The organism is Nonomuraea sp. NPDC050680 (assembly GCF_040654555.1).
Taxonomy (GTDB): Bacteria; Actinomycetota; Actinomycetes; order Streptosporangiales; family Streptosporangiaceae; genus Nonomuraea.
In genome coordinates this window covers 169,616-226,170 of record NZ_JBFAIF010000014.1, presented here as the reverse complement: position 1 = coordinate 226,170, position 56,555 = coordinate 169,616, and the positions used below count along the sequence as shown (strand labels likewise).

50 protein-coding genes and 2 pseudogenes (2 of these 52 running past the window's edge) are annotated in these 56,555 nt (G+C 69.7%); 23 read left to right on the top strand and 29 right to left on the bottom strand.

Going from position 1 to position 56,555, the window contains the following annotated elements; translation table 11 throughout:
* A protein-coding gene (locus AB0H88_RS36020; protein WP_357652480.1) for an ABC transporter substrate-binding protein crosses the window boundary here: on the bottom strand, positions 1–8 show its 5' end (the start). The gene continues 1,555 nt to the left of window position 1, outside the view; only the first 8 of its 1,563 coding nucleotides appear in the window; it begins with the start codon at positions 6–8; its stop codon lies off the left edge, out of view.
* A 44-nt stretch (positions 9–52) separates the two neighbouring features.
* Complete coding sequence (locus tag AB0H88_RS36015) at positions 53–985, bottom strand: 5-dehydro-4-deoxyglucarate dehydratase (protein ID WP_357652478.1); 933 nt, start codon at positions 983–985, stop codon at positions 53–55.
* Between the two features lie 177 nt (positions 986–1,162).
* Here AB0H88_RS36015 and AB0H88_RS36010 point away from each other — a divergent pair.
* A pseudogene (locus tag AB0H88_RS36010) lies at positions 1,163–1,294 on the top strand (helix-turn-helix domain-containing protein); the annotation flags it as partial.
* Positions 1,295–1,375: 81 nt separating this feature from the next.
* Here AB0H88_RS36010 and AB0H88_RS36005 read toward each other — a convergent pair.
* The gene (locus AB0H88_RS36005) at positions 1,376–3,463 is read right to left on the bottom strand and encodes a beta-galactosidase (protein ID WP_357652476.1); all 2,088 of its coding nucleotides are present in this window, start codon (positions 3,461–3,463) and stop codon (positions 1,376–1,378) included.
* 167 nt (positions 3,464–3,630) lie between these two features.
* Positions 3,631–4,620 (bottom strand): LacI family DNA-binding transcriptional regulator, encoded by a 990-nt coding sequence (locus tag AB0H88_RS36000; protein WP_357652474.1) that lies wholly within the window; start codon positions 4,618–4,620, stop codon positions 3,631–3,633.
* A gap of 425 nt (positions 4,621–5,045) precedes the next feature.
* Here AB0H88_RS36000 and AB0H88_RS35995 point away from each other — a divergent pair, with 425 nt between their 5' ends.
* Genes AB0H88_RS35995 through AB0H88_RS35985 form a run of 3 tightly spaced genes read left to right on the top strand, consistent with a single transcriptional unit; the run spans position 5,046 to position 8,294 of the window.
* Positions 5,046–5,978, top strand: coding sequence for a sugar ABC transporter permease (locus tag AB0H88_RS35995; protein ID WP_357652472.1), 933 nt, complete (start codon positions 5,046–5,048; stop codon positions 5,976–5,978).
* Entirely contained in the window at positions 5,975–6,895 is a 921-nt protein-coding gene (locus AB0H88_RS35990; RefSeq protein ID WP_357652470.1) for a carbohydrate ABC transporter permease, read from the top strand. The genes AB0H88_RS35995 and AB0H88_RS35990 overlap by 4 nt, the downstream gene beginning before the upstream one ends.
* Before the next feature lie 22 nt (positions 6,896–6,917).
* Positions 6,918–8,294, top strand: coding sequence for a sugar ABC transporter substrate-binding protein (locus tag AB0H88_RS35985; RefSeq protein WP_357652468.1), 1,377 nt, complete (start codon positions 6,918–6,920; stop codon positions 8,292–8,294).
* Between the two features lie 71 nt (positions 8,295–8,365).
* Here the strand turns inward: AB0H88_RS35985 and AB0H88_RS35980 are convergent, their stop codons facing one another.
* From AB0H88_RS35980 to AB0H88_RS35970, 3 genes are read right to left on the bottom strand one after another with little or no spacing between them, the layout of a single operon-like run.
* Positions 8,366–9,988, bottom strand: a complete 1,623-nt coding sequence (locus AB0H88_RS35980; RefSeq protein ID WP_357652466.1) for a hypothetical protein — start codon at positions 9,986–9,988, stop codon at positions 8,366–8,368.
* Positions 9,985–10,878 carry an ABC transporter ATP-binding protein gene (locus tag AB0H88_RS35975; protein ID WP_357652464.1) on the bottom strand — a complete coding sequence of 298 codons (894 nt, stop codon included), beginning with the start codon at positions 10,876–10,878 and terminating at the stop codon, positions 9,985–9,987. The genes AB0H88_RS35980 and AB0H88_RS35975 overlap by 4 nt, the downstream gene beginning before the upstream one ends.
* Before the next feature lie 33 nt (positions 10,879–10,911).
* Positions 10,912–11,736: an oxidoreductase gene (locus tag AB0H88_RS35970; protein ID WP_357652462.1), complete on the bottom strand. Its 825-nt coding sequence runs from the start codon at positions 11,734–11,736 to the stop codon at positions 10,912–10,914.
* Between the two features lie 234 nt (positions 11,737–11,970).
* Between AB0H88_RS35970 and AB0H88_RS35965 the strand changes: the two genes are divergently transcribed.
* On the top strand, positions 11,971–12,681 hold the full coding sequence (locus tag AB0H88_RS35965) for a helix-turn-helix domain-containing protein (protein WP_357652461.1): 711 nt from the start codon (positions 11,971–11,973) through the stop codon (positions 12,679–12,681).
* A gap of 36 nt (positions 12,682–12,717) precedes the next feature.
* Here the strand turns inward: AB0H88_RS35965 and AB0H88_RS35960 are convergent, their stop codons facing one another.
* Positions 12,718–13,032, bottom strand: a complete 315-nt coding sequence (locus tag AB0H88_RS35960) for a sensory rhodopsin transducer (RefSeq protein WP_357652459.1) — start codon at positions 13,030–13,032, stop codon at positions 12,718–12,720.
* Between the two features lie 164 nt (positions 13,033–13,196).
* On the opposite strand from AB0H88_RS35960, the gene AB0H88_RS35955 reads away from it, so the two are divergent.
* Entirely contained in the window at positions 13,197–14,618 is a 1,422-nt protein-coding gene (locus AB0H88_RS35955) for a hypothetical protein (RefSeq protein ID WP_357652457.1), read from the top strand.
* Between the two features lie 3 nt (positions 14,619–14,621).
* Here the strand turns inward: AB0H88_RS35955 and AB0H88_RS35950 are convergent, their stop codons facing one another.
* A complete protein-coding gene (locus tag AB0H88_RS35950; RefSeq protein WP_357652455.1) occupies positions 14,622–15,977 on the bottom strand; it encodes an NB-ARC domain-containing protein in 1,356 nt (451 codons plus the stop codon).
* Positions 15,978–16,228: 251 nt separating this feature from the next.
* Here AB0H88_RS35950 and AB0H88_RS35945 point away from each other — a divergent pair, with 251 nt between their 5' ends.
* The 4 genes from AB0H88_RS35945 to AB0H88_RS35930 all read left to right on the top strand — a co-directional run bounded on the left by AB0H88_RS35945 (position 16,229) and on the right by AB0H88_RS35930 (position 23,794).
* Positions 16,229–19,816 (top strand): WD40 repeat domain-containing protein, encoded by a 3,588-nt coding sequence (locus AB0H88_RS35945; protein ID WP_357652453.1) that lies wholly within the window; start codon positions 16,229–16,231, stop codon positions 19,814–19,816.
* 56 nt (positions 19,817–19,872) lie between these two features.
* Positions 19,873–20,523, top strand: a complete 651-nt coding sequence (locus AB0H88_RS35940; RefSeq protein ID WP_357652451.1) for a hypothetical protein — start codon at positions 19,873–19,875, stop codon at positions 20,521–20,523.
* Positions 20,523–23,123 (top strand): NACHT domain-containing protein, encoded by a 2,601-nt coding sequence (locus tag AB0H88_RS35935; RefSeq protein ID WP_357652449.1) that lies wholly within the window; start codon positions 20,523–20,525, stop codon positions 23,121–23,123. The genes AB0H88_RS35940 and AB0H88_RS35935 overlap by 1 nt, the downstream gene beginning before the upstream one ends.
* A 203-nt stretch (positions 23,124–23,326) precedes the next feature.
* Positions 23,327–23,794: a hypothetical protein gene (locus tag AB0H88_RS35930; protein ID WP_357652448.1), complete on the top strand. Its 468-nt coding sequence runs from the start codon at positions 23,327–23,329 to the stop codon at positions 23,792–23,794.
* 5 nt (positions 23,795–23,799) lie between these two features.
* On the opposite strand, the gene AB0H88_RS35925 is transcribed toward AB0H88_RS35930, so the two are convergent.
* Together AB0H88_RS35925 and AB0H88_RS35920 are read right to left on the bottom strand one after the other, a co-directional pair.
* Positions 23,800–25,185 carry a serine hydrolase domain-containing protein gene (locus AB0H88_RS35925; protein ID WP_357652446.1) on the bottom strand — a complete coding sequence of 462 codons (1,386 nt, stop codon included), beginning with the start codon at positions 25,183–25,185 and terminating at the stop codon, positions 23,800–23,802.
* A 6-nt stretch (positions 25,186–25,191) separates the two neighbouring features.
* Positions 25,192–25,440 (bottom strand): hypothetical protein, encoded by a 249-nt coding sequence (locus AB0H88_RS35920; RefSeq protein WP_357652444.1) that lies wholly within the window; start codon positions 25,438–25,440, stop codon positions 25,192–25,194.
* Positions 25,441–25,587: 147 nt separating this feature from the next.
* On the opposite strand from AB0H88_RS35920, the pseudogene AB0H88_RS35915 reads away from it, so the two are divergent.
* The 3 genes and pseudogenes from AB0H88_RS35915 to AB0H88_RS35905 all read left to right on the top strand — a co-directional run.
* Positions 25,588–25,899, top strand: a pseudogene (locus AB0H88_RS35915) (helix-turn-helix domain-containing protein); the annotation flags it as partial.
* An 84-nt stretch (positions 25,900–25,983) separates the two neighbouring features.
* Positions 25,984–26,601, top strand: a complete 618-nt coding sequence (locus AB0H88_RS35910) for a MarR family transcriptional regulator (RefSeq protein ID WP_357652576.1) — start codon at positions 25,984–25,986, stop codon at positions 26,599–26,601.
* Between the two features lie 217 nt (positions 26,602–26,818).
* Positions 26,819–27,229 carry a hypothetical protein gene (locus tag AB0H88_RS35905; RefSeq protein ID WP_357652442.1) on the top strand — a complete coding sequence of 137 codons (411 nt, stop codon included), beginning with the start codon at positions 26,819–26,821 and terminating at the stop codon, positions 27,227–27,229.
* Positions 27,230–27,287: 58 nt separating this feature from the next.
* On the opposite strand, the gene AB0H88_RS35900 is transcribed toward AB0H88_RS35905, so the two are convergent.
* Entirely contained in the window at positions 27,288–28,238 is a 951-nt protein-coding gene (locus AB0H88_RS35900; RefSeq protein ID WP_357652440.1) for an RNA polymerase sigma-70 factor, read from the bottom strand.
* 213 nt (positions 28,239–28,451) lie between these two features.
* Between AB0H88_RS35900 and AB0H88_RS35895 the strand changes: the two genes are divergently transcribed.
* Positions 28,452–29,204 carry an SDR family oxidoreductase gene (locus tag AB0H88_RS35895; protein WP_357652438.1) on the top strand — a complete coding sequence of 251 codons (753 nt, stop codon included), beginning with the start codon at positions 28,452–28,454 and terminating at the stop codon, positions 29,202–29,204.
* Between the two features lie 35 nt (positions 29,205–29,239).
* Here the strand turns inward: AB0H88_RS35895 and AB0H88_RS35890 are convergent, their stop codons facing one another.
* From AB0H88_RS35890 to argH, 8 genes are read right to left on the bottom strand one after another with little or no spacing between them, the layout of a single operon-like run.
* Positions 29,240–30,529, bottom strand: coding sequence for an MmgE/PrpD family protein (locus AB0H88_RS35890; RefSeq protein WP_357652437.1), 1,290 nt, complete (start codon positions 30,527–30,529; stop codon positions 29,240–29,242).
* 55 nt (positions 30,530–30,584) lie between these two features.
* The gene (locus AB0H88_RS35885; protein ID WP_357652435.1) at positions 30,585–31,451 is read right to left on the bottom strand and encodes a polysaccharide deacetylase; all 867 of its coding nucleotides are present in this window, start codon (positions 31,449–31,451) and stop codon (positions 30,585–30,587) included.
* A 10-nt stretch (positions 31,452–31,461) separates the two neighbouring features.
* Complete coding sequence (locus tag AB0H88_RS35880; protein ID WP_357652433.1) at positions 31,462–32,283, bottom strand: polysaccharide deacetylase; 822 nt, start codon at positions 32,281–32,283, stop codon at positions 31,462–31,464.
* Positions 32,280–33,134 (bottom strand): ABC transporter substrate-binding protein, encoded by an 855-nt coding sequence (locus AB0H88_RS35875; RefSeq protein WP_357652431.1) that lies wholly within the window; start codon positions 33,132–33,134, stop codon positions 32,280–32,282. The genes AB0H88_RS35880 and AB0H88_RS35875 overlap by 4 nt, the downstream gene beginning before the upstream one ends.
* A gap of 9 nt (positions 33,135–33,143) precedes the next feature.
* A complete protein-coding gene (locus AB0H88_RS35870; protein ID WP_357652429.1) occupies positions 33,144–33,896 on the bottom strand; it encodes an amino acid ABC transporter ATP-binding protein in 753 nt (250 codons plus the stop codon).
* Positions 33,893–34,714, bottom strand: a complete 822-nt coding sequence (locus AB0H88_RS35865; RefSeq protein WP_357652427.1) for an amino acid ABC transporter permease — start codon at positions 34,712–34,714, stop codon at positions 33,893–33,895. Before AB0H88_RS35865 ends, AB0H88_RS35870 begins: the two co-directional genes overlap by 4 nt.
* 10 nt (positions 34,715–34,724) lie before the next feature.
* Positions 34,725–35,291 (bottom strand): XRE family transcriptional regulator, encoded by a 567-nt coding sequence (locus tag AB0H88_RS35860; protein WP_357652425.1) that lies wholly within the window; start codon positions 35,289–35,291, stop codon positions 34,725–34,727.
* Entirely contained in the window at positions 35,288–36,706 is a 1,419-nt protein-coding gene (argH, locus tag AB0H88_RS35855) for an argininosuccinate lyase (RefSeq protein ID WP_357652423.1), read from the bottom strand. Before argH ends, AB0H88_RS35860 begins: the two co-directional genes overlap by 4 nt.
* Before the next feature lie 106 nt (positions 36,707–36,812).
* On the opposite strand from argH, the gene speB reads away from it, so the two are divergent.
* The gene (speB, locus tag AB0H88_RS35850) at positions 36,813–37,745 is read left to right on the top strand and encodes an agmatinase (RefSeq protein WP_357652421.1); all 933 of its coding nucleotides are present in this window, start codon (positions 36,813–36,815) and stop codon (positions 37,743–37,745) included.
* On the top strand, positions 37,742–39,334 hold the full coding sequence (locus AB0H88_RS35845) for a thiamine pyrophosphate-binding protein (RefSeq protein ID WP_357652420.1): 1,593 nt from the start codon (positions 37,742–37,744) through the stop codon (positions 39,332–39,334). The genes speB and AB0H88_RS35845 overlap by 4 nt, the downstream gene beginning before the upstream one ends.
* A gap of 55 nt (positions 39,335–39,389) precedes the next feature.
* Here the strand turns inward: AB0H88_RS35845 and AB0H88_RS35840 are convergent, their stop codons facing one another.
* Positions 39,390–40,235 (bottom strand): AraC family transcriptional regulator, encoded by an 846-nt coding sequence (locus AB0H88_RS35840; RefSeq protein WP_357652418.1) that lies wholly within the window; start codon positions 40,233–40,235, stop codon positions 39,390–39,392.
* Between the two features lie 155 nt (positions 40,236–40,390).
* Between AB0H88_RS35840 and AB0H88_RS35835 the strand changes: the two genes are divergently transcribed.
* Positions 40,391–41,356 carry a DMT family transporter gene (locus tag AB0H88_RS35835; protein WP_357652417.1) on the top strand — a complete coding sequence of 322 codons (966 nt, stop codon included), beginning with the start codon at positions 40,391–40,393 and terminating at the stop codon, positions 41,354–41,356.
* A gap of 226 nt (positions 41,357–41,582) precedes the next feature.
* Entirely contained in the window at positions 41,583–42,506 is a 924-nt protein-coding gene (locus AB0H88_RS35830; RefSeq protein WP_357652415.1) for a M23 family metallopeptidase, read from the top strand.
* Between the two features lie 45 nt (positions 42,507–42,551).
* Here AB0H88_RS35830 and AB0H88_RS35825 read toward each other — a convergent pair whose 3' ends face one another.
* The 6 genes from AB0H88_RS35825 to AB0H88_RS35800 are packed head-to-tail and all read right to left on the bottom strand — an operon-like array spanning position 42,552 to position 50,118.
* Complete coding sequence (locus AB0H88_RS35825; RefSeq protein ID WP_357652413.1) at positions 42,552–44,417, bottom strand: hypothetical protein; 1,866 nt, start codon at positions 44,415–44,417, stop codon at positions 42,552–42,554.
* A 2-nt stretch (positions 44,418–44,419) separates the two neighbouring features.
* Complete coding sequence (locus tag AB0H88_RS35820) at positions 44,420–45,250, bottom strand: carbohydrate ABC transporter permease (protein WP_357652411.1); 831 nt, start codon at positions 45,248–45,250, stop codon at positions 44,420–44,422.
* Positions 45,240–46,181 carry a sugar ABC transporter permease gene (locus AB0H88_RS35815; protein WP_357652409.1) on the bottom strand — a complete coding sequence of 314 codons (942 nt, stop codon included), beginning with the start codon at positions 46,179–46,181 and terminating at the stop codon, positions 45,240–45,242. Before AB0H88_RS35815 ends, AB0H88_RS35820 begins: the two co-directional genes overlap by 11 nt.
* Before the next feature lies 1 nt (position 46,182).
* The gene (locus tag AB0H88_RS35810; RefSeq protein ID WP_357652407.1) at positions 46,183–47,445 is read right to left on the bottom strand and encodes a sugar ABC transporter substrate-binding protein; all 1,263 of its coding nucleotides are present in this window, start codon (positions 47,443–47,445) and stop codon (positions 46,183–46,185) included.
* A 20-nt stretch (positions 47,446–47,465) separates the two neighbouring features.
* Positions 47,466–49,070, bottom strand: a complete 1,605-nt coding sequence (locus AB0H88_RS35805) for an FAD-dependent oxidoreductase (protein ID WP_357652405.1) — start codon at positions 49,068–49,070, stop codon at positions 47,466–47,468.
* A gap of 31 nt (positions 49,071–49,101) precedes the next feature.
* Positions 49,102–50,118, bottom strand: a complete 1,017-nt coding sequence (locus AB0H88_RS35800) for a LacI family DNA-binding transcriptional regulator (protein ID WP_357652403.1) — start codon at positions 50,116–50,118, stop codon at positions 49,102–49,104.
* A gap of 332 nt (positions 50,119–50,450) precedes the next feature.
* Here AB0H88_RS35800 and AB0H88_RS35795 point away from each other — a divergent pair, with 332 nt between their 5' ends.
* The 5 genes from AB0H88_RS35795 (at position 50,451) to AB0H88_RS35775 (ending at position 55,507) form a co-directional block, all read left to right on the top strand.
* Positions 50,451–51,164, top strand: coding sequence for an ABC transporter ATP-binding protein (locus AB0H88_RS35795; RefSeq protein ID WP_357652401.1), 714 nt, complete (start codon positions 50,451–50,453; stop codon positions 51,162–51,164).
* Positions 51,161–51,850 (top strand): ABC transporter permease, encoded by a 690-nt coding sequence (locus tag AB0H88_RS35790; RefSeq protein WP_357652399.1) that lies wholly within the window; start codon positions 51,161–51,163, stop codon positions 51,848–51,850. Before AB0H88_RS35795 ends, AB0H88_RS35790 begins: the two co-directional genes overlap by 4 nt.
* A gap of 38 nt (positions 51,851–51,888) precedes the next feature.
* Positions 51,889–52,989 (top strand): sensor histidine kinase, encoded by a 1,101-nt coding sequence (locus AB0H88_RS35785; protein ID WP_357652398.1) that lies wholly within the window; start codon positions 51,889–51,891, stop codon positions 52,987–52,989.
* A complete protein-coding gene (locus AB0H88_RS35780) occupies positions 52,989–53,585 on the top strand; it encodes a response regulator transcription factor (protein WP_357652574.1) in 597 nt (198 codons plus the stop codon). Before AB0H88_RS35785 ends, AB0H88_RS35780 begins: the two co-directional genes overlap by 1 nt.
* A gap of 1,415 nt (positions 53,586–55,000) precedes the next feature.
* Positions 55,001–55,507, top strand: coding sequence for an NBR1-Ig-like domain-containing protein (locus tag AB0H88_RS35775; RefSeq protein WP_357652396.1), 507 nt, complete (start codon positions 55,001–55,003; stop codon positions 55,505–55,507).
* Between the two features lie 44 nt (positions 55,508–55,551).
* On the opposite strand, the gene AB0H88_RS35770 is transcribed toward AB0H88_RS35775, so the two are convergent.
* A complete protein-coding gene (locus AB0H88_RS35770; protein WP_357652394.1) occupies positions 55,552–56,493 on the bottom strand; it encodes a SpoIID/LytB domain-containing protein in 942 nt (313 codons plus the stop codon).
* A 36-nt stretch (positions 56,494–56,529) separates the two neighbouring features.
* Positions 56,530–56,555 carry the end of a peptidase inhibitor family I36 protein gene (locus AB0H88_RS35765; protein ID WP_357652392.1) on the bottom strand. 868 nt of this gene lie beyond the right edge of the window, so only the last 26 of its 894 coding nucleotides appear in the window; its start codon lies beyond the right edge, outside the window; its stop codon occupies positions 56,530–56,532.

The following is a 56,555-nucleotide window of genomic DNA, read 5'->3' as shown; positions in this document are numbered from 1 at the left end:
GTGATCATGATTCCTCCGAATCGCCTGCTCCTGGTGCCGGGCAGGCCGCGTGCTATGCGACAGGTGCCGCGCTGAGGGCGGAGAGGCCGCGGTCGATGATGCGGGCGAGTTGCTCGCGGTGCTCCGGGGTGACCTGCGCCAGCGGCGCGCGGACGGGCCCGGCGGAGCGGCCGCGGATGTCCAGGCCGGCCTTGACGAGAGAGACGGCGTAGCCGGGGGTCGTGTTGCGCAGCGCGGCGAGGGGGGCGTAGAACTCGCGCAGCAGGAGGTCCTGGGTCGCGTCGTCGCCCTTCTCGAAGGCCTGGAAGAACGCGACGGCGACCTCCGGGAGGAAGGCCAGCACCGCCGAGGAGTAGGCGCGGGCGCCGAGGCCGACGTAGGAGCGGGCGAAGATCTCGGCCGTCGGCATGCCGTTCAGCAGGGGCAGCCGTCCGGCGGTGGCGGTGTGGATGAGCTGGAGCAGCTCCATGTCGCCGTGCCCGTCCTTCAGCGCGGCGATGTTGTCCACCTCGGCGAGCTCGGCCACCGCCTCGGGGGAGAACAGCGCCGTACCGCGCTGGTAGAGGATCACGTCCAGATCCGTGGCGGCGGCCACCTCCCGGTAGTGCGCCACGAGCCCGGCCGGTGGGCCGACCTGCAGGTACGGCGGGAGCACCAGCAGGGCGTCGGCCCCGGCGGCCTGCGCGGCGCGGGCGAACTCGGCGGCCGTCCGTGTGCCGCCGCCGACCCCGGCGAGCACCGGGACCGTTCCCGCGACGTGCTCCACGGCGGCCTTGACCACCGCCTGGTGCTCCGTGGCCGTCAACGACGCCATCTCCCCGGTCCCGCAGGCGACGAAGATCGCGCTGGGCCGCGCGGCGAGCACGTCGGTGAGATGAGCCCTGAGCCCGGACAGATCCACGTCCCCCGATTCCGTGAACGGTGTGACGGGGAAAGCGAGCAAGCCGGACAGGGAAGCGGCGACTCGCGTGACGGCGGGGGACATCAACAGCAACCTCTTGTCTACATATGGAGACAGCATCTATATTTGTAGCCGAGACATTAAGTGGGTGTTTCACCAAACGTCAAGAGGTGGTCGATGACGCAGTACGCCCCGGACTCGTTACCTCAATGCGCCCGAGACCGGGCGGGAGGCGTCCGCGGCGTCTAATCGGCCGAGCGGACCATCGCGGTGCTCGAACACCTCAGCTCAGCCCCGAAGGCGTCATCACTTCGCGAGCCGGCCACCGCGCTGGGCCTGCCGCAGGCCAGCGGCTATGCGCTGCTCACCACGCGGGTGAGCAGCGGTTGGGTGGAGACCGACGATGCCGACCGCTACCGGCTCGGCATCCGCACTGCTGCGGGCCGGGGCCCGCATCATCCGCTGAAGGGACTCCTAATCCACCGCGCGGAGCACGGCGACGCCCGAAGGCGGCAGGGTGACGGTGGCGACGGCCTCGTCCGACGGCTCCAGGGCGTCGGTCCACTCGCCGCCGAGGGCGATGTCGTGCTTGTCGCCGGTGTGGTTCAGCAGGATCAGGAAGCGGCGGCCGGCTCCGGCGCGGACGCTCGCCTGGACCCCCGCGGGCAGCCCCTCGACGACCGGGGTCACTCCCGCTTCGGCGAGCGCCCGGCCGAGGACCGCCCGCATGGTGACCGCGTCGAGGCGGGTCGACAGGTAGCGGGCGATCCCCGCGCCGAACTCGTGCCTGGTCACGGCCGGGCGACCGGCCCAGCCGGCGGCGTCGAAGACGAGTTCGGGCTCGGCACCGGCCAGGCGCAGGTCCTCTCGCCACAGGTCGGCGACCCCTTCGAGGTGCGAAAGCACCCCCTGACCGCGTACGGGGAACCTCTCGTGCTCGGCCGCCGGGCAGAACTCCTCGACCCGGACCCCGAGCATCTCGCGCAGGGGTGCGGGGTAGCCGCCCAGGTGGACCCGGTCATGCTCGTCCACGATCCCGCTGAAGAAGGAGACGGCCAGCGCGCCGCCGCCGGACACGTACGACGAGACGCGCCGCGCGTCCTCGCTCGACAGGAGGTACAGGTTCGGCACCACGATGAGCGCGTAGCCGGTCAGCTCGGCCGAGGGCGGCACCACGTCCACGCCGACCCCGAGGTCGAACAGGGGACCGTAATGGTCCAGCAGGCGCTCCTCCTGCCGCACACCGTCGGAGGGGTGGGAGTCGAGTTCGAGCGCCCACCAGCTGTTCCAGTCGAGCAGGATCGCCACCTGGTTGCGTACCCGCGTGCCGGGCAGGTCGGGCACCGAGGCCAGCTCCCGGCCGAGCGCCGCGATCTCACGGAAGACCCTGCTGTCGGTCCCCGCGTGCGGCACCATGCCCGAGTGGAACTTCTCTGCGCCGCCGCGTGACTGCCGCCACTGGAAGTACAGGATCGCGTCGGCGCCCTGCGCGACGGCCTGCCAGCTCCATAGCCGCATCTGACCGGGCTGCTTGATCGCGTTCCGGCCCCGCCAGTTGACCGCGCTCGGCGCCTGCTCCATCAGGATCCACGGCTGCCCGCCCCCGGCGCCGCGCATCGTGTCGTACACCAGGCCCGGGGCCAGATGCGGCCGCTCGTCGTGGGGGTCGGCGTAGGAGTCGACCGCCACGACGTCCAGCCGCGGCGCCCAGTCGAAGACGTCCACGGCCTTCAGGCCGCCCAGGAAGTTCGTGGTGATCGGCACTTCGGGGGTGATCCGCCGCAGGATGCCCGCCTCCAGGTCGAAGCAGTCACGCAGCGCCTCGTTGCCGAAGCGCAGGTAGTCGAGCTGCTGGGCCGGATTGGGGTACGTCGGAGCCGCGCGGGGCGGCTGGATGTGGTCGAAGGAGGCGTAGCGCTGCGACCAGAAGTCCGTCGACCAGGCGTCGTTCAGCGCCTCCAGGTCGTCGCCGTAGCGTTCCCGCAGCCAGCGGCGGAAATCGGTGGCCGACACCTCGCAGTAGCAGGCGGCGATGTGGCAGCCGTACTCGTTGCCGACATGCCACAGCCCGAGCGCCGGATGGCCGCGGTAGTGCGTGGCCAGCCGCTCCGCCAGGAGCGCCGCCCGTTCCCGGTAGACCGGGCTGGAGGGACAGAAGTGCTGCCGCCCGCCGGGGCCCAGCACGGTCCCGTCCGCGGTGACCGGCAGGATCTCCGGGTGCTCGTGGACGAGCCAGGGCGGCGGGGACGCCGTCATGGTGGCGAGGTCGGCGGTGATCCCGTGCGCGTGCAGGTCATCCAGGACCTGGTCGAACAGGGAGAAGTCGTACGCGCCGCGCGCGGGCTCCACGCGTGCCCAGCCGAACACCCCGACGGTGACCAGGTTGACCCGAGCCTCGGCCATGAGGCGCAGATCCTCCGCCCTGGTCTCGGCCGGCCACTGCTCGGGGTTGTAGTCGCCGCCGAAGGCCACGCCGCCGAGCCGGCGCCAGAACCGGTCGCCCGGGGACGGGGTGCCGGCAGCCCCGGAGACCGGCCTGACATCGTGAGGTACGGCGTTCATCGTCGGCGCGGCGGCCTTGGCGAGTCGGGCCGCCGCTCCTCCCTTCTTCGGTGGGGCGTGTCTTCGGTGGGGCGTGCTGGGGTTGGTCGGGCGTTCTTCGCCAGGCGTGGGCTGCTGGGGTTGGTCGGGCGTTCTTCGCCAGGCGTGGGCTGCTGCGGTTGCTCGGATCAGCCGGTCGGCGGGGGCGCGCTGGTGCTCTCCCTGACGATCAGTTGGGGAGCGACGAAGGCGGTGGCGGCGGGAGCCGTACCGGTCTCGATCTGGTCGATCATGAGCGACACGATCCGCTCGGCCACCACGTCGAAGTCCTGCCGGACGGTGGTGAGCGATGGGGAGAGGTAGGCCGACTCGTCGATGTCGTCGAAACCGACGATGCTCACGTCTTCCGGGATACGACGTCCCGCCTGGATCATCGCGCGCATCACACCGAGGGCCATCTGGTCGTTGGCGGCGAAGACGGCCGTCATGCCGGGCCGCCGGGCCAGGACGCGGCCGGCCTCGTAGCCGCTGGCCGCGCTCCAGTCACCGAACAGCATCTGGGGCACCGCCGCGTCCGCTTCCTTGAGCGTCGCGTGCCAGGACTCCGCCCGGCGCCGCGCGGCGTAGGAGTCCTCGGGCCCGGCGACGTGCCAGACCGTCTTGTGGCCGAGATCGAGCAGGTGACGGGTGACGAGCCGGGCGCCGAGGGCCTGGTCGGTGTCGACCATCGGGTGGCGGAGGCTGACGTCGCCGTCGGCCATCACGACCGGCACGTCCGGCGGCAGGCGTAGCGCCGGTGTGTCGAGGATCTGCGCCTCGACGACCACGATGCCGTCGACCGCCTGCACCGTCAGCTGGTCGAACGCCTCGTGCACGGCCCGCTCGGTCTGCGACTCGACGGCGATCATGTTCACGGTGTAGCCGGCTCGCTGCGCCGCCTTGGTGACGGCGTCGACCGTACGGGCGTTGCCGAAGCTGCCGAGCCCGAAGCTGATCAGGCCCAGGGTGCGGAACTGGCCGGTGACCAGCGCGCGGGCGGCGGTGTTGGGCCGGTAGCCGAGAACGCGCATGGCCGAAAGGACGCGCTGGCGGGTCTCTTCCTCCACGTTGCTGCGATTGTTGACCACCCGGGAGACCGTCTGGCTGGAGACTCCGGCCATCGCGGCGACGTCGGCCATGGACGGCCGCCTGGGCGAGCGCCGTCCCGCCGCGGTTTTCTGGCTCGCCCCGTCCACTGGCACCTCTGGTCATCCGATGGGCTGCTGTCGTGCAAACTCTCGCACGATGTTTACGTGAACATGACCCATCCGTCAATGGGGCACTGCTTTGGCCGACATGTGGTCACAAACGGTGATAAATCCGGCATTGACGTTAACTTTGGGTTACCTATTGACATGTTCTGGCGGCGAATGGAGACTACGGGGCATCTTCGCCATGTTTACGTAAACACGCTCACGTTAAACACTGGAGCCCCGCGATCGCTGCACCGAGCGCTCCACAGTGGCGCAGGTAATGGGGCGGTCCATGGATCGCCATGCCCCGACAAGGAGAGTTCAGTGCCAGTCTTCGTGGCAGCGCGAACATCCCGCGGCAGGAGCACGGGATGACCGCGCCCGCCGGTCTCGCCGGACCGGTGACCGCGCCCGCCGGTCTTGCCCGGCCGGCCCTGCGCCTGCGCGTCGCCGGCTACGCCTTCTTCCTGCCGTTCTTCGTGGTCTTCCTGGTCGCGGTGGTCGCGCCGCTGGCGTACGCGATCTATCTCAGCTTCTTCCAGGAGCGCATGATCGGCGGCACGGTCTTCGTCGGCGTGGCCAACTACACCCGCGCCATCGGCGACGCGCTGTTCGGCGCCGGCCTGCTCCGCGTCGCGCTCTTCCTGGTCGTGCAGGTGCCCGTCATGCTGCTCATCGCCCTGGGCTGCGCGCTGGCCATCGACAGCGGCAGGCTGCGCTGGCCGTCGCTGTTCCGCATCACGATCTTCCTGCCGTACGCGGTGCCGGCCGTGGTGTCGGCCCTCATGTGGGGCTACATGTACGGAGACCAGTTCGGCCTGGTCGGCCAGGTCGGCAAGGCCCTCGGCGTCGCGGTCCCCGACCTGCTCTCGCGCTCCTGGATGCTCTCCTCCATCGGCAACATGGTGACCTGGGAGTTCGTCGGCTACAACATGATCATCCTGTACGCCGCGCTGCGGTCCGTACCGACCGAGCTCTACGAGGCGGCCGAGATGGACGGCGCGGGCGCCATCCGCATCGCCTGGAGCATCAAGCTGCCCGCCCTGCGTCCCGCGCTGCTCGTGGCGACGATCTTCTCGATCATCGGCAGCTTCCAGCTCTTCAACGAGCCGAACATCCTCCAGAAGCTGGCACCCGCGGCGATCGGGACGAGCTACACGCCCAACATGTACGCCTACAACCTCGCGTTCAACGGCCAGCAGATCAACTACTCGGCCACCGTCGCCGTGGTGCTCGGCGTCGTCACCATCATCGTGGCGTACGCGGTGCAGATCATCACGGCCAGAAGGGAGAGGACGCTGTGACGGCCGTCGCCGAGGCGAACCGCACCACGGGCGGCCAGGCCGCGCACCGCTCCACCGCCGCGCGGCGCCGGGGGAAGAGCCCCGCCCTCACGGTGATCATGCTGGTGATGTTCGCGTACGCGGTCCTGCCGCTGTTCTGGCTGCTGGCCAACGCCAGCAAGAACGGCGGGGACCTGTTCTCGACCTTCGGGCTCTGGTTCGGCGGGGACTTCCACCTGTTCGCCAACATCGGCGAGACCCTGAGCTACAACCACGGCATCTTCGTACGCTGGTTCGGCAACACCGTGCTCTACTCCGTGGTGGGCGCGGGCGGCGCCGCCCTGCTGGCCACCCTCGGCGGGTACGCGCTGGCGAAGTACGAGTTCCCGGGCCGCAAGCTGCTGTTCGCGGTGGTGCTGGGCGGCATCTCCATTCCGGGCACGGCCCTCGCGGTGCCGACGTACCTGCTGTTCAGCCGCGTGGGGATCGTCGACACCCCGTGGGCGGTGCTCATCCCGGCGCTGTGCAGCCCGTTCGGCCTCTACCTGATGCGGGTCTACGCGGCCGACGCGGTGCCCGACTCGATCCTGGAGTCGGCGCGCATCGACGGCGCGGGCGAGTTCAGGATCTTCCGCACCATCGCGCTGCGGCTGCTCGCCCCCGGCTTCGTCACCGTCCTGCTCTTCGCGCTGGTCGCGACGTGGAACAACTACTTCCTGCCGCTGATCGTGCTGAACTCGCCGGACTGGTTCCCGCTCACCGTCGGCCTCAACCAGTGGAACGCCCAGGCCAACAGCGGCACCTCCGGTGCCGGTGACGCCACCTACACGCTCATCCTGACCGGCAGCCTGCTGTCGATCGTGCCGTTGATCATCGCTTTCCTGGGGCTCCAGCGGTTCTGGCAGTCGGGGCTCGCCACCGGAAGCGTCAAGCAGTGACTCCCGACGATAAGGAAACGCCATGAAAACCCTTCCATCACGGCGCGCTGTCATCCCCGCCGGGATCGCCGCGGCCCTGTCTCTGGCACTCGCCGCGTGCGGCGGCGGCTCCGGCGGGGGTGCCACCGCTCCATCCGCCGCCGCCCCCAGTGCCACGGCGGCCGTACAGGACGCGCTGTCCAAGCCCGCCGAGCTGACGTTCTGGACGTGGGTCACGGGGATCGAGAAGACCGTCGCCCGCTTTACAGCGAAATATCCGAACATCAAGGTCAATGTGGTGAACGCGGGGCAGTCCGCCGACCAGTACACCAAGCTGCAGACCGCGATCAAGGCCGGCTCCGGCGCGCCCGACGTGGCGCAGATCGAGTATTTCGCGCTGCCGCAGTTCGCCCTCGCCAAGCAGGTCGTCAACCTGGCCGACTACGGCGCCGCCGCGCTGAAGGACAAGTTCGCCGACTCGGCGTGGGGCCAGGTGGCGATCAACGGCGGTGTTTACGGCGTCCCGCAGGACACCGGCCCCATGGCGATGTTCTACCGCAAGGACATCTTCGACAAGCTGAAGATCAAGCCGCCGGCGACCTGGGCGGAGTTCGTCGACGCGGCCAAGAAGATCAAGGCCGCCGACTCCGGTTCGTTCATCACCTCCATCGACCCCGGTGACGCCGGCGGGGTGGACAGCCTGATCTGGCAGGCGGGCGGCGCGCCGTTCAAGACCACGGGCGAGAGCTCGGTCAGCGTCAAGCTCGACTCCGACCCGGGCGTCAAGCAGTGGGCCGGAACCATGAGCACGCTGCTCGGTGAGAAGCTGGTCGACCCGCAGCCCGGCTGGACCGACGAGTGGTGGAAGGGCATGGGCTCGGGCAAATACGCCGTCTGGCTGACCGGAGCCTGGGCGCCGAACGGCATCATCAACTCCATCCCCAAGACCTCGGGCAAGTGGGCGGTCGCCCCGATGCCGCAGTACGACGCGGCCAAGCCGATGAACGCCGAGAACGGCGGCTCCTCGGTGGCGGTCATCCCGCAGAGCAAGAACATCCCGGCCGCCGTCGCCTTCGCGCAGTGGCTCAACTCCGACCCGGAGGCCGTCAAGTCGCTCAACACCGAGGCCGGGCTGTTCCCCGCCACGAAGGTGCTGCTCGACGACCCGGCCTTCCGTGACGCGCCGCAGGAGTTCTTCGGCGGCCAGAAGATCAACCAGGTCCTGGGCGACGCCTCGGCCGCCGTCCGCCCCGACTGGCAGTACCTCCCGTTCCAGGTGTACGCCAACAGCATCTTCAAGGACACCGTGGGCCAGGCCATCGACGGCGGCGGTGACCTGTCCGCCGCGCTGAAGACCTGGCAGGACCGCATCTCCGCCTTCGGCACCGAGCAGGGTTTCACCCTCACCAGCGGCGGCTGACCTCCGGCACGACCACGACCGGCGGCCCGGTGGAACGCACTCCATCGGGCCGCCATCAGTGCCGCCGGGGCCTAGCCCGAGGCGAGATCGCGGCGGCGCAGGCCGTACAGGCCGAGGATCGCGAGCACCGCGGCGAGCACGGTCAGCACCGCCGTGGCCACCGGCGCGAAGGACCCCAGCGGGTGCCAGGGAAGGTGGGACAGCACCGAGGTGTTCACCAGCCACTCCGGCAGGTTCATGTAGGACCCCAGTACCTGCATGAACCCGCTGTAGACGAGCACCGCCCAGGCCGCGTTCACGGCTCGCGGGGCGAGCCCGAGCAGCGCGGCGGGGACGGTGAGCAGCACCAGCACCTCGGGGGCGCGGATGAGGCTCGCCCAGGTGACCTCTCCCACCAGGCCGGGCTCGCCGGTCGACAGGGCGGCGCCGACGCCGAGCGCGGCGCCGTACACCACCGGCAGCACGACCACGGCGAGCGCGGTGACCAGCAGGGACGACCAGTACCACGTCGATCTGCCGGTCGGCCCGGCCAGCACGGGAGCGATACGCCCGCGCACCTCCTCCACCCGGAGCCGGAGGACCGACAGGACCGCGAAGACGCCGGTGTAGAGGGACCCGGTGAACACCATGAGGCTGATCCAGGCCCGCCCGAAGTCCGCACCGGAGAAGATGGGCAGATCGGTTTCCGCCATTCCCCCGGTCATGGCGCCCAGGACGAGGCCGACGGCCAGGAACGCGGCTCCCCACGCGAGGATGGCCGCCTGCTGGAGCCGCAGCGCGAGCGTGAACGGCGAGCGCAGCCACGAAGGCGCCGACGCCCGGCCGGGACGCGGGGCCACCAAGGAGGCGCCGAGATCCCTGCGGCTCGCCAGCGAGTAGGCGCCCGCGACCAGCAGCCCGGCGAGCAGAACTGAGAGGCCGAGCGGCCACCAGCGCTCGTCGCTCAGCACCCGGGTCTGCTGTGACCAGCCGATCGGCGACAGCCAGAACAGCGGACCGCCCTCCTGGCTCTGCAGCGCCCCCGCGCCGCGCAGCAGCCACGCCGTGAAGAGCACGATGCCCGCCAGCCCGTTGGCGCCCCGGGGATGCTCGGTGACCTGCGCGGTGACCGCGGTGAACCCGGCGAACAGCAGCCCGGTCGCGGCGAGGGAGGCGCCGAACAGCAGGGCGCTGCCGGCGGGGAACCCGATGCTGATCGTCGCGGCGGTGGTGAGGGCCGCGAGCGCGACATTGCTGATCACGGCGACGACCAGCGCCGCGGTGAGCTGGGCGTGCCGTCCCACGACGGCAGCCCGGATGAGCTCGGCCCGGCCCGTCTGCTCCTCCGCCCGGGTGTGCCGGGTCATGAGCATCATGTTCATGATCGCGGCGGCCAGCAGGAACTCCACCCAGTAGGCGGCCAGGAAGTAGCTCTGCGTGGTGACCTCGCCGAACAAGGGGCCGCCGAGCACTCTCATGAAGGAGACGCGGATCATCTGTGACGCTTCGGCCAGGGCCGCGGGCGTCGGGACGACCGCGTTGACGGCGGCGTAGTAGAAGCGTGGGACGAGGGCCGTGATGGCGATCAGCCAGATGCTGAGCTTGATCCGGTCGCGGCGCAGCGCCAGCCGTACCATCGCGCCGGTGCCGGTCAGGTGGCTGCTCGCCGCTCTGGATCCGGTACGGCCGCGCGCTCGTGTGACCGTGGTGGTCATGCCGCCTCCTTGTGCGCGTAGTGCCGGAGCATGAGCTCCTCGAGCGTCGGCGGGTGGCTGACCAGCGAGTCGATGCCGAATGTGGTGAGGTGCCGGATGGCGGCGTCGAGGTGTTCGGCGTCTACGCCGAACCGCACGCTCCCGCCCTCGGTCCGCACGTTGTGGACCCCGGGCAGCCGGTCGAGGCCGGTCACCCTGGTGACGGTCTCGGCCACGACCGTCGTCCGGGTCAGGTGCCGCATCTGCGCCAGCGTCCCCGACTCCACCGCCTTTCCGTCGCGGATGATGGTGATCCGGTCGGCGAGGGTCTCGACCTGGGCGAGGATGTGACTGGACAGCAGGATGGTCCGGCCGGCGGCTTTGGCCTCGGCGACGACCTGCTGGAACACCGCCTCCATCAGCGGGTCCAGCCCGCTCGTGGGCTCGTCGAGGATCAGCAGTTCCACGTCGGCGGCGAGGGCGGCGACGAGGGCGACCTTCTGGCGGTTGCCCTTGGAGTAGGTCCGGGTCTTCTTCTTCGGATCGAGCTCGAACCGCTCGATCAACCCGTTCCGGCGCTCGTCGTCGAGCCCGCCACGCAGCCGGCCGAGCACGTCGATGGCCTCGCCTCCGGTGAGGTTGGGCCACAGCTCCACATCGCCCGGTACGTACGCCAGCCGCCGGTGTAACGCGACAGCGTCTGCCCAGGGGTCGCCGCCCAGCAGCCTGGCGCTGCCGGAGGTGGCTCGGATCAGGCCCAGCAGGATGCGGATGGTGGTGCTCTTTCCCGCCCCGTTCGGGCCGAGAAAGCCGTGCACCTCTCCGGCGGCCACGGTGAGGTCGAGTTCGTCGAGGGCGCGGGTCGGCCCGTAGGCCTTGACGAGCCCGGAAATGGCGATTGCGGGGATCACGGTTTTCTCCATGGTGGGTCTTGTCGGGCACGGTCAGGTGAGCCGGCCGGTCACCGTCGCGTCGAATTCGCGGTCGGAGAGGGACCTGTTGAGGTTGAGGAGTGCTTCGGCCTGCCAGCCCACGACATAGCGGGTCTCCGGCCGGGCCGACTCGACGGCCTGCCGGATCGTCGTCGCGACCACCTCGGGGTCGGAAGCCGGGTTGTCCCCGCCCACTTGCGGCTCGGCCGCCTGTGCCATGGCCTCGGCCATCTGCCGGTAGGCGCCGTTCCCGGAGATCTCCCGCAGTTGCCGCGCGGTCCCGGCCTCGAAGTCGGTCTTGATGACGCCCGGCTGGACGACGACGACGTCGATGCCGAACTGTCCGACCTCCATGCGCAGGGTGTCGGAGAAGGCCTCCAGGGCGTGCTTGGAGGCGTAGTACCAGGCGCCGAGCGGCAGGGCGATCTCGCCGCCGACCGAGGAGACGTTGACGATCGTGCCCGAGCCCCGCGCCCGCATGTGCGGCAGGACGAGCTGGGTCAGCCGGGCCGGCGCGAACAGGTTGACCTCGAACTCGTCTCGCGCCATCGCCATCGGCGTGTCCTCGACCGCGCCGTGGACGACGGCTCCCGCGTTGTTGACCAGGACGTCGATCCGCTCGTGTGCCTCAAGGACAGTGCGGACAACCCGCTGGAGGTCTTCTTCCTTGGTCACGTCCATCTGCAGGGCGTGACCGCCCGCTTCGCGGATCGCCTCCATCTGGTGCACCCGGCGCGCCGCGCCGTAGACGATGTGGCCGCCGCGCAGCAGTTCGAGTGCGGTGGCGTGGCCGATGCCGGATGAGGCGCCGGTTACGAGGCATATCTTGGCAGCCATGTCGGTTCCCTCCATGCGAATGTTCATCGTTCACATATGAGGAAAGCTACGGATGCGTTTACGGATTCGGCAAGTTGCGAATGTCGTTGTCGCAGTCCAGAAGGGCACAATTGGCGAAACGACGGTGCTGGCAAATGCAACAACCCTGTGCTGTGTGTCGCATTCAATCTGGCCTGGACGCATACTTGTGCGTGCGGTCCGCCGCCCATCGACAAGGAAGTGCCGGGAGGGCGCATGCCAGGAGGCCATCTCACGTACGAGGACCGTCGCAAGATCGCTGAAGGGCTGGTGGAAGGACTCACCTACGCGGAGATCGGCCGTCGCCTGGGACGACCGAGATCGACCATCGGCCGCGAGATCGCCCGCAACGGAGGCCCGCACGGCTACCGTGCGGCTCGGGCCCAGCAGGCGACCGGGCGGCGGGCCCACCGCCGGCCGCACTCGCCGCTGAGTACGCCGGCCACCGCGGCCACCAGCGGGCGTGACTCCCAGGCCGTACAGGAGTTCGAGCGGAAACTCGCCGGGGTGATGTCAGGGATCCCGCCGATGGCGGCCAAGGTGATGGTCTGCCTGTTCACCAGCGACAGCGGCGACATGACCGTCGTCGACCTGGTCGAGCGGCTCCGGGTCAGCCCCGCGTCGATCTCCAAGGGCATCGGCTGGCTTGAGGAAGTGGGGCTGGTCAAACGCGAGCGTGACAACCGGCGTGATCGGTACAGCATCGATGTCGATGTCTGGTATCGGGCCTGGTTGGTGGGCATCCGGTCGATGACGCTGTGGGCCGACACCGTCGAGGAGGGTGTCGGCGTTCTCGGCGCCGAGACCCCGGCGGGCTCCCGGCTTCTGACGGCGAGTCGGTTCTTCCAAGTCCTCAGCACCGACATGACCCAGGCGGCCGAACACTACCGGCAGATCTTCGCCGGCACCGGGGACGTCACGCGCTGAACCGCCCGGCGGTCGTCGATCATCGAGTGGGGAGTGTCAGGCTGCCGATCGGCGTACGTCGGGGTGCGCATGCGTGAGTTGCACGATCACCGGCATGTCCGAGACGACCACCACCGAGTAGGGGGTGCTGGGGGACAGGGCATCGGAAACCGCCAGGTCATCCAGGCACAGGTCGCTGGTGCGCTGCGCGGGCACCGTCGCGCGGTACGGGCCGAGCGGTTCCTCGCCCGTCGCGCAGAACGTGAGCTCGACGTGGGCGTTCTTGGGGCTGACGTTGAACAGGCAGAGCCGGTCGCCCTGGACGCACCCGTCGGTGATCGCCATCTTCCAGTTTCCCACCAATGTGCTCATACGCGACTCCCGTCCTTTCCTGCGACAGTCGTCCAGCTACCCCGACAAGAGCGGATATATCGGATTAAGGGCGGGGGACTGGCCGCAGGGGACACCAGCGGGGGTCCGCGACGGGAATCCGTGATCGTATTGTCGGGGATCACCAGCGGTGTGAAGATCGGGGAATGGCCCCTTCAAAAGCCGTTCTCTCCGCGCTCGCCGTCGCCACTTCCGCATTGCTGATCAGCGGAAACGCCCAGGCGGCAGCGGATGTGCCGTTACCCTCGGCGATCTTCCGCGCCACGCACAACAGCTACTCGGGCAACGTCAGCGGCGCCAAGAACTCGATCGCCTACCAACTCGACCACGGCATTCGCTTCCTCGAACTCGACATCCACGACAACGGTTACGCCACCTCGCACGACTACGCCATCGGCCACGACTCTCCCGGCAACCAGGTCGACCACATCGGAAACCCCGCCTCGAACCTCCTGCGCGACTGGCTCGGCGTGATCAACACCTGGTCCGCGCAGCACCCCACCGCCGCACCGATCGTCGTCGCGCTCGACATCAAAGACGACCTGACCGACAACACCTCCTACGCCGCCGGCAACCTGGCCGCGCTCAACCAGGAGCTCACCTCCGTCTTCGGCTCGCGGCTGTTCTGGGCCAAGGACTACCCGGCGAGCCCGCCGTCGGTGGACGCGCTGCGCGGCCGGGTGCTCCCCGTGATCTCCGGCGACGGTACGACCCGCGCCCAGTACAAGCGCGACGTCGGCTACCACCCGGCCGTCGCGATCAACGGCCGCGGCCAGGTCGTCGAGGTGCACGACTCGGGCGCGGGCGCGCTCTGGTACTGGAGCGGCACGTACGGCGCCGACGGTCGCGTGACCTGGCTACGCCACGGCAGGTACGACAGCGGCGTCACACCGTCCGTCGCGCTGAACGACAACGGCGACCTGGTCGAGGTCCACCAGTCCCAGACCGCGACCACCCTGTGGTACCGCGTCGGCCGCCTCGGCGCCGACGGCGAGATCACCTGGTCGGCCAGCCACCAGTACGACAACGGCGTCCTGCCGACGGTCAGGTTCACCGACGCGGCGGGCACCCAGCTACGCGAGATCCATCGCAGCCAGAGCAACAGCCAGAACTGGGACTGGGACGGCGTGCTCAACGCCTCCGCGGCGACGGTCTCCTGGAGCGGCAACGCCAAGACCTCCGACGCCCGCTACGACGCGACCACCTCGACCAGCGGCTCGTCGCGCGTGCACGTGTGGACCGGCGCCGACGGCCCGACCCCGGCGCAGACCCTGCGCTTGGACACCGACAGGGTCGCCGGCGAGCGCATCCGCTACCAGCAGACCGCCTTCGACGAGTTCCAGAAGGGCGACAGCGCGGAGCTCCAGCAGGGGGCGCTGTTCTACGCGGCGTCCGCCGGCGAGTCCTCGTTCATCACCGCGGCACGGCAGGCGGGACGGCTCGTGCGCGGCTGGGACTTCGACTCCAAAGAGGACGCCACCGACCCGCTGGCCAACTATCCGGCGTCCAACCACCCGTACGACACCTGGTACACGGACCTCCTCACCCGCTCCGGTGCCGTCGAGTAATCGTCAAGCGGAATTCGCCCGCGCGGCCTCGCACCGCGTTCGGTGAAGCAGGGCCGAGACGTGGTCGCGCACCAGATCATGGAAGCGGTACCGGCAGGGTGCGGGCTCTTGCAGGAGGTGGACGTCCAGCAACTGGTCGAGCTGCCGCCTCGCCCGCACCACTGTCGTGTGCTGCACGGCCGCGGCCTCGTCGACGCCGAACTCGGTGCCGGCCTGCGACCCCAGCAGCCGGTACACGCGTCGCTGGTCCTCGGAGAGCCGCTGATAGGACAGATCCAGGGCGGCGGTGACGCTGTGCCGCCCGGTGGTCAGCTCGGACAGCCGATCATCGTTCAACCGGTCGAGCAGATGCCGCACGCCCCAGGTCGGATGCGCCTGAAGCCGGACGGCGGCGATGCGGATGGCGAGCGGGAGCTGTCCACACCGCTCCACGGTCTCCGTCAGCACACCCGCCGGCGCGTCCACGACCTGCTCCCGCCCGGCCGTACGGGTGAACAGGGCGACGGCCTCCTCCACCGGCAGGACGTCCAGCGACAAGGTTCGTGTGCCGTCCAGGCCGATCAGCCGGCGGCGGCTGGTGACGATCAGCAGGCAGCCCGGTCCGGCGGGCAGCAGCGGGCGGACCTGGTCCTCGTCGGCGGCATTGTCCAGCACGATCAGGACTTCGCGGTCGGCCACGACACTGCGATACAGCGCCGCGCGGTCATTGATATGCCCGGGAACACGCTCATCAGGGACGCCGAGTGCGCGGAGCATGCGGGCGAGCACGTCACGCGGATCGACGGGTGTGATTTCCCGGGTATGGCCGTGCAGGTTCACGAACAGCTGGCCATCGGGAAACCGAGAGCTGAGCAGGTGGGCGGCATGAACGGCCAGCGCCGTCTTTCCGACTCCGGCCATACCGTCAATGGCGACGACCGTCGCCGTGTTCGCATTCTGGTAATCCGACAAAGCCGTCAGTTCACGCTTTCGGCCAACAAACGCCGCCACATCTGCCGGTAGCTGTCGGGGAACGATCACCGCTGTCGGCGCTGGACCGGTCTCTTCCGGATCAACGCGTTCAAGGGAAGCCGCCGGACCGCGAGCGACGGCGGCCAGTATCGCGCGCTCCTCGCCGTCCAGCTCCAACGCCTCCGCCAGCAGCAGGATCGACGTGATGCGAGGCCGCTGCAGCACGTCGTGCTCCAGCCGGCGGACGGTCCGAACGTTGAGGCCGGTGCGTTGGGCCAGTTGCTCCTGAGTCAGCAGCGCACGCCCCCGCCATCCGCGCAGCAGCGCACCCAAAGACAACGCGGCCTCGGGACACCGTATGACTTCCGTCGGTAGGGAAGTGGTCAACCGAACGCGGTCACCGTTCATTGATTTGTGCTCCTATCCAGGGAGCCGCCCCGTTTTTTATCGCCGCCCCTGGCCGGCGAGATCCCCACGTACATCGAAAGCGCTTTCCCGCTGTTCACGCCACCGTTGGACGAAAGCGAACGGAATCAGACGACCTTGAGACGGACGAGACGATCGCGACCTGCGGTTATCTCTCGGACTCGGCGCGACCGATGCCTTCGCGGTTTCACGGCAATTGATGAGCCTCGCCGCAATTAGCCAGAATGAAGGCCATGAGTGACGGGGACGAGGGCGGCAACCGCCAAGCCCAGGTGCTGTCGCCGTCCGACGACGGGGGCGAGGTGTGCCCCTACCAAGGACTTGTGCCGTTCGAGAGGGAGAAGACCGAGTTCTTCTTCGGCCGCGCCCGGGCGACCCACAGCCTCGTCGACCGCCTGGGCGCGCGCCTGGCCGGGCACGGGACCGTCCTGCTGGTCTCGGGTGCCTCGGGTGTGGGCAAGTCGTCGCTGTTGCGGGCGGGGCTGCTGCCGGCACTGGCTCAGGAGATGCTGCCGGTCGCCGGCTCGCGGCATTGGCCGCGCCTGCTCATCACGCCGACCTCGACGCCGCTGCGGGCACTCGCCGAAGAGTGGGCGAAGGCGTTCGGCGAGTACGTCGAAACGGTGTACGAGCGGCTGCGCGACGATCCGGGCGGGATGGCGCCCGGGGTTCTTCCGCCGGACGGCCGTCTCATCCTGGTGGTCGATCAGTTCGAGGAACTGTTCACTCTGGTGAGCGACGAGCAGGAGCGCCAGGCGTTCGTCGGGGCGCTGCACGCCCTGGCAGAAGGCCCGCGGGGCGCCGGAGTGATCGTCGGGGTACGCGCGGACTACTGGGACCGCTGTGCGGCCTATCCGCAGTTGGCCGAGGCCATCCAGGACGGCCAGGTCATCGTCGAGCCGATGTCGGAGTCGGACCTCCGGCTGGCCATCACCGGCCCCGCGGCCGCGGTGGGCCTGGAGATCGAGCCCGGTCTGGTGGAGATCATCCTGGGCGAGTTACGCCTCGACCAGGCCGCCGGGGATGGCTACGAGGCCGGTGCCCTGCCCCTGCTTTCGCAGGCTCTGCGCAACACCTGGGAGAGACGTGAGCACGGCCGGCTGACCGTCCGGGGGTACGAGGAGTCCGGCCGGGTCCGCGACTCCGTGCGGCGTACGGCCGACGAGATCCTCGACCGGCTGTCGGCGGAGGACCGCAAGACCGCGCTCAGAGTCTTCCGGCGCATGACATTGATCACCGCGGGCGGCCGGGTGGCCCGGCGCAGGGCGACGCTGACCGAGATCCACGCCGCCGCGTCGGCGCTATCGGCGGATCGGCGCGGCCAGGTGGCGGCGCTGCTGTCCGCGTTCGCCGACCAGCGCCTGCTCACGCTGCACGAGGACGCCGTCGAGATCGCCCATGACGCGCTGCTGATCGCCTGGCCGACCCTGTGCCGATGGCTCGAACCCGACTTCACCGCACAGACGGTGTACGGCAGCCTCATCGACGACGCCGCCCAATGGGCCGAGCACCACCGCGACCCCGCCTTCCTCTACCGGGGCGCCCGGCTGCTGGCGGTTCAGGACAGCCGGCACCGCTGGGACCGCGACCCGGACAGCTTTCCGCCACCCGGCCCGACCGCCGAGAGCTTCGTCGCGGCATCGACGGGGGCGGCACGACGGACCGGCCGACGCCGGAGGCTGGTCATGGCCGGTCTCGCGGCTCTGTCGGTCCTCGCTCTCCTCGCGGCCGGCGCCGCCGTCAACGCCGCGAACGAGGCCGATCGGCAACGCGGCGTCGCGCTCTCCCGCCAGATAGCGGCGCAGAGCGAGATCACCGGCGACGTCCCCCTGTCCTCGCTGCTGGCCGTGGCGGCGTGGCGGATCGCCGATACCGACGAGGCCCGCAACCGGGTGCTGGTCGCGGCGACGCGTACCGGCCGGGGGACTCTCACCGGGCACACGAGAGGCGTCACGGACCTGGCGTTCAGCCCCGACGGTTCGTTCGTCGTGACAGGAAGCGACGACGGCACCGCGCGGTTCTGGGACATCGCGACGCGGCGGCAGCTCGGCGCCCCGATCACCCGTCCGAAGTACGAGTGCTCAGAGGTCAAGCTGGCCCTGAGTTCCGATGGCCGTACGCTGGCCACGGCGTGTCTCGGCACCGTCCGGTTCTACGACGTGGCCACCCATCGCGACCTGGGCGCCCCGCTGGAGCAGGATGCGGTCGTGTCAGCGCTGGCGTACAACCCGGACGGGAAGACCCTCGTGACCGGAGACTACAGAGGCATGGTCCGGCAGTGGGACACGACCACACACCGTCTGCACGGCACTCCCATGGGCCACCCCGACTACGGACGGCAGCTCTCGTCCATCATCAACGCGGTGGCGTTCAGCCCGGACGGAAAGACCCTGGCCGCCGCGAGCAAGAAGGCCGCCCAGCTCTGGGACACCGCCACGTCCCGCCGGCTCGGCGCCCCGCTCGCCAGGCACGCCCAGGACGTCACCGGTGTCGCCTTCAGCCCGGACGGTGTCACCCTCGCGACCGTGAGCTGGGACCACACCGCCCGGCTGTGGAGCGTGGCCACACGGAAGCAGACGGGTGTGCTCGTGGACCGCCGTGCCGGTTTCAACGCGATCGCTTTCAGCCCGGACGGCACCCGGCTCGCCACCGCCGGAACCAGCGGTCACACCGTCCTGTGGGACACGGCCGGCCGGCAACAGCTGACCGCGCTCGCCGACAACATCAGCGGTGTCGAGCGCGTGGCGTTCAGCCCGGACGGGAAGCTGCTCGCCGCCGCCGGCGACGACGGCGTGACAAGGCTGGCCGACCCCCAGATCCACCTGCAGGTCGGGACCTCGATGCCCGCACAGGCCGCCGTCGCGCTGAGCCAGGACGGTGGGATCCTGGCCACCGGCGTGGCCGACCAGATGGACCCCGCGATCCAGCTGTGGGACGTGGCCACCCAGCATCGCCTCGGCTCGCCGCTGCGTCCCCAGGGCGCGCGCCGTTCCGTGTCCATGGTCGAATTCACCCCCGACGGGCGGACGCTCCTGACCTCCAGCTCGGACGGCCTGCGGCTCTGGGACGTCGCGAGCCGCCGCGAGATCGCCCATGAGACGACGCTCAAGGGCATGGCCACGCTCAGCCCCGACGGCAGGTTCGTCGCCGTCGAGCAGGACGAGGCCATCGCGTTCTGGGACGTCGCGAGCCGCCGGGAGACCGGGCCGCGCATCAGCGTCCCCGGGCACACCGACCTCCTCACGGCGATGGCGATCAGTCCAGACGGCTCGACACTGGCGAGCACGGGCTATGACCACCAGGTGCGGCTGTTCGACGTGGCCGCCCGCCGCCAGATCGAGGGCTCGCCGCCCGCGGCCAACGACGGGTTCGTCAACGACCTGGCGTTCAGCCCCGACGGGAAGACGCTGGCACTCACGGCCGCCGACTCCAGCGTCCGGTTCTGGGACGTGGCGCGTCGCCGCCCGCTCGGCATCGCCCTGATCGCCGAGGACGGCGCGATCAACACCTTCGCCTTCAGCCCGGACGGACAGGTCCTGGCCACCGGCTCCGGCCACGCGGTGCGGCTGTGGGACGTGCGCAGCCACCGGCAGCTCAGCACCCCGTTGGTCGGCCACACCCGCGGCGTGACCGCGATCGCCTACAGCCGGGACGGAACGGCCGTCGCCACGGTGGCCGGTGACGGGACCGCGCGGCTGTGGAACGTCCGCCTGCCCGCCGACCCGGTGGCCGCGGCGTGCGCCAACGCGGGCCGCACCCTCACCCGCGACGAATGGGAGAGCTACGTGCGGGGGGAGGCGTACCGGCAGACGTGTCCATGACCCAGGGAATCTCACTGGAGTCCACCACCGGAATCCACGATGGAGAGAGAGCGAGCATGTTCCTGCGAGGTTTCCGGCGACGGACGGGCAGGCCCGTCCCGGAACTGGCCGCGCTGTTCCGCTCGATCGTCGCGGAAGGCCGGGAGATCCACCCGATGGCGTCCGACTTCCTGGAGCACTTCATGGACGGCGCCGGTGCCTCCAGGACGATGTCACTGCGCTGGCTGCGCTCGTTCAAGGTGATCAAGAAGGCCGAGCAGAAGAACCAGGGCCGGTTCGAGCGGCAGCTCGTACGAGAGGCGAAAGGGTTGCGCGACGGCGCCTCGTCCTGGCTGCACGATTACTGGGACGCCCGGATCAACGCCTTCATCGGCACGGAGCTCTTCTACGTCAGCCGCATGAGCCTGCTGCGCTCGCAGGGCTCGTTCGTGCTGACCCGGGCCGGGCTGGAGGTACGGATGTCGGGCACGGTCCGCCACCACTGGTTCGATCCCTATGACTGGGACCGCGGCCGATGGGTCTACATCCCCCGGCACGGGTTCGTGCCCATCGCGGTCGGCCGGGAGCTGGTGGACTCCGATGAGGCGCGCGACTTTCTGATGGAGTCACGTCATGTCCAGACGCTGGCGGGCACCTACCTGGACGGCCGATGGCCCCGGCGCGGCAGGACGAGGTTCGAGTGGTCGCTGGTGAGGACGAAGCACTGATGGCCACCGACCACCCCCGTCCACCCGATCCCACCGAGGCCGGCAGCGAGGCGGACTTCGTACGGTCGCTGGTCCGGCTCAAAAGGTGGGCGGGCGAGCCGTCATTGAGCAGGCTGCGGTCTCTCGGCGGCCAGACGGTGACCTCAGACGGAGCCACGATCGACGCGTTGCCGAAAAGCACGACCTCGTATGTTCTCCGACAGACCGACCGGCTGCCGCGGTGGGACTTCGTCAAGGCGTTCGTCACCGCCTGCTTCCGTTACCGCGACTATCCGGCCGAGCTGATCCCCGGCGAGCTCGAACGCTGGCGGGTGGCCAGGACCGCCTTGGCCGGGCCGGTCCCTCGCACACCGTCCGCCTCGGAGGCGAGGGCGGCGGAGGTGTCCGCGGCGGTCGCGGCGGAGGCGATGGCGGCGGAGGCGGTCGCGGCGGTCGCGATGGGCGGCGTGGTCGGGATCGCCGCGACCGAAGCGCAGACCACCGGTCGCCCCGGGCGCGACCCCGCCGCCGAGCTTCTGGCGCGGCGAGTGGCGCGGGAGGAGGACAGGGCACGAAAGGGGCTGCTCGGCGGCTACACCATCGCGCCGGTCTCCTTCGGACCGTACGAGGACCCGATCCGCCTGGAGGACGGCGGCGACGAGATGAAGGACGGCCCGCAGTCGATCGGCCGCTTCTTCAGCGGCCTGCACCCGCGGCGCCTGCTGATCGTGGGCGAATCGGGAGCGGGCAAGACGGTGCTCGCCATAGAGCTGGTTCTTCAGCTGCTGGAGCCCTTCCTGACCGGCGGCGAACAGCCCGGTCACCCACAGATGGTCCCGGTACGCCTGGACGCCGCCCGATGGACCATGGGCAGTCCGTTCGAACCATGGCTGGCCGAACAGCTGGTACGGGACTTCGGTCTCGCGGCCAAGGACGCGGAACGGCTGGTACGGGACCGCCAGGTGCTGCCGGTGCTGGACGGGCTCGACGAGCTGGACCCCGAGCCGTCCATGGGGCCGCCCCGCCGGGCGATCGGCCTGCTGACCGAGCTCAACCGCTACAGCGACCTTTCCGGCCGGCGACCGGGGGCGGTCGTCGTGACCTGCCGAGCCACCCGCCACACCGAGCTGACCCTGGTCCGCGCCGGGCTCGACAACGCCGCCCGGATCCATCTGTACGACCTGACCATCGAGCAGATCAACGCGTACCTGCGCACCCGCTGGCCGGACGGCCATCCCTGTGACATCCACCGCGACGGACTGCACGCCGCGCTGTCCGGACCAGCCGGGACGGCCGTGCACGCCGCCCTGGCCACGCCGTGGCGCCTGTTGCTGACTGTGACCGCGGTGGAGTCCGGCGCCGACCCGGACGACCTGCTCCGCGTCGACCAGGACCCGGACTCCCGGGCGGCGGCGGCGCGGATCGCCCGCAGGCTGCTCGGCGCGTACGTCCCGGCGGCGACCGCGCTGGCCCCACGCGCCGCCCACGGCACTCCGTACCGTCCTGAACAGGTGCGGTCCTGGCTGGAGAACCTGGCCGCCCACCTGCGGTGGCAGGCCGCCCGCACCACCGAGACGGATCGGCCGCCACCCGGTCTGACGCCGATCGACATCGTTCCGCACCTGCTGTGGCCGATCGGTGGCCAGCGTCGGGTACGGGCGGTGCACTGCTTGTGCTGTTTGATCTTCGCCGTCGTCGCCATGCTGGCGTTCTGGGCGGGGTCGGCGGTCGAGCGTTCCGGCGACCCGCGCGACTGGCTCGGAGAGGGGCTCACTCTGTCGCTCATGGCGGGCTGGGTGGTCATCGCCACCGGCCTGTCGATGTCGCAGTGGCCGACCGCCGCCGGTGGGCGGGCCAACGTCCCGCGTCGGCGACGCGTCATCGGCGGTCTGTTCGGCGCCCTGGCGGGCGGCCCGGTCGGCGCGCTCTGCGGCCTGACCGGGCTCGTGCTGACCGAAGGCAGGGTCTTCGGTCCCGGCTTCGCCATCGCCGCGGGGGCGGCCGGGGGCGCGGTGTTCGGCGCGGTCATCGGATTGACCGCCGCCGCACGGCAGGGCGAGCGCATGACCATATCCGAGGCGGTCCGCGCTGAGCCGGTCACTCTGCTGGGCTTCGGACTGTGCGGCGCTCTGACCGGCCTGCCGCCGCTGCGCCTGGCCGGCGCCGGCCCGGTGGCACTGAGCGCGGAGATCATCGGTGCCTTCGTTCTGGCCTTCGCGCTCGGAGTCCTCTTCAAGATCACCACGGGCGGCTGGAGCGAGGACGCGGAGCTGGCCCACCCGCGAGAGGCCCTCCACCGCAACCCGATGATCGGAGTGGCCTTCGGTCTCACCGGTGGCGTCGCGGCGTTCCTGGTGTTCGTCATGAACCAGGGCGTCGTCCAGTCGCTGGCCTGCGCGCTCATCGGTGGGGTGACCTTCGGCCTCGCCTTCGGCGCGGTCGCCTGGTCCCGCACCATGATCGGGTTGATCATGGCGGCCGCGCGCGGGGTGCTTCCGTTGCGGCTGTGGACCTTTCTCGACTGGGCCTGCGAGGCACGGCTGCTGCGCGTCAGCGGCGCCACCTACCAGTTCCGGCACCGCGAACTCCAAGACTTCCTGACCCCGCCCGAGAGCGAGTGACCCGTCCGCGACCGACCGACCCCGTCCGCGACCGACCGACCCGTCCGAGATCGACCGACCCGTCCGAGATCGACCGACCCCGTCCGGGGCCGACTGACCCGACAGAGAGCGACTCACCCGTCCGCGACCGGCGCGACGTAGAGTCCAGATCAGCAGCCACTTCACGGCCGACCGCGTCGGTCCTGGCGGAGATGGGAGCCTTCATGACCGTCACTCCGGCGCAGCTGCGCGCCCTCGCGAGTCGCGCCGAGGCGCTCACCGCGGAGGTGCGCGCGCTCTGCGGCACCGCCTTGAACGGATCGCCCGAACGCGAGCACCTCGCTGGGGCGTGGCAGGCCGCGGACTGGCTGGCCCGGGGCGCCGAGGATCTCCAGCAGGCGGCCGCGGACCTGGCCCGGCTCCAGGACCAGCCGTGCGGCCTGCCGTGGGGAGTCTGCCCCGAGCACGGCAACACCCTGTCCGCCAGCGGCGGTGTCTCCACGTGCCGGGTGTGCCGTCGGGCCTGGACGGGCGACCTGCTCGGCCAGCCGTGTCGGGAGCCGGTGATGTGGAAGGTGATCGACCGGGCCGGGACGGAGACGCGGATGTGCGACGGGCACGTTCTCGGCGCGCGCGCCGCCGCCGCGGGCGCCACCTTCATCCGCCTCGACCAAGCGGGCGCGCAGATGTGACGTCGCTATTGCCGGGCTCGTGGATTCACCCGGCAATTGGTGTGGAGATACTGGGCGGCTCCCTTCTTGAAGTCGTAGATCGCGACTGTCTGGGTGTCTTCGAGGGGATCGGTGGAAGGCATCAAGAAGTGCGTGTCACTTACCGGGAGCAGCTCGTAGGTGATGCGTTCTGGTTTGCCGAGGAAGCTCGCGTGCATGGGGTTGAGGGCGAAGGTGAGCGAGAGCTTTCCGTCTTCGGCCGCCACCTCGTAGTAGGTGCCGAGCCGCCCGTACGTGCCCTCGTACCTGGACAGGTCGAGGTTCAGGGAGGGATCGGGTTTCGGCAGGTCCGGGATCGTGACCGCGCCGAGCTCGGCCAGGATGACGTTGAACACCTTCTTGTAGAAGCCGTCTCGCGGTCCCGCGTTCGCCAGCATCAAGACGGCGAGATTCGAGTCCGGGAGAATCCGCAGCCGGGCGTTCTGGCCGACGGTGCTGCCGTCGCTGGCGTAGACGGTCTCGCCGTGCCAGTCGCACACGATGAGCCCGAGGGCCCACTCCGGGCCGTACATGTACGGGTCGGGAATGGGGACGCGAGATTCCATCATCTCGCGGATGATCTCGGGTGCGGCGATGCGGGTGCCGTTCGGCGCCTTTCCGTCGTTGAGGAAGACGTGCGCCATCGTGAGCACTTCCCGAGCCGTCGAGTTCACGTTGCCGCCGGGTCCGAAGGAACGCGGCAGACGATCTACTGGTGAAACGATGGGTCCCTCGTCAACGGACCGGATTATGTGGCCCGTCGCGGCCCGGCTCGAGTCCACGTGCTCGTGCCGGCTGGTCGTGGAGGTCAATCCCAGGGGGTCGAAGAGACGATCCCGCATGATGGCGTCCCACGTTTTCCCGTCGATCACTTCCATGATGCGGGCGAGGATCGCGTAACCCAGGGCGGCACTGTAGCCATGGGTATATCCGAGGGGATGAACCTGGGGCGCGTCGGCGATGTTCGCGACCATGCGCTCATATACGTCGTCGTCTTCGCCGGGGTCGCCGTAGTTCTCCTCGATGCCGTTCGTGTGGTTCAGGAGATGGCGGGGCGTGACTTCGGCGCTCACCTCCGGGTCGGCGACGCGGAAATCGCGAAGGTACGTCCGCACCGGCTCGTCCAGGCCGACCTTTCCCTCATCGACGAGCTGCATGAAGGCGAGGGCGGTCCATGTCTTGGAGAGGGAGCCGCACTGGTAAATGGTGTCGGTCGTCGCGGGTTCCCGCGTTGACACCTCCTTGACGCCCAGGGCGAAGTCGGTGATCTCCCCGTCCTGGAGGATGCCGATCGCGGCGCTCGGGACCTGGTACTCGGCGAGGAGCTCGGCCGTACGAGCCTTGATCCGCGTTATGTCCAGCGCTTTCGTCATGGGGGGCTACTTCGGGAGGCCGACCGCGTTGGCGGCGTCGGCCTCGAAGTAGTCGGTGGTGGCGAAGGGGCCGGCGTACTCCTCGAAGAAGCCCTTAACGCCGTCGACCGAGTCGTGCACGATGACGTTCACCGCCTTGGTCCCGTCGGTGCTCGACACCGCCAGGGTCCACTTCGCGCCTTTGGGCAGTTTGCCGTGCGCCTTCTTCAGTGAGCTCCAGAACCTGTCCGCGTCAGAGATCGTGGAAACCGCCATCACATGCATCCTCGTGTCCTCTCCTCGAATGTTTCCGAATGAGCAAAGGCTACGTTGCATTTGATTTTGTAGCAACGATATATAAAGGCCAAAGCGTGGCTGAGCTGCCGATTCATTCGAGAATCGTTGCAACAGCCTTGTGGGGAAATGCAATATCGACCCAGCTCGTCGTTGCAATGTCCTGTCGATGAACGCACACTGGACACCTGCGGACCGTTCACGACAGGAGAGGCGCCGATGCCCGGAGGCAGGCTGACCCATCAGGACCGCCGGCGGATCGCGACCTGGCTGTCCGAAGGGCTGGGTTACGCCGAGATCGCCAGGCGGCTCGGCAGGCCGACCTCCACGATCAGCCGCGAGGTGGCGCGCAACGGCACGTCCGGCGACTACCTGCCGGATCGCGCCCAGCAGGTCGCCGCACGACGCGCCCGCCGGGCCAGGCCGGCCCAGGCGGCGGAGCCGCCCGAGGGGCTGCCGACCGAGGCGGCGCGCGGGTTCGTGGACCAGTTCGCGGCCTTGCTGGCCGCGACCGGTGTGCCGCGGATGGCCGCCCGGGTGTTCGTCTGCCTGCTCACCTCCGACAGCGGGAGCCTGACGGCCGCCGAGCTCGTACGCCTGCTCCAGGTGAGCCCGGCGTCGGTGTCCAAGGCCATCGGTTTCCTGGAGGCCATGGACCTGGTCGGGCGCGAACCGGATCCCGGCGGGCGCCGCGAGCGCTACGTGATCGACGACGACACCTGGCTCCGGGCGTGGCGGACCGACACCGGCGCGCACGCCGAAATCGCGCGGACCGCGCAGCGCGGAGTCACCCTCTTCGGCGCCGACTCGCCCGCCGGGGTCCGGCTGGGCCAGATGGGGCGGTTCTTCGACTGGCTCAGTGGCGAGATGAGCGGCAGCGGCCTGACCGACACCGTCATGCGCGACGCGCTGACGGTGCTCGCCGCGCTGGTGTACGCCGCTCGGCCGCTCACCGCGGACGAACTGGTCAGGGCGTTGGGACTGCCCATGGAGCGGGTCACCGACGCCCTGGCCGCGATCGAAGAGCACCCGTCCGTCGCCGACCCGCTCGCGCTGCTGCGCACCGAGCCCGGCACGTACGCCTTCACCACCAGATCGGACCGCCTGAGCCCGGCGCAACGCGGAGCGCTCGCGCCCGGCTGAGCAGGTCCGTCATGCCGCCCGGCGGCGCTGGACCAGCGGCGGTGAAGGGGCCACATCCTCATTGTCGGCCAGGAGATCATCTTTACCGTGTCGCCACATCACTCTCCGTGTCGGAAAACTACAGTGAGTGTTGGCTCTGGACCGGAAGATCATCGTCCGGCCCGATGAGAGGCCTTGTGCCCGTTCAGTCAGTTCCTTGCTCGAAAAGAGAACCAGCATGCAGCGCATCAAGAAGACCGCTATGGCCGTTGCCGTGACCGTGACCTCCTGCGTCGGCGCGCTGGGCGCCTTCGCCGTCCCGGCGCTGGCCGATCTCGGCGGCGCCTCCGGCCCGGGGGTCCGCGCCGCTGCCATCGTCAACGCCAACGGCTCCGTCGTCCGCTCCAAGGGCGTCACCCAGGTCCGCAGGATCGCCGTCGGCCAGTACTGCATCCGGCTCGACGCCGACATCAACGCCGCCAACACCGTCCCGGTCGCCACCACCCAGTGGACGGGCTCGCCCTGGGACTCCAGCATCTTCGTCCGTCCCGACGGCACCATCGTCTGCGGGGACTACCGCGACATCTTCGTCGGCACCGGTAGCGCCGCCGGCGCCCGCGACACCGGCTTCCACGTGATCATCCCCTGACCGAAACGTCCTTGAGCGGCCGACCGGTTCGCCGCCTGGGCGAACCGGTCCCCGTGGCTTACGGCGCGGCGGACACAGCGGTGATCTTGGCCGGGTTCATCATCCACAGAACCTGGTCGATGCCCTGCTCCGAGGCGTTGACCGTGAGAACCGCGAACACCTCTCCGTCGCGGCTCAGCAGCGCGGCGCTCTGCCCGTTCGTACTCGCGTACGCCACGTCGACCCCGGCCCAGAAGTGACTCGCGAACGCCCTGAGGTACTTCGCCACCCGAGACGCCCCCACCACGGGAAAGCGGGAGGCGCGCACGGCGCCGCCGCCGTCGGAGTAGCTGGTCACGTCCAGCGCGAAAAGCTCTTCCAGCGCCGCCAGGTCGCCGACGCGGGCGGCGGCGACGAAGGCCGTCAGCAGCCTGCGTTGTTCGGCCTTGGCCACGGGCGTACGTCGCTCGACGAGCACATGCTTGCGCGCCCTGCTGACCAGTTGCCGTACGGCCGGCTCGTTGAGCTGGATGATGTCGGCGATCTGCCGATACGGATAGTCGAAGGCCTCCCGCAGCACGTACGCCGCCCGTTCGGTGGGCGTGAGCCGCTCCAGGAGCAGCAGCACCGCGAACTCCAGCGCCTCACCGCGCTCCGCGCCGAGGTGTGGATCCGCGCCGGTGTCGACGGGTTCGGGCAGCCACGGGCCGACGTAGGTCTCACGGCGGGCGCGCGCGGACTGAGCGACGTTGAGGGACAGCCGCGTGATCGTCGTCGCCAGGAACGCGGCCGGATTCTCCACCGTGGCGCGGTCATAGTTCTGCCAGCGCAGCCAGGCCTCCTGCACCAGATCCTCGGCTTCGCTGGCGCTCCCCAGCATCCGGTACGCGATCCCGAACAGGCGAGGCCGCACGCCGGCGAAGTCCATCGCGGCCTGCTCGAGATCCTGCGGACCGTCCGATTCGGTACCCGCCACTCCCATCGCCCCCGCTGAAACCCCTCGCACCGGGATGGCCCACGGTGTTTCCACCGACCGTACCCTCCGATCCACCTACCCTGAGGACTCACCCCACGCACAGCAGACTTCGAGTCTTTTGCCAGGTGGCGTGCACAAGAAGAGACAGCAGGGGGAAGGAGGGCTCTTGGAAGGATTCGCCAGGGCTGTCACAGGCCGAGAGGCTGCCCTGTCTTAGCTGGCGGATCGGTCGGCACGTGGGTGCCCCGGCGGGCAGGAAGGCACATCATGAAGATCGTGGTAATTGGCGGGACCGGCCTGATCGGCTCGAAGCTCGTGACGAAGCTGAGAGAGCACGGTCACGAGGCGGTGGCGGCCTCGCCGAACACCGGCGTCAACACGCTCACCGGCGAAGGGCTGGACGAGGTGCTGACCGACGCGTCCGTGGTGGTCGACGTGTCGAACTCGCCGTCGTTCGAGCGGGCCGCGGTGATGGAGTTCTTCGAGACCTCCACCCGCAACCTGCTCGCCGCGGAGGCGGCGGCCGGGGTCGGCCACCACGTCGCGCTGTCAGTCGTGGGCACGGAGCGGATGCCGGAGAACGGCTACTTCCGGGCGAAGATCGCTCAGGAGCAGCTGATCGAGAAGTCGTCGATCCCCTTCTCGATCGTGCACGCAACTCAGTTCTTCGAGTTCGTCCGCGGCATCGCCGACGAGGCCACAGACGGCGACCAGGTGCGGATCGCGCCCGTGCTGTTCCAGCCCATGGCGGGCGAAGACGTCGCCGAGGCCATCGGCCGCGTCGCGGTGGGCTCGCCGCTGAACGGCCGGGTCGAGATCGCCGGGCCGGAGCAGTCGCGAATGGATGAGTTCTTCCGCGACGCCCTGGCCGCCTGGGGCGACCCGCGCGAGGTGGTCACGGACCCGCACGCGCACTACTTCGGAACCGAGCCGGGCGAGCGGACGCTGGTGCCCGCCGACGGCGCCAGCCTCGGCCGAATCCGCTACCGCGACTGGCTGAGCCAGAACGCGGCCGCCTAAGTAAAACGGACATCGGCGCGTGTATGGGGAAGTAATCACAGGCGCGAGAGAAGATCCCGCGCGTCCGGGTGGGTGTCGAGGGTCATGACCTGATCCACCAGGCGCTCCCGGCCCGGTGCGAGGCCGTGGAACTTGGCGAGCAGTCGCTCGTCGGACAGCGGATTGGTGGGGGAACCGAGCGGGTCGGTCACCCTGGCCCGCCGGACGGCGCCCGAGGTCGTGGTGACGGTCAGGGCCGGCTCGTCGATGCCGCCCATCTCCGGGTCCACCTCTAGGTCGATGAGGTTCATGAGCTCGGCGGCCCGAGGGTCGCTTCGCCGTTCGGGGGCGTAGGCGGCCAGGTCGGCATCGCCGTACAGGATTCTGGCGGCGATGCCGTACGGCAGGCTCAGCTGCGCCAGGGAGAGGGTGGTGACGTCGCGGCCGCCGCACATGCCGGCCACGAGCGGGCTCAGGCGCACGTTGATGCGGGTGATCTCGCCGGCGTGCAGGTCCAGGCCGCCGATCGCGTCGATGGCGGAGTGGGTGCTGCGGCAGGACGCGTACGGCTTGATGGAGCAGCGCGAGATCCGCCACGCCATGCCGAGGTCGCGGGTCAGCGCGCCGGGGTCGGCGTCGGCGCCCGCGTAAGTCCGCAGGAAGCCGCCCCATACGTCGTCGAAGATCCGGCCGGGGCCGCTCGTGCCGGACGCGGCCAGCAGCGCGGCGGTCAGGCCGCCTTCGGCGGCGCGGCCCGCGTGCAGCCGCTTGCTCGCCGCGCCGTCATGCACGAAGGCCCACAGGCCACCGGAGAAACTGGCCGCCAGCCCCAGCGCGTGGGCGGCCCGCGCGCTGTCCAACCCCAGCAGCCGCGCGCTCGCCGCCGCCGCGCCGAACGTGCCGCAGGTGCCCGTCGAGTGCCAGCCGGCCTGGTTGTGCGCGGCGTAGCCGCCACACGCCTCCAGCGTACGGCGAGCCACGTCATACCCCAGGACGACCGCCTCCAGCAGCTCGGCGCCGCTGACCGGGCGGTCGGCGAGGCTGAGGCAGGCCAGCGCGGCGGGCACCACCACGGCCCCCGAATGATCGCAGCCGCCGGTGTCGTCGAGCTCCAGCGCGTGCGCCGCGACGCCGTTGAGCAGTGCGGCCTCGCGCGGCGCCACGGTCAGCCCGGTCCCCCAGACGGGTGCGGGTCCGGGCCCGGCCAGGCCGGTCGCGGGGGTGGCGGCCCCGGCCAGGGCTGCGCCCAGCGTGTCGAGGAGGTGCCGCTTGGCTCGCTCGACCACGTCGGTTGGCAGCGGCGGGGGCTTGGCGACGAGGTCGGCGAGCGAGAGGAGTGGCTTCATGAGGGCAGCTCCGCGACGAGGCCGGTGAGCGGGAGAACGAGCGGGAGGAGTGGTGTCACGAGGTCAGCTCCGCGAAGACGTCGGCGGGGTGGCCGGGTTCGTTGCCCGTACGGGTGGCGCGCCAGTGGTCGGCCACCTGGCTGCCGGTCGCGAACCACACGCCGGGCCGCTCGCGCATGACCGACAGCAGCGAGCGCAGCAGACCGATGCGGCCGGGCGTACCGATCACCTCGGGCTGCAGGCGCAGCACGTAGCACAGGCCGAAGCGGTGGTAGGCGTCGAACTCCTGGGTCCAGTTCTCCAGCACGGCGGCGTAGGGAGCGATGCGCGACTGGCCGGTGGGGAAGGGCGGGTCGAGGTTGAACATGAAGTAGGGGTGGTCCTCCAGCTCGTGGTGGAGCGGGATCTCCACCAGGCCGGCGGGGTGGAAGTACGGCAGGTCGTCACCCCGCCATGAGGACGACCAGTCGATGCCGAGCGCGGGCAGCTCGCCCGCGAGCCCCGGCTTCCATTCGCCGATCGGCGTGCGGAAGCCGCGCGGGAGCGAGCCGGTCACCTCGGCCAGCGCGTCCTGGCCGCGCCTGATCGCGTCGAGCTGCCCGGTGAGGTCGAGCGGGTCGAAGTCCTCGTGCGCGTGGCCGTGGTTGGCGATCTCGTGGCCGGCCTGCCGTACCTCGCGGATCAGCCCCGCGTGCAAGCCGGGCACGAACCACGTCGACGGCACCCCGTCCAGCGCTCCGAGCAGCCGCTCGACGCCGCGGGTCGCGCCGTACCGGCCGACGGACAGGGTCTTGACGCGGTCGCGGGTGCTCGGGTCGGCGGCCAGGATCGCCAGCTCGGCGTCGAGATCGACGGTGATCAGTACGGCGCAGCGCGCCTCACCCGGCCAGGTCATGCCGCTCCCTTCACCCGGCCAGGTCATGCCGCTCCTTTCAGACGGCCAGGTCATGCTGCCCCTTCCACCAGGTGGCCACGTCCACGCCGGTGGCGAACCAGACGTCGTCGTGCGCGCGCATGTGCTCGAACAGCCGCTCCAGCAGCAGGATCCGGCCCGGCTTGCCGGACACCTTGGGGTGCCACAGCGTGCTCAGGCACAGTCCCTCCGCGTGGTAGCCGTCGAACTCGCGCTTGTAGTTGTCGAGCGTCGAGCCGTAGCCCGCGATGCGATCCAGTCCGGCCGGGTAGTCGGGGCGGCGGGTGTAGGCGAGATAGGCGTAGTCGTCCATGTCCCAGCGGACCGGGATCTCCACCAGCCCGCCCGGGTGCAGGTAGGGGCGGTCGTCGCCGCGCATCGAGCTGGAGTAGAGGAACCCCTCCTCGGCCAGGATCCGCGCGGTCACCGGCGACCAGTCGCCCGACGGCGTCCGGAAGCCGACCGCCTCGACGCCGAGTACGTCCTTGAATATGGCCTGGCTACGCGTGAGGATCTCGCGCTGCTCGGCCTCGGTCTTGCCGTAGTACGGCTCGTGCCGGTAACCGTGGTGCGCCATCTCGTGCCCGCGCTCCACGATCAACCGGCATCGCTGCGGCCAGGTCTCCACCACCCAGGCGGGCGTGTAGAAGGTGGCGGGCAGCTCGAAGGCGTCCAGCAGGTCGAGGATCCTGGGCAGCGCCCGCCACGGCCCATAGGAACCGAGCGTGAAATATTCGGGCTTGGTGAAGATGCTGCCGTCCAGCATCGCCGCGCCCGTCGGCCCGTCGAGGTCGAAGGCCAGCGACACGCACGACTTCTTCCCGTACGGCCAGCGACTCACGTAGGCGAGCCGTTGAGGGTGACCTGCTTGATGGCGTTGTCCTTGAGACCCCACTTGTCGAGCAGCTGCTCGTAGGTGCCGTCCTTCTGCAGGGCGCCGAGTGCCTTGATGACCGCGTCGCGCAGGCGGGTGTCCTGCTTGCCGAATCCCATACCCTGGTTGACCTCGGTGAACGGGTCGCCGACGACGTTGAACTTGCCGGGGTCCTGCTTGGCGATGTAGGGGAGGGTCTCGCTGCCCTGTACGGCGGCGTCGAGCCTGCCCTGGGTGAGCTGGGTACGCGCGTCCGCAGAGCCCTCCGTACCGACGATCTTGATCGGCTTGCCGGCGCAGTTCTGCTCGCTCCACTTCTTGATCTCGTCAGGGAAGGACGTACGGCGGCTGGCACCCACCGTCTTGCCGCACAGCTCCTTCGGATCGGCGACCTTGGTCGTGGAGAAGAACTGCGCGCCCGAGCTCATGTAGCCGACGAGGTCGAGCGTCTTGCGGCGCTCGGGCAGGTCGCTCATCCCCGAGAGGATCATGTCGATCCGCCCGGTGGTGACCGCGCTCTGCAACTGCTCGAACGACGTCTCTTGCCACTTGAACGTGACGCCGAGCTGCTTGCCGATGGCGTTGCCGAGGTCGATGTCGAAGCCGGTGAGCTGGTTGGTCGAGGGGTCCTTGAACTCCAGCGGCGGGTAGTTGGGCACGTTGCCGACCACCACGGTCTTGGACTCGGCGATCTTCGGCGGGAGCCCGCCGTCCGAGGCGGCCTTGAGGTCCTTCGGCGCCTGCGCGGTGCAGGCGGTCGCGGCCACCGCGAGGCAGGCGAGGAGGATGATGGGACGAGACCGGATGGGAGAAGACAAGGTGAACTCCTAGAGAACCGCTGAGAGGAAGGTTTTCGTACGCTCGTGAGTGGGGTTGACCAGGACCTGGTCGGGGGTCCCCGTCTCGATGACGCGGCCGTCGTCCATGAACACGACCTGGTTCGCGACCTCTTTGGCGAACCCCAGCTCGTGGGTGACGACGACCATGGTCATGCCGGAGGCGGCCAGGTCACGCATGACCGCCAGCACCTCGCCGACCAGCTCCGGGTCGAGCGCCGAGGTGGGCTCGTCGAACAGCATCAGCCGCGGCCGCATGGCCAGCGCGCGGGCGATCGCGACCCGCTGCTGCTGGCCGCCCGACAGGGTGGAGGGATAGGCGCCGGCCTTGTCCTTCAGCCCCACCCGCTCCAACAGCTCCAGCGCACGGGTCCGGGCGGTATCGCGCGATTCGCGCAGCACCCTGATCGGGCCCTCGACCACGTTCTCCAGCGCGGTCATGTGCGGGAACAGATTGAAGCGCTGGAACACCATCCCGATCGGCCGCCGCTGCCGGGCGATCTGGGCGTCGCTGAGCTGGTGCAGCTTCCCGTCGCGCGCCACATAGCCGAGCAGCTCGCCGTCGACCCAGGCGGCGCCCTCGTCGATCGTCTCCAGCTGGTTGATGCAGCGCAGGAACGTGCTCTTGCCCGAGCCGGACGGCCCGATGACGCACAGCACCTCGCCCGCGGCCACCTCCAGCGAGATGCCCTTGAGCACGTGGTGGGCGCCGAAGCGCTTGTGGACGTCGACCGCCTTGATCATTTCCTCACCCCTCGGGAGAAGCGGCGCTCGACGACCAGCTGGCCCAGACTGAGGATGGTGACCACGATCAGGTACCAGAACGTCGCCACGAACAGCAGCTCCATGACGCGGTTGTTGGCGTAGTAGATGTTCTGGGCGCTGTGCAGCACCTCCTGGTACTGGATCGCGCTGGCCAGCGACGTGAGCTTCACCATGCTGATGAACTCGTTGCCGATCGGCGGCAGGATGACCCGCATCGCCTGCGGCAGCACGATCCTGCGCATCGTCTGGAAGCGCGTCATCCCGATCGCCTGCGCGGCCTCGGTCTGCCCGTGGTCGACCGAGAGGATGCCGCCGCGTACCACCTCGGAGGTGTAGGCGCCTTGGCAGATGCCCAGCCCGAGCAGCGCGGCGACGAACGGGGTCATCAGGTCGACCGTACGAGCCTCGACGATGCCGGGAATGACGAAGTAGGGGAAGACCAGCGCCAGGTTGAACCAGAGGAACAACTGCAGCAGCTGCGGCGTGCCGCGGAAGATCCACGTGTAGAGGGCCGAGACGGCGCGGGTGACGGGGTTCTGCGACATCCGCATCACCGCGAACAGCACGCCCAGAGCCACCCCGACGATCATGGCGAGCACGGCCATCACGATGGTGTTGACCACGCCGGTCAGGATGGCCTCCGCGGTCAGGTACTGCCCGACCACGCTCCACTCGATCTGCCCGCCGGCGAACGAGACGACGATCGCCACGAGGGCGGCCACCACGAGGATCGCCGCCACATAGCGGCCGTAGTGCTTGCGCGCCACCCGGGGCAGGTGGGCGACATCTGTGGACATGGGGATCTCCTCACGAGCGAGCGGTCAGAGCGGGTGACAGCACCCACAGGACTCGGGTGACCTCATCGCCGGGGTTGGTGAAGGTGTGGGGGGTGTCGCCGGGAAACAGGAACGAGTCGCCCTCGCGCATCTCGACCCGCTCGCCCGCTGCCTCGATCGCGAATAATCCCTTGAGGACGTGCACGAACTCGATGTCGACGGGAAGCGTGTACGGCTCGTGGCCCGACCCGCCGCCCGGCTCGATCTCGCTGAGCAGGACGAGCAGCCTGCTCTCGTCCTTCGGCGTCAGCTGATACTCGGTCATGCCGCTGCCACCGAACTCGAGCCGGGCCCGGCTCTCGAACCTGACCAGCCGCCCGGCCGAGCCGCCGAACAGGTCGGCCACGTCCAGGTCGAGCGCCTCGCACAGGCGCAGCAGGGAGGCGACCGAGATGGACACCTGGCCGCGCTCGAACCTGGACAGGAAGCCCTTGGTGAGCCTGGCCCGCTCGGCCACCTCGGTGAGGCTGAGCCGGCGCCGGCGCCGCAGTTCACGGGCCCGTGGGCCGAGCCCGGGCGAGTCCGGAATCGAGATCACGTCGCGGGACCCTGGTAGTCGCGTGCCCAGGCGCGCTGCCGGGCCAGCAGGTCGGCGAGGCGGTCGATCTGCTCGAGGACCCGGTCAGGAGAGGTGGCGCCGTAGCCGGAGCGCGCGGCGAGGGCCGCCTCGACGGTGAGGTGCGGACGCACGTCCGGCGTCAGCCGCACGTCCACCGCGGCCAGCTCCGCGTCCGACAGTTCGTGCAGGTCCAGGCCCTTGTCCTCGCACGTTCGCACGAGCACGCCGGTGATCTCGTGGGCCTCGCTGAACGGCACGCCGCGCCGCGAGAGCCAGTCGGCCGCCTCGGTGGCCAGCGTGAAGCCCTCGGTCGCCTGCCTGCGCAGCTCGTCGACGTTCACCGACAGCGTGCGCACCAGTCCGGCCATGGCGGGCAGCACGATCACCAGGGTGTCCACGGTGTCGAAGACGGCCGCCTTGTCCTCGGCCAGATCCCTGTTGTAGGCCAGCGGCATCGCCTTCAGCGTGGCCATCAGGCCGTTGAGGTTGCCGAGCAGGCGGCCCGCCTTGCCCCGGGTGAGCTCGGCGATGTCGGGGTTCTTCTTCTGCGGCATGATCGAGCTGCCGGTGGCGAAGGAGTCGTGCAGCTCCACCCAGCGGAACTGGCGCGAGGCCCAGGTGCAGATCTCCTCGGACAGCCGCGACAGGTTCACCCCCAGCATCGAGGCGGCGAACAGGAACTCGGCCACGTGGTCGCGGCTGGCGACGGCGTCGATGGAGTTCTCGCAGGGCCCTTCGTAGCCCAGCTCGGCGGCCGACAGCTCCGGATGTACGGCTATCGCCGATCCGGCCAGCGCCGCCGAGCCCAGCGGGGAGCGGGCGGTGCGCCGGTCCCAGTCCGCGAGCCGGTCGGCGTCGCGGGCGAACGCCTGCGCGTGGGCCAGCAGCTGGTGCCCGAACACGATCGGCTGGGCGGGCTGCAGGTGGGTGAAGCCGGGCGCCGCGGTGCGGACGTGCCTGCGGCCCTGCTCCACCAGGCTGTCCTGCAGCTCGGCCAGCGCCAGCACCAGCTTCCTGGCATGATCGCGCAGGTACAGCCGCAGGTCGTTGGCCGTCTGGTCGTTGCGCGAGCGGCCGGCGCGCAGCTTGCCGCCCACCTCACCCAGCCGCTCGACCAGGACTCGCTCCAGGAAGGTGTGCACGTCCTCGTCGGAGCCGTTCGGGCCGACGCGCCCGGCACGTACGTCCTCGTCCAGCGTGTCGATCTCCGCCAGCAGCCGCTCCGCCTCGGCCTCGTCGACGATCTCGGCCCTGAGCAGCTCACGGACGTGGGAGCGCGAGCCCGCCAGATCGTAGGCCGACATGCGGAAGTAGCTGTCGGGCGAGCGGGACAGAGCGAGCAGGGACGGGTCGGCGGGTGAGCGGAAGCGTCCACCCCAGAGCTGTTCGGACAACGCGGTTGCCTTCCGGTAAACGAGGTTTTCCGACATAGTGGTCTGCGGCGCCAAGGGTGTCAATAGCCGCTTTTATCCGGAAACGCGCTGTTCACAGGGGAGTTTCATGTCTCAGGGACCCGTCGACGCCTCGCAGGTGCCACGCTTCGCGGGGCCCGACACCTATGCCCGGTTGCCCCGCCTCGACCAAGTGGAGCGGGCCGATGTCGCGATCGTGGGCGTGCCGTTCGACAGCGGGGTCTCCTACCGTCCCGGTGCCCGCTTCGGCCCGGCCGCAGTGCGTCAGGGCAGCAAGCTGATCAGGCCGTACAACCCGGCGCTGGACGTCTCGCCGTTCGCCGACCTACAGGTCGCCGACGCCGGGGACATCGCGTGCAACCCGTTCGACATCGGCCAGGCCATCGACACGATCGAGCAGGCCGCCGGGGAGTTCGACGCCAAGCTCGTCACCATCGGGGGCGACCACACCATCGCGCTGCCGCTCCTGCGTGACGTACACCGCAAGCACGGACCAGTGGCGCTGCTGCACTTCGACGCCCACCTGGACACCTGGGACACCTACTTCGGCGCCGAGTACACCCATGGCACGCCGTTCCGCCGCGCGGTGGAGGAGGGCATCCTCGACACCGAGGCGCTCAGTCACGTCGGCATCAGAGGGCCGCTGTACGGCAAGGCCGACCTGGACGAGGACCGCAGGCTCGGCTTCGGCATCGTCACCTCGGCCGACGTCATGCGGCGCGGCCCCGACGAGATCGCCGACGCCCTGCGCCAGCGGATCGGCGACCGCCCGCTCTACATCTCCGTCGACATCGACGCGCTCGACCCCGCCCACGCCCCGGGCACGGGTACCCCGGAGGCGGGCGGGCTGACCAGCCGCGAGCTGCTGGAGATCCTGCGCGGGCTGTCGGGCTGCAACCTGGTCGGCGCCGATGTGGTGGAGGTGGCCCCCGCATACGACCACGCCGAGATCACCGCGGTCGCGGCCGCGCACGTCGCCTACGACCTGATCAGCCTGTTCGCGCTGGGGAGGCGGGCATGAGAACCGGAGCGGGCATGAGGACCGGGGGCGACCTGGTCGCCGAGACCCTGGTCGCGCTCGGCGCCACGACCGTGTTCGGCGAGCCCGGTCAGCACGCGCTCGCCATGTTCGACGCGCTGCGCCGCTCGCCGCTGCGCTACGTCGGCTGCCGTACCGAACTGGGCGTCGCCTTCGCCGCCGACGGCCATGCGCGGGCCACCGGGACCGTGACCCCGTTCATGGTCTCCACCGGCCCTGGCGCGCTGGCGACCCTGCCGGCCCTGATGGAGTCGCGCCTGGCCTGCGCGCCGGTGGTCGGAATCTCCAGCCAGATCCCGTCCGACGGGCTGGGCGGCCGCAGGAAGGGGTACCTCCACGAGCTGCCCGACCAGGCGGCCTCCTTCCGCGGCGTGGCCACCTCGGTCCAGGTCGTGCGGGCGGCCGCACAGATTCCCTCCGCCCTGGCCCTGGCCTGGGAGGCGGCGCTCAGCGTGCCACAAGGTCCCGCGTGGGTGGAGATTCCGCAGGACATCCTGCTCGCGCCGACGGACATCCCGGTGGTGGCCGACCTGAGCGTGCGTCCGCGCACGCCGCAGCCCCGTGCCGAGCTGGTACGGCAGGCCGTACAGGCGCTCGACGCCGCGTCGAACCCCGTCATCCTGGCCGGCGGCGGGGTCGCGCTGTCCGGGGCGGGGCCGGAGCTCCTCGCCCTGGCCGAGCGGCTCCGCTCGCCGGTGGCCACCACGTTCGCCGCGAAGGGCGTCTTCCCCCACGAGCACCCGCTGTCGCTGCGGTCGTGGCTGGAGGACCGCTTCGTCACCGACTTCCTCGAAGAGGCGGACGTGCTGCTGGTCGCCGGTTCAGGGCTGGGAGAGCTGTCCAGCAACTACCACACGATGCGCCCGCGGGGCCGCGTCATCCACATCGAGGCCGACCCCGGCAAGCTGGACGCCAACACGAGCGGTTCGCTCGCCGTACACGCCGATGCCAAGGTGACGCTGGGCGCGCTCGCCGAGGCGGTGCGACCCAGGGAAGGCGACGGGCGCGCGGAGGCGGCCGTGGCGGACGTGCTGCGGCGGGTGCGCGACCGGCTCAGCGGCCACGAGCAGGAGTTCGCGCTCCTGGAGTCGATCCCGTCCGACGTGCTGTCGTTCTGGGACATGACCATCCTCACCTACTGGGCATGGTCGGCCTTCCCCGGCCACATGTGGTCGGCGCAGGGCGCGGGCGGCCTCGGGTACGGACTGCCCGCCGCGGTCGGCGCGGCGGCCTCCGGACAGCGCACGCTCGCGATCTCGGGCGACGGCGGTGCGATGTACGGCCTGGCGGAACTCGCCACCATGCGCCAGCACGACCTGGACGTCACCTGGCTGATCGTCGACGACGGGGGCTACGGCATCCTGCGCGACTACATGACCGGCGCGTTCGGCACTCCTACCGGCACCGAACTGGTCAGGCCGGACTTCGCCGCCCTGGCCGCGTCGTTCGGGGTCCCCGCCCGCCTCGCCACGCCCGCGTCCCTGGCCGAGGAGCTCGCCGACGCCCTGGCCGAGCCGGGCCCGAACGTCGTGATCCTGCGCGCCAATCCCCGCATGTTCGCTAGCACCTAAATGCCAAGCACCTAAATGCCAAGCACCTAAGTGCCAAGCACCTAAGTGGGGAGCCTCAGTCTCTCGCCAGCCGGTATTGGGCGGGCGTGACGCCGTACGAGCGGGTGAACCAGCGAGTGAGATGGGCCTGGTCGGTGAATCCCACCTCGCTCGCGACCCGGGCCGCGGGCCGTCCCCGGGCGAGCAGGCGGCGAGCGGCACGCAGGCGCAGTTGGCGCTGGTAGTCGCTGGGCGCCAGCCCGTAGGTCGTGCGGAAGGCCCGATAGACGGCGTACCGGCTGACGCCGGTCCATGCCGCGAGGTCGTCGGCGTTGATCGGCTCGGTGTAGCAGTCGTGGATCAGCTCGCGTGCCTTCGCGGCGAGATACGCGGTGGTGGCCGCGCGGGGGGCGGCGGGTGGTTCGGGGGGTCTGCGCGCGGTGAGGCGTACGAGGGCGGCGATCGTGCCGGAGAGCAGTTCGTCGCGCTCGAGCGGGTCGGCGCCGCCCAGCAGCGCGGTGTGCAGGTCGCGTAGTCGCGTCGCGAGGGCGGGAGAGTTGAGAACCGGGCTGGCGAACAGCGGCAATCCGGCGGGGCGCTGACTCACGTCGGCGAGGACGCCGGTGATCAGCTCCTGGCCGATGTGCACGATCCGATAGGTGAATCCCAGCTCGTGGGCCGCATGACCGTCGTGGACCTCGTCGGGGTTGAACACCATGACCATCCCGGCCGCGCTCGTATGCCCGGCGCCGCGGCAGGTGAAGGTCTGCGCGCCCTGCTCGGTGACACCGAAGGAGTAGGTCTCGTGGCTGTGGCGGTGATAGCGGTGGCTGAGGAAGCGCGCGTACATGGCCTCCAGCGGCATCTCGGCCGAGCGCCAGTAGCTGGTCCACTCCCGGGCCGTGTGGCCTCTGCCGGTCATCTCGTCATCACCTCGTTCCGGCCGCGGATGTGCGTGCGGCTCGCGGCGCACGAGCGTACAAGACCCGCCCCTCGCCTGGAGCGCAGGATGGTCGCTGCTGTCGCGCCCGCCTCCTCGGTCCCAGGGCGCGGAAAGACGCGTTGCGGAGGTTCCCCATGGCAGGCACGGAAACGAGTGGCGTGGGCAGGACCCAGCCCTACCTGCTGCTGTCCATGACGATGCTGTTGTGGGGAAGCGGCTTCAGCAGCTCCAAGGTGATCGTGGATCACCTGCCCCACTCCGTGGTCGCGACGCTGCGTTTCGGCGGTGGAGCTCTGGCACTCCTGATCGCTCTGCGGTTGTCCCGGCAGCGCGGCGGTGCCCGCCGGCGGTCGTCGCCGCGGGACTGGGCACGGGCCGCCGGGGCGGGCGTGATCGGGGTGTTCGTCTACAACCTGCTCTTCTTCTGGGGGCTGTCACTGGCGCCGGCGATCGACGGAAGCGTCATCGTCCCGGTCATGAGTCCCGTGCTGACCACCACCTTTCTGCTGATCACACGGCAGGAGAACGCGTCGGTCGCGCGGGTGGCCGGGTTGGCGACCGGAGCGGTCGGCGCGCTGATCTTCTTCGCGGGTTCGGCCGGAGTCGCGGGCGCGGGCCAGGCCCGGCTCATCGGTGATCTGCTGTTCCTGCTCAGCGCCTGCTGCTGGGCGGCGTTCACGTTGTCCGGCCGCCGCGTGCTCGCCGGCATCGAGCCGCTCAAGGCGACGACGTACGCGACGTTGAGCGGGGCGGTGCTGCTGGCGATCTACAGTGCGCCGGCGGCCGCCGAGGTCGCCTGGCATGATGTGCCCGCCTATGTCTGGCTGAACGTGGTCTTCGTGGCGCTCGGCCCGACCGCGGTGGCGAACCTGCTCTATTACCGGGGCATTCACGCCGTGGGTCCCGCGTCGGCGTCCATCATGATGTTCGTCGTGCCCGTTGTCGGGACCGCGTGCTCGGCCGTGTTCCTGGGTGAATCCTTCGATACGGTGCAGGCCACGGGAGCGGCCGTGCTCCTCGTCGGCGCGGTCCTCGCCGTCACCCAGGGCAGACTCCGGGTGCGACGACCCGACACGGCCGCTCGGCAACCCACCCCGTAATCGCGCCGCATGATGACGCCGCTCCGCTATGCGGGGGATATGCGAGTGATATGCGGGCCCCTTGATTAACTTCTGCTTCGGGTTCGCCCTATAGGCGGCCTTCCCTTCCGATAGAACGGGATCACCATGTCGCCGAGGTAGTCCTGTCCCCACAGGGCTCTCGGCAGCAAGGAACTGAGCGCCTAAGCGTCTCCCCCCATACGCACTTGTTCAGAGAGAAGTGAGCATGTTCGCAATCGGCAGGCCGACCTGGCCGAAGACCCTTAGATTCGCCGTCCTTGCCGCGTCGGTCACTTTCGCGGCGGCGGCGCTGATTCCCCAGGCCGCCTCAGCGCAGAGCACCAGCGTCATGGCCGTGTCCCACAAGAGCCCGTTCAACTGTGGGAAGACCTTCAACGCCAACAACTGGACCGGGACCCCCGCCCACAACCCATCGGGCTCCATCGACTGGCAGAACTACGGAAGCGATCCCATCAACGGTGAGACCGTACGGGCCACCGCCGCGGGCACCGCGACGTTCTACAACGCGGGAAGCACCAGCTACGGCAGGTGGGTGGAGATCCGTCACAGTGACGGCACCAGGACCCGGTACGCCCACCTCGCGACCCAGGTGAAGTCGGCCGGCAGCTCCATGACCGTCAGCCAGGGCACCGTGATCGGGACCGTCGGCTCGACGGGCGGCTCCAAGGCTCCCCACCTGCACTACGAACAGCGCACCTCCTCCGGCGCGATGGACACCAGCCCGACCGTGGAGGGCGTGACCGTGTCCTTGGGCCAGAAGAAGGCCATCAAGAGCACCAACGGTTGCGGTGGCGGCACCCCCACCCCCAACCCCAACACCCCCGAGAGCGTCTGCGGCAGCGGGTTCGCGGTCATCGACTCGGCCGCCCTGACGGGTGGCCGCACTTATCTGCTGTACAACTCGGGCAACGGCACCAACTGCGTCGCGACGCTGAAGACGACGAGCCTCGGCAAGGCGTCGGCGGTGTCGGCCTTCCTGGAGCCGCAAGGGGCGAGCAGGAAGACCGATTCGGGCAGCTTCGAGTACTACGCGGGACCGGTCAAGGTTGCCGCTTCCGGAAAGTGCGTCAAGTGGGGCGGCTCGGTCGGCAGCAGCACGTACACCAGCGGTTTCGAACACTGCGACTAGCCTCACTGGACTGACGGGCCGGAGGACCCCGGCCCGTCAGTCGTGTCAGCCCACGATGACCGTGAGGTCGAACGTGCCCTGGTGCGGGATGCGGAGGGCATGGAAGCGGCGGGCGCCGTCGCGGAAGTAGCGCACGCCGCCGGCCGCGACGGTCGCCTCCAGCGCGGTGCCCCAGCGGAAACGGATCGTGGTGCGGCCCCGGCGGATGTCGAAGCCGTCGGCGGTGGCCGTGGTCGAGCCGCCGAACGTGGCCGATGTGCCGTTGGTGAAGGTGAGGACGTCCGTGGGATGGAGGACGAGGGGGATCTGCTCGGTGGCGGCGGCGTTCGCCTTGACCGTGCGCCGGATCGTCCGGCGGGTGACCAGGACGTCCGTGGTGACGTTCGCGTTGCCGTAGCGGATGCCCAAGGCGGCGGGAGGCGGGCCGCCGGTCCACTCCTTGCCACCGGGGGCGCCCTGGAAGTAGGTGGCGGGCAGGGGGCCGTTGGAGTCGGGCGCCTGGCCGGGGAAGACGGTGGCCCAGCAGGCGTAGTTGTTGTCGTTGAGCCCGCAGATGATCGTTCCGGCTTCGGGATGCCACAGGAAGGTCAGGCCGGTGCGGGCGAGAGAGGCGCGGTCGCCGAAGTAGCCGCCCAGGTACAGGCCGGGCTTGCGGACGTACAGGAAGTCCTGGCCGCGGTCCTTGCGCAGTTCGACGAAGTTGTCGGAGCGCAGGTAGGGCAGGTCCGCGATGGCGGCGGCCCGCTGCCGTCTGCTGGGGAACCCCTCGTCGTAGAGGCCGTGGGTGAGGATGCGCGGTGAGGTGTCCTGCTTGGCGAGCGGCGTCACCGGCTCGGTGGACCTGGCCCAGGCGGCGCGGGCCTCGGCGAGGTCCTCGCGGGCGGTCAGGAAGGCCGACAGCAGCGGCACCTGGCGGATGAACGTCCAGTTGAGCGCGGTCCTGTCAGGGTCGGGCCGGACCTCGTCGTACCAGCGGGCGCTGGTGCGGGTGGAGGGGGCGACGTTGACCATGTACCCGGCGCCGTCGGGTTCGCGCAGCAGGTTGTAGGACAGGAAGCCGGTGAAGGCGCGGGCCATGTTCACCAGATTCGGGTCCGAGGTCTGCTGGTAGGCATCGGCCATCTCGGGGAGCATGACCTCGAAGTTGTAGTTCATGTCGTGGCCGCCCTTCTCGTGGAAGAAGCCGACGGTGCTCAGGCCGGTCGCGGCGAGCCGGGGGAACGCCTCGGTCAGGCCCTTGGCCAGCGCGGGGTCGGGGTCGAGCTGGAGCGCGAGCGCGGCCCCGGCCAGACCCGAGGTGGTCTGGTTGGCGTAGTTGAGGGGTTCCTGCCAGACGCTGTGGTTGGCGGGGTCCAGGAACCAGGTCATGGCCGTGTGCAACGCGGCGGTGAGCTGGGTCTGCCGTGCGGGCAGCACCTTGGCCGCGCGCAGGATCCGCAGGGTCTTGGCCAGATAGCCGATGCCGAACCCGGTGGGGGCCAGGCCGTGCTCGTTGCGGCTGTACTCGGGGAAGGAACCGTCGGGGTGCTGGAGCGACAGGTAGTGGCCGATCGCCGCGTCGAGCGCGGCCAGCAGGTTCGCGTTCCCCGCGTACGGGTTCCACGGGCGGGCGTTGGCGTAGAACCAGGCCAGCGTGAAGACGTGCTCCTGCACGCGGGCGTTGTACGACGCCGCCGGCGAGCGCCACCAGCCACCGGCGAAGAAGCCGCTGTCGTCCATGTCGTTGACCATGGGCGCGAGGGTGGCCAGGTACGACGCGAAGCGCTGCTCCTGGGGGGCGAACGACGCGCGATTCAGGGTGGACAGCGGCGGCAGGCCGGGAACCGCCGCGAACGCGGTGCCGGGGACGAGCAGGGGGGTGGCGACCGGGAGCAGGGCGGTGGCGCGGAGGAGGGTGCGGCGAGAGAGCATGATCAGCCTTTCAGACCGGTGTGCGCGAGCCCCTCGATGAACTGACGCTGGGCCAGCACGAAGACGACCAGGATGGGCAGGGCGGTCATCGTGGCGGCGGACAGCTGTACGTTCCACAGGGGCGAGCCGTAGGCGTCCACGAACTGGGTGAGCGCCTGCGGCAGCGTGAACTTCGACGGGGTCGACAGGAACACGATCGGTTCGAGGTACAGATTCCACGAGTGCAGGAACGTGAAGATGGCGACGGCGCCGAGCGCCGGCCTGGCCAGCGGCAACGCCACCCGGCAGAAGGTGCCGAAGCGGCCGAGCCCGTCGACCCTGGCGGCCTCCTCCAGCTCGCCGGGCAGCGTGATGAAGAACTGCCGCATGATGAACGTGGCCAGCACGCTGGGCGCGCCCAGGATCGGCACCAGGATCAGCGGCCAGTGCGTGTCGGTCATCCCCAACGCGTGGAACATCTGGAACAGCGGGACGATCGTCACCTCGCTGGGGATCAGCAGGCCGACGAGCACGACCAGGAAGAGCACGTTCTGGCCGGGGAAGCGGACGCGGGCGAAGGCGTAGCCGGCCATCGCGGCCACCGCCATCGTGCCGACGGTCACCACCGCGGCGATGTAGAGGCTGTTGAGGTACTGCTGCCCGAACGGCTGCAGCTCGAAGACCCGGCCATAGGTGGAGAAGTCAAACCTGGAGGGCACCAGCGCGGGTGGGAAGGCGAAGATGTCGCTGATCGGCTTCACCGACGAGGTGACCATCCACCAGGTCGGGAAGACGAACGGCACGCACAACACGCACAGCAGCGCGTACAGCGCGAGCTTGACCCTACGACTCATGGAAGACCCACTTCCGGCGCAGCCGCCACTGCAGCAACGTCAGCGCCGCGACGATCAGGAACAGCAGGACCGACAGGGTGGCGCCGTAGCCGAGGTGCCGGAACTGGAAGGCCTGCTGGTACAGGTAGTAGACGAGGACGGTGGTGGACATGCCGGGCCCGCCCTGGGTGAGCACGGCGATCTGGGCGAACACCTGCAGCGAGCCGACCACGGTGACGATCGAGGTGAGCAGGATCGTCGGGCTGATCAGGGGCACCGTGATGCGCCGGAACCGGGTCCAGGCGCCGGCGCCGTCGAGCTCCGCCGCCTCGTACAGCTGGCGCGGCACCCCTTGGAGCGCGGCCAGGAACAGGACCATGTTGAGCCCCACGTTCTTGACGACCTGGACGACGACGACCGACAGCAGGGCGGTGGTCTCGCCGCGCAGCCAGTTGGGACCCTTCACGCCCGCCACGCCGAGCACGCCGTTGATGCCGCCGTCCTGCTGGAGCAGGAACTGCCAGACGATGGTCCAGGCGACCAGCGACACCAGCACCGGCGAGAAGAAGACCGTCCGGAAGAACGTGGTGCCGCGCAGCCGCTGGTTCAGCAGAATCGCCAAGGCGAGGGCGAGGGCGAGGTTGAGCACGACCAGGCCGACCGAGAAGAGCGCGGTGCTGGTCAGCACCTGCCCCATCTTCGGGTCGGCGAGCAGCTTGGCGTAGTTGTCGCCCCCGACGAACTCGAACGTGCCCGCCAGCACGTTCCACTCCTGGAGGCTGTAGTAGATGACCAGGCCGAGCGGCAGCAGGACGAACAGCGCGCTTCCGACGAGCTGCGGCGAGATCATCAGGTAACCGACGAGGGCGTCGCGCCGGGGGATGGTCCAGAAGCGGCGGGGCCGGGTGGCGGCGCGCTCGGCCACCCGGTTGCCGAGATCTGTCACCGTCACGTCATCCGCCCAGCAACGGCTGAATCTTCGCGCACACGCCGTCCAGCACCGCCTTGACGTCGGCGTCCGGCTTCCACAGCGGGTCGAGTGCGGCCCTGGCGGTCTGGGCCAGCTCAGCCTGTCCCGTGTGGCTGGGCTTGACCACGCCCTTCTCGATGCCGTCGATGACCACTTCCTGGAGCTGGTCGCTGTTCAGCATGGGACTGGTCTTGGCCATGGTGTCGGCGTTCAGCAGGGAGCTACGCGCGGGCGGGAAGTACGCGGCGAGCTTGGCGGAGTTGGCGGCGTTGGCGAAGTAGGCGAGGAAGTCGGTGGCCTGCTCAGCCCTCGGCGACTTCTTCAGCACGCCGATCCCGGCCTGGCCCATGACCGCGTACTTGCCCTTCGGCCCGGCGGGCAGTGGCACCAGGTCCCACTTGAACGTCGCGTCCTTCAGCATGGCGGCGCGGGAGATCTGGGCCACGGCCATCGTGGTGTCGCCCGAGAAGAAGTCGACGGCGGTGCCCGGCCCCGGCATGGACTTGTCGGTGAAGATCGCCTTGTGCACGAACGTCATGGCCTCGACCATCTCGGGAGCGTTGAACTGGCAGGTGCCGCCGTCGTCGCTCCACGCCTTGGCGCCCCAGCCCTGCCAGATGGTGGCGAGGTTGTCCCAGGCCTTGTAGTCGAAGTTGAGGATGGTCAGGCCGTTCTTGCCCTTCGCCGCGACGGCCTTGTTGATCTCGTTGGCGTGCTCCCAGTCCCACTGGCCCGCCTTGATCAGCTCGCGCGGCGTCTTCTGGCCCGCGGCCTTGACCAGGTCGGTGTTGATGAAGACGCCGAAGGGCGAGGTGGAGAACGGGTAGGCGTACAGCTCGCCGTCGCGCTCCCACAGCCGGGTGGCGGCGGGGACCAGCTCGTCCGCCTTCTCGATCTTGCTCTTGAGCGGGACGAGGGCGCCGGAGCCGACGAAGTCCGGAGCGGAGTTCTCCAGGATCCACGCCAGGTCGGGGGGATTGCCGCCGGCGATCTGCGTGGTCAGCGTGGTCGTGTAGTTCTCGAACGGGATCGGGTCGAAGGTGATCTCGCCGACCTGCGGGTGGGACTTGCGGTACTCGGCGGCGATCTCCTTGAACAGCTTCAGGTGGGCCTCGTTGGAGGTCCAGATCGACATGCGCAGCGGCTGTGGGCCCTTCGCGGCCGGCGCGGCGTCGCCGCCGCCGCAGGCGGTGACCGTGAGGAGGGCGGTCAGCGTGAGGGCCGCCAGCTTCCCGGGTGCATTCATGGGGGATTCTCCTTATGGCGTCAGTAACCGGTGACGTCGGGCCAGCGCAGCTCCACGCCGTCGCGGCCGAGCCGGTGCTGGTAGTCGGCCAGGAGCCGCCCGTCCGCGCGCACGGCGTGCGGCGTGGTGGCGTGGTCCAGGCAGAAGGCGGCGAGCGCGCCGGCCGCCTCGCCGACGTTCCACTCCACCGGGTGCAGACGGTAGGCGCCGTTGGTGATGTGGGTGGTGCCGATGTTCTTGGAGGCGGGCAGCAGGTTGGTCATCCGCTGCGGGATCAGCGCCCCGAGAGGGATCTCGAACGGGGAGCAGGCGACGTCGATGTAGTTGTCGCCGCCGGTCGAGGGGTGCAGGTCGATGCGGTACATGCCCACGCCCACCGAGTCGTGATAGGAGGCGGCGCCCTTGTCGCCGCGTACCGCCATGGACAGGTCCTGTTCGGTGACGGTGGTCAGGGCCCGGATGCGCCGGGACTCGCGGATGTAGGGGGCCTGGGCGAGCCCGTCGGCGCTGCCGGTGACGTCGCCGCGCAGCCGCAGGCCGGGGTAGCCGGTGCCGCCGTCGTGGCGGGGGGCCTCGGTCTGCAGCCAGTACATCACCGACATCGACAGCTCGCGGGCCGCCGCCAGGTGCCGATCGGCGTCCGGCACGTCGATGATCGGCCCTTCCAGGTAGTCGATCATCGGCCAGTTGACCAGCGTGATGTCGCTGTCGTAGGTGCCGGGCAGGAAGTTGTCACGGGCGGCGATCCTGCGGAACGTCCACAGGTTGCCGTCGCCCGGATTGACCCGCTGGTCGGCCTCCACCAGGCGGGGATCGTCACCCGGGTTCGGGGTGAAGGAACGCTCCATGATCTCCAGCGTCCGCGGGCTCGGGCAGCGCCACGACAGCAGCCGGTCACCCCAGAAGGGCGGCTGGTAGGCGCGCCAGAAGTCGTACGAGGCGGGCCTGTCCACGGTGTGGTCGCCGTCCACGTGGTCGATCGCGAAGCACACGGACACGGCCTGCATGTTCATCGGCTGCGCCGTCGCCGGGGCGCTCGGCTCACCGGTCTCGTCCTGCGACTCGAACCCGGTCACGTACTCGGCTCCGGCCAGCGGCAGCAGCTCGCCGGTCTCGGTGGCGTCCAGCACGTACGGCGCCACCGCGGTGATCTCCTCGCCCCCGTCGCGGTGCGCGAGCCGCACGGCGGTGACGCGGTCGCCGTCCACCTCGGCCCCGATCGGCCGGTACGGCTGCAGCACTCGTAACCTGCCCGACCCCCGGTACGGGGCCAGCATCGCCTCGATGACCGCGACGGCGACCCTCGGCTCGTGGCACAACTTGCTGACGTGCCCGCCGCCCGGGTTCAGCTCCCGCCACGCCCGCGCCCGCTCGGTCAGCGGGTAGTGGTCGCGGTAGTAGCGCCGGATGCCGTCGCGCAGCGCGCGGTAGCTCGCCGTGACGCCGAACCGCTCCACCCAGGTGTGCTCGTCCGGCGGCACCGCCTGGCTGGTGAGCTGTCCGCCCAGCCAGTCGTACTCCTCGGTGAGCACCACCGAGCGCCCGGCCCGCAGCAGGGCCAGCGCGGCGGCCACGCCGCCCAGGCCGCCGCCGACGACGAGCGCGTCTGCCGATATCTCAACCACGTGGGGTATTACCTCTCCTCAAGTACGGATGTCAGCGCTCTGCGTTAGGTACGGGTGCCAGCGTCGATCCCTCGACCAACTCGCACGCCAGCAGTTCTTGCGGAATGCCACCACGTTCCAGCACCCCGGTGAGCAGCTCGACGGCCCTGCGCCCCATCTCCCGCCGGGGAATGCGGAATCCGGCGAAGTCGATGTCGGTCGACACCGGCCTGGTGGACGCGCCCAGCGCGAGGATGGACAGGTCACGCGGCACGTCCAGGCCACGGGCTCGGGCCAGCTCGACGATGGCCGCCCCGTCGGCCAGCTCCTCGGCGAACACCGCGGTCGCACCGGAGTCGAACAGCCCGTCCACGGTCGTCAGGTGCAGCCCTTCGACACCGGTCGCGGCCACACCTTCGGTGAAACCACGCAGCCGGTCGGCGAAGGACTCCGCGCCCTTCCCCGCTCCGACATAGGCCATCCGCCGGTGCCCGAGCGCCGCCGCCCGCTCGACCAGCGCGCGCACCGTCGGCGGGTAGTCCGCTCCGACGTAGGGAACCGGCCCGCCGGCGTCGTCGCGGCGGCCGACCGAAACGAACGGGATGCCTTCGGTCAGCAGCCGAGACAGATCGTCCCGGTCGATCGTCCGGCCGAGCAGGACGCATCCGTCAGCCAGCCGAATCCGGCTCTCCCCACTGAAGATCCGCCGCCGCTCACCCTGCTCCACCTTGGCGCTGGTGAACAGCAGCAGATCACAGCCCGCCTCCTCGGCACACTCCTCGATGCCGACCAGGAACGGGTGATAGAAATCAGCACCTTCCGCGGGGAAGACGGCCTCGTAGGTGAACACGCCGTAGATCCGGTTCCGCCGTTCGGCGAGCCCGCGCGCCGCCGGGTCGGCCACGTATCCGGTCTCCCTGATCACTTGGAGTACTCGGTCGCGGGTTTCGGGCGAGATCCGCACCTCGCCGTCGGCCCTGCCGTTGAGCACCAGTGACACCGTCGTCTGGCTCACGCCAGTCATGCGCGCGATGTCCTGCTGCGTCAGACGCCGCCCTGAACCAGTCACTGTGCGTATCACCCATCGTCCTGCTAATGCGCATTAGTTCGGTCATTGTGAAACCGGACATAAGAGGATGTCAAGGGGTAATAGCTGAAGTAATTCGTATTATCAGCGACGTTGGTCCTCGCAGGTGTGGCGACGCCAAGTAACGCCGCCACAACCCGCCCCCGGTATCTGACCTGGCCTTGGGGGACCATTGTTCGCGAACGGACAGAAAGCCGGACCGAGGAGTCGCCGCTCAGGAACCGGCGGCCCCGCCACGCATCACCCGGATGGAGGATGCCGGGACGGCGTGATGGGCGATGTCGCGGGGCCCGCCCCGACGGGAGCCTTGAGGCATGGAAGCCATCGAGGTGACAGACCTGCGCAAGACGTACGGGGACACCAACGCCGTGGACGGCGTCACGTTCACGGTCCACGCCGGTGAGACCTTCGGCATCGCCGGGCACAACGGGGCGGGCAAGACCACCACCGTCGAATGCCTCCTCGGGCTGCGGCGAGCCGACGGCGGCAGCGTGCGGGTCCTGGGCGAGGACCCCGCGCGCCGGCGCCGGGCCCTGGCCCAGCGCATCGGCGCCCAACTCCAGGAGAGCGCGCTGCCGGAGCGGATCAAGGTCGCCGAGGCGCTGCACGCCTTCGCCTCCTTCTACCGCCGGCCCGCCGACTGGCGGGAGGTCATGGAGCGCTGGGGCCTGACCCCCTTGGCGCGCAAGGCGTACGGCGACCTGTCCGGTGGGCAGAAGCAGCGGCTGATGCTCGCCCTGGCCCTGGTCGGCGACCCCGAGGTGGTCGTGCTGGACGAGCTGACCACCGGCCTGGACCCCATCGCCCGCCGGGAGACCTGGCGGCTGGTACAGGAGCTGAAGACCTCCGGCACCACCGTGGTGCTGGTCAGCCACTACTTCGACGAGACCGAGGCCCTGTGCGACCGCCTGGCCGTCCTCGCCCGCGGGCGGATCCGGGCCATGGGCACCCCGGCGGAGATCATTGCCCGGACCGGCACCGCCAGCTTGGAAGAGGCGTACTTCGCCCTGGAAGGAGCGGACAAATGAAGGCCTTCACCGCGCTCACCACGATCGAGCTGAGGCTGCTGCTGCGCGATCCCGCCTCGGTGTTCTTCATGATGGCCTTCCCGCTGATGCTCCTGGTGCTCAAGCGCGGTGACAGCGGCGCGGTCCCCGGCTACATCGCGATGATCGCGGCCATCGGCGGCATGGGCGCTCTGCCCGGCATCGTGGCCGCCTACCGCGAGCGCAAGGTGCTCAAGCGGCTGGCGACCACGCCGATCTCCCCGGTTCTGCTGCTCGGCGCCCAGTTGGTGGCGCAGGTCGCCGCGGCCCTGGTCGGCTCGGCGCTGCTGGTGGTCGCCGCGATCGTGGCGTTCGGCGCGCGGCCGCCCGCGAACGTGCCTCTGCTGACCGTCGCCTTCCTGCTGTGCTCGGTGACGGTCTCCGCGCTCGGCTTCGTGATCGCCGCGATCGTGCGCAACACCAGGGGCGCGAGCCTGATCGGCATGCTGGTCATGTTCCCGATGGTCTTCCTGGCGGGCGCGGCCGTGCCTCGCAAGGCCCTACCCGACTCGCTGCGCGTGATCGGCGACTTCCTGCCGCTGACCCCCGGCGTGGACGTGCTGAACGCCGCCTGGACCGGCGTCCCCGCCCTCTTCCCGATGATGATCCTGGCCGGGATAATCGTGGCGGGCACGGCGGTGGCCGCGGCGCTGTTCCGATGGGAGTGACGGAGCGGGAGGAGTGGCGGGGTGGGGGGAGTGACGGGGTGAACGTCTGGGAGGCGCGCTGGGTGCGCGCCTTCCACCTGCAGTACTACGCCTGCCTGGCGCTGGGGCTGATCCTGTCGTTCGGCGAGCGCAAGAGCCCGGCCCCGTTGACCCTGGTGGTGCTCGCGTCGCTGGCCGGCTGGCACTGGTTCTTCGTCGTCCGCCGGCCGCACCTGCTCGGCCGGCTCCGTCCCATGGCGCTGCACCTGGCCGTGCTCTGCGCCCTGTACGTCGCGCTGGTGCGCGCCGACCGCTCCTTCGATATGGTGATCTTCGGGCTGATGCCCCAGCCGTACGTGATGCTGCCCATCCCGTGGTCGTACGCGGGGGCTGTGGCGACGATCCTGTGCACGTTCGCGGCCAGGGGCTACCTGGACGACCCCGACGCCCTGTGGCGGCTCGCCGGGAGTTGCGGCCTGGTGGTGGCGATCGGCATGTTCTTGACCTACCTCTTGCGCCAGAGCGAGCAGACAAAGGCACTCGGCGTGCTGGAGGAGCGGGCCCGACTGGCCAGAGAGATTCACGACACCATCGCCCAAGGGCTGAGCGGGATCATCACCCAGCTGGAGGCGGCCGAGCAGGCCATGCCCGGGCCGGGCACACCCGACCTGCCCGTCGTACGCAGGAGGATCGCGCTGGCCAAGGAACTGGCCCGCGACAACCTCCAAGAGGCCCGCCGCTCGGTGGACGCGCTGCGGCCGGGGCCCCTGCGGGACGCGCGCCTCGACGCCGCCCTGGCGCGGGTGGCCGAGCGGTGGTCACGTACGTCCGGGGTGAGCGTCACCGTGACGGTGGAGGGCACGCCCCGGCCACTTTCCGGCGAGGTGGGCGCCACGCTGCTGCGCGCGGCACAGGAGGGGCTGTCCAACGCGGCCAAGCACGCGCGGGCGGGCCGGGTGGCGATCACGCTGACGTACATGGACGACGAGGTGATGCTGGACGTGTTCGACGACGGTAGGGGCTTCGACCCGGGCGCGCGCGGTTCCGGTTACGGGCTGGCGGCCATGCGTGAGCGGGCCCGCGGCGTGGGCGGAACGCTGACGGTGGAGTCGGCGCCGGGAGAGGGGACGGCACTGTGCCTGCGCATCCCCTCAAGCTGATGATCGTGGATGACCATCCGGTGGTCCGCGACGGGCTGCGCGGCATGTTCGACCACGTGGACGACATCGAGGTGGTGGCCGAGGCGTCCGACGGGTTCGAAGCGCTGGCCATGGCCAGGCGAGCGCGGCCGCACGTCGTACTCATGGACCTGCGCATGCCCGGTCTGGACGGCGTGGGCGCGATCGAGCGGCTGCGCGTGGACCACCCGGAGATCAAGGTGATCGTGCTGACCACGTACGACACCGACGCCGACGTGACCCGGGCCATGGCCGCCGGGGTGGCGGGCTATCTGCTGAAGGACGCGCCGCGCGAGGAACTGCACCGCGCGGTCCGTACGGCCGCCGCGGGCGGCGCGGTCCTGGCGCCGTCGATCGCCTCCGCGCTCATCCGCGGGCCCGCGGCGCAGCAGCCGAGCCCGCGCGAGCTGGAGGTGCTGCGCCTGGTGGCGCGGGGCGCGGCCAACAAGGAGATCGCGAGAACCCTGCTGATCAGCGAGACCACGGTCAAGACGCACCTCAAGCACGTCTTCGCCAAGCTCGGCGTCGAGACCAGGGCGGCGGCGGTCGTGGTGGCCATGGAGCGGGGGCTCCTCTAACGCGATCTGTCATTCAGCGACCAGCGGCTGCGCGTCTCCTTGGCGAACGCCGACGATCGGCTCATCAAAGCCTTCAACGCCTGGACCACCGCGTACGCGGCCTACACCGACGCGAACGACCTATGCGCTGTTCACGCTGGATCGGGAGCGACTGTGGGAGGCCAACTGGCGGATGTGCGCTTGGCTGGAGGACGGGTACCCGGCTGTGGAGGGGTACAGACCGCAGATCCGCTGATGGCGCAGGCGGTCTGGAGATCATAGCCGGTGGTAACTCTCCGTGCTCGCCGGCTTGATGAGCCGATGGCTTGATTTGAGGGACTATCCGCTGGATGGGAAATTGCCGTCCGTTGCCGGTATGTCTGCTATAGGTGATTACAGCAGCCGTCAAGTCGGCGCGGCTTTACGTGTCCGAATATGCGAATGGCAGGATTACGGAGCGTCCGTATCCTGTCACCTGACTCTAACTCGTACCAGATCAGGGCTATCCTTGATCACCCGCACGCCGTCCCCTTGGACGCGAGCGCACGGGTCATGGTGCCGTTGACGCGGATTGTCGGAAACATGGAAATATCAGGTCAGACTCCCCGCATGTCGGACTCCCTTTGAAGGGGATGAAGGGGAATTGCTCCTGCTGTCGGGGAGTACGTCGAGGACGCCCTGGCCCCGGCGGGCCCGGCCTTCCCGCTGGACGCGGGCCCGACACCTTGGGTGGCGATCATGCTGCGCACCGTATTCGAGCGGTCCGCCGCCGCCTCCGTCTATCGGCCGGCTCGTCGGCGCGGTGCCGGCCGGGCAGAACGAACGAATGGTGCGAATAGCGGCCGAGTTATAGGTGGCCTTCTCCAGCCTCGCCTCACTGGACTCGGCCGTTTCGGTTGAGTGAAGACCGTGGGTGCTGTTAGCTTCACACGATGGACGACACTCGGGTACGGACGGAGGCAATCGAGGACTTCGCGGCGACCCTTCGGGAACTGCGCACCTCGGTTGGCAACCCACCTTTCCGGGAAATGTCCGGCCGGTCGGGAGCGATTTCCCACACAACGCTACACGAGGCTACGAAGGGTAACCGGCTCCCGAGCTGGGAGACCACCGTCGAGTTCCTCAAGGTGTGCGGCGCGGACCCGGCCGCGTACCGCGAACGCTGGGAGCGAGCGAACCTGGCGGTCAGATCGGCGAGCGCCGGAGATCTTTCGATTCGCCCGGGCACCTCGGTGGACCGTCCGTCTGCCGGAGTCTCAGACGCCGCCGAACTTCATACCAAGCAGCTCGCCAACGGGTGGCCGACCGGCGAGATCTCGGCACCGCCGCCACCGCCCGGCGAGTTCCTGGGCGAGGTCGCCGCGCCCAGGAGACGAGGGCGATCACGCTGGATCCGCCCGGTCGCGTTCGCGGCAGCGGCCGTCACCATGGGGTCGGTGGCCGTCATCGTGGCCGTCGTCAATCGCGGCTCCACACCCGACGAACAACACGGCCCGAACCTGTCCGGCACCTCAGCGATGGCCGTGCTGACCCCAGCCGAGTGCCCGGTGCGTTCGACCAACCCGCCCTCGGCCCCGCCGCTGCACAAGGGCGACGCGGTCGTGTTCATCGAGGACGTTACCTACTCCGACTGCACGCGCGTCGGCACCGGCAAGACCGTGACCAAGATCTGGCGGCTCAAGAACGCCGGGACCGTGCCGTGGAAGGGATATTCGCTGCGGCGCCTCGACGTCACGCAGCAAGCCGATCAGTGCCAGACCATTCCCCACGTGCCGATCAAGGACACGCAACCCGGCGAGATGGTCGACATCCAGACCGTCGTCACCACGCCGAGCAAGCCGGGCCTGTGCTACGTGCGATTCAAGATGGTGGACGCATCGGGAACGGTCCTTTTCCCCGGAAGCCGGCCGATCAACTTTCAGATCATCGTCGACACACCATAGTTCCCCGCCGTGTGGAACACGGCGGGGAACCATGGTCTCGGGGGTCAGGAGCCGAGAACGATCCCCGTGTAGTAGTCCTTGAGGATCCTGGAGTAGCTCCAGCCCGCTCTGGCCTTGTCGCGAGAGCCGTACTGCGACATCCAGTCGCCGTTGACCCAGTTACCGCACGCCGTCGTCGTTGAGCAGTACTGGGCCCGGAAGATCTTCCCGCTGCGCGTCAGCCGGGTGCCCCACGTCGCGTCCACCGCGGCGTTCGTCACCGCCTTCGCGGAGCCGGGCTTGTACACCTGGCTGGAGGTGTGGTCATAGACGTCGAAGCACTGGCCGCTCGGCGTCTTACTGGCGGAGTGCAGCGCCCAGTACCAGCCGAAGTTCTTCACGGCCATCGCGCCGGCCTTGAGGGACTCGCTCGGCCAGCTCGTCACCCACTCGTTGGGCAGCACGTTCTTGACGTAGGTCTTGAAGTCCACCCGCTCCACGCGATTGAGGGACTCGCGGTACACGAGGATCGTCGTGGGCAGCTTGCTGTCCGTGCCGTCGGTCTTGCATTGGGTCGGCGGTAGGGAGCTGCCCAGGAACTCGTGCGAGGCGTTCTGGTTCTTGAGGGTGGAGTTGAGGTTGGCCTTGGCGCCTGGGGCGAAGTCCTGGTAGGTGCCGGTGAGGCCGGTGTTGAAGTAGACGCGGACCTTCTTGCTGCTGCGGTTCCAGACGGAGGCGGCGGCGTTCTTGATGCACTTGCCCTTGCCCGCGCCGGAGCCCTTGAAGTCATAGCAGCTGGGCTGCGTGGTGGAGTAGTCGGGGATCGAAGTGGTGAAGTCGGAGACCGATCCCTGGTTGTTGCTGTTGAAGTAGTAGCAGAACTCGCCGGTGTCGCAGACGCCGTCGCGGCTGGCCGCCGAGGCGGGCGTCGCGGTGGTCAGCATGGTTCCGCCGAGTGCCACCGCGGTGGTGAGCCCCGAGATCAGCCGTACAGTTCGTGAAGGCACAGGTGTCTTCCTCTCATGTCAGCGGGTCGCGGGTCGTTATCGGACGTTGTAGCCCTGGGAGT

What these genes read in the sequence shown, in the direction of transcription:
- AB0H88_RS36015 (WP_357652478.1), bottom strand. Translation starts at nt 985, where the DNA reads ATGTCCCCCGCCGTCACGCGAGTCGCCGCTTCCCTGTCCGGCTTGCTC.
- AB0H88_RS36005 (WP_357652476.1), bottom strand. Translation starts at nt 3,463, where the DNA reads ATGAACGCCGTACCTCACGATGTCAGGCCGGTCTCCGGGGCTGCCGGC.
- AB0H88_RS36000 (WP_357652474.1), bottom strand. Translation starts at nt 4,620, where the DNA reads ATGGCCGACGTCGCCGCGATGGCCGGAGTCTCCAGCCAGACGGTCTCC.
- AB0H88_RS35995 (WP_357652472.1), top strand. Translation starts at nt 5,046, where the DNA reads ATGACCGCGCCCGCCGGTCTCGCCGGACCGGTGACCGCGCCCGCCGGT.
- AB0H88_RS35985 (WP_357652468.1), top strand. Translation starts at nt 6,918, where the DNA reads ATGAAAACCCTTCCATCACGGCGCGCTGTCATCCCCGCCGGGATCGCC.
- AB0H88_RS35980 (WP_357652466.1), bottom strand. Translation starts at nt 9,988, where the DNA reads ATGACCACCACGGTCACACGAGCGCGCGGCCGTACCGGATCCAGAGCG.
- AB0H88_RS35970 (WP_357652462.1), bottom strand. Translation starts at nt 11,736, where the DNA reads ATGGCTGCCAAGATATGCCTCGTAACCGGCGCCTCATCCGGCATCGGC.
- AB0H88_RS35965 (WP_357652461.1), top strand. Translation starts at nt 11,971, where the DNA reads ATGCCAGGAGGCCATCTCACGTACGAGGACCGTCGCAAGATCGCTGAA.
- AB0H88_RS35960 (WP_357652459.1), bottom strand. Translation starts at nt 13,032, where the DNA reads ATGAGCACATTGGTGGGAAACTGGAAGATGGCGATCACCGACGGGTGC.
- AB0H88_RS35955 (WP_357652457.1), top strand. Translation starts at nt 13,197, where the DNA reads ATGGCCCCTTCAAAAGCCGTTCTCTCCGCGCTCGCCGTCGCCACTTCC.
- AB0H88_RS35950 (WP_357652455.1), bottom strand. Translation starts at nt 15,977, where the DNA reads ATGAACGGTGACCGCGTTCGGTTGACCACTTCCCTACCGACGGAAGTC.
- AB0H88_RS35945 (WP_357652453.1), top strand. Translation starts at nt 16,229, where the DNA reads ATGAGTGACGGGGACGAGGGCGGCAACCGCCAAGCCCAGGTGCTGTCG.
- AB0H88_RS35940 (WP_357652451.1), top strand. Translation starts at nt 19,873, where the DNA reads ATGTTCCTGCGAGGTTTCCGGCGACGGACGGGCAGGCCCGTCCCGGAA.
- AB0H88_RS35935 (WP_357652449.1), top strand. Translation starts at nt 20,523, where the DNA reads ATGGCCACCGACCACCCCCGTCCACCCGATCCCACCGAGGCCGGCAGC.
- AB0H88_RS35930 (WP_357652448.1), top strand. Translation starts at nt 23,327, where the DNA reads ATGACCGTCACTCCGGCGCAGCTGCGCGCCCTCGCGAGTCGCGCCGAG.
- AB0H88_RS35925 (WP_357652446.1), bottom strand. Translation starts at nt 25,185, where the DNA reads ATGACGAAAGCGCTGGACATAACGCGGATCAAGGCTCGTACGGCCGAG.
- AB0H88_RS35920 (WP_357652444.1), bottom strand. Translation starts at nt 25,440, where the DNA reads ATGGCGGTTTCCACGATCTCTGACGCGGACAGGTTCTGGAGCTCACTG.
- AB0H88_RS35910 (WP_357652576.1), top strand. Translation starts at nt 25,984, where the DNA reads ATGGCCGCCCGGGTGTTCGTCTGCCTGCTCACCTCCGACAGCGGGAGC.
- AB0H88_RS35905 (WP_357652442.1), top strand. Translation starts at nt 26,819, where the DNA reads ATGCAGCGCATCAAGAAGACCGCTATGGCCGTTGCCGTGACCGTGACC.
- AB0H88_RS35895 (WP_357652438.1), top strand. Translation starts at nt 28,452, where the DNA reads ATGAAGATCGTGGTAATTGGCGGGACCGGCCTGATCGGCTCGAAGCTC.
- AB0H88_RS35890 (WP_357652437.1), bottom strand. Translation starts at nt 30,529, where the DNA reads ATGAAGCCACTCCTCTCGCTCGCCGACCTCGTCGCCAAGCCCCCGCCG.
- AB0H88_RS35885 (WP_357652435.1), bottom strand. Translation starts at nt 31,451, where the DNA reads ATGACCTGGCCGGGTGAAGGGAGCGGCATGACCTGGCCGGGTGAGGCG.
- AB0H88_RS35870 (WP_357652429.1), bottom strand. Translation starts at nt 33,896, where the DNA reads ATGATCAAGGCGGTCGACGTCCACAAGCGCTTCGGCGCCCACCACGTG.
- AB0H88_RS35865 (WP_357652427.1), bottom strand. Translation starts at nt 34,714, where the DNA reads ATGTCCACAGATGTCGCCCACCTGCCCCGGGTGGCGCGCAAGCACTAC.
- speB (WP_357652421.1), top strand. Translation starts at nt 36,813, where the DNA reads ATGTCTCAGGGACCCGTCGACGCCTCGCAGGTGCCACGCTTCGCGGGG.
- AB0H88_RS35845 (WP_357652420.1), top strand. Translation starts at nt 37,742, where the DNA reads ATGAGAACCGGAGCGGGCATGAGGACCGGGGGCGACCTGGTCGCCGAG.
- AB0H88_RS35840 (WP_357652418.1), bottom strand. Translation starts at nt 40,235, where the DNA reads ATGACCGGCAGAGGCCACACGGCCCGGGAGTGGACCAGCTACTGGCGC.
- AB0H88_RS35835 (WP_357652417.1), top strand. Translation starts at nt 40,391, where the DNA reads ATGGCAGGCACGGAAACGAGTGGCGTGGGCAGGACCCAGCCCTACCTG.
- AB0H88_RS35830 (WP_357652415.1), top strand. Translation starts at nt 41,583, where the DNA reads ATGTTCGCAATCGGCAGGCCGACCTGGCCGAAGACCCTTAGATTCGCC.
- AB0H88_RS35825 (WP_357652413.1), bottom strand. Translation starts at nt 44,417, where the DNA reads ATGCTCTCTCGCCGCACCCTCCTCCGCGCCACCGCCCTGCTCCCGGTC.
- AB0H88_RS35820 (WP_357652411.1), bottom strand. Translation starts at nt 45,250, where the DNA reads ATGAGTCGTAGGGTCAAGCTCGCGCTGTACGCGCTGCTGTGCGTGTTG.
- AB0H88_RS35810 (WP_357652407.1), bottom strand. Translation starts at nt 47,445, where the DNA reads ATGAATGCACCCGGGAAGCTGGCGGCCCTCACGCTGACCGCCCTCCTC.
- AB0H88_RS35795 (WP_357652401.1), top strand. Translation starts at nt 50,451, where the DNA reads ATGGAAGCCATCGAGGTGACAGACCTGCGCAAGACGTACGGGGACACC.
- AB0H88_RS35790 (WP_357652399.1), top strand. Translation starts at nt 51,161, where the DNA reads ATGAAGGCCTTCACCGCGCTCACCACGATCGAGCTGAGGCTGCTGCTG.
- AB0H88_RS35780 (WP_357652574.1), top strand. Translation starts at nt 52,989, where the DNA reads ATGATCGTGGATGACCATCCGGTGGTCCGCGACGGGCTGCGCGGCATG.